At 63.6% G+C, this 55,734-nt stretch carries 57 protein-coding genes (1 of these 57 only partly in view); 18 read left to right on the top strand and 39 right to left on the bottom strand.

The genetic code is table 11. The annotated features are described in order from the left end of the window. The 6 genes from P8Y64_01510 to P8Y64_01485 form a co-directional block, all read right to left on the bottom strand. Positions 1-648, bottom strand: partial view of a YebC/PmpR family DNA-binding transcriptional regulator gene (locus P8Y64_01510; protein ID MEJ2059152.1) — the 5' portion only. 99 nt of this gene lie to the left of the window's left edge; 648 of the gene's 747 nt are visible here — the first part of the coding sequence; its start codon is at positions 646-648; its stop codon lies off the left edge, out of view. 77 nt (positions 649-725) lie between these two features. Beyond that, positions 726-1,352 carry an alpha/beta hydrolase gene (locus tag P8Y64_01505; protein ID MEJ2059151.1) on the bottom strand — a complete coding sequence of 209 codons (627 nt, stop codon included), beginning with the start codon at positions 1,350-1,352 and terminating at the stop codon, positions 726-728. Continuing rightward, positions 1,345-1,788 (bottom strand): dihydroneopterin triphosphate diphosphatase, encoded by a 444-nt coding sequence (gene nudB / locus P8Y64_01500; protein MEJ2059150.1) that lies wholly within the window; start codon positions 1,786-1,788, stop codon positions 1,345-1,347. The genes P8Y64_01505 and nudB overlap by 8 nt, the downstream gene beginning before the upstream one ends. A 30-nt stretch (positions 1,789-1,818) precedes the next feature. Then, positions 1,819-3,588, bottom strand: coding sequence for an aspartate--tRNA ligase (gene aspS / locus P8Y64_01495; GenBank protein ID MEJ2059149.1), 1,770 nt, complete (start codon positions 3,586-3,588; stop codon positions 1,819-1,821). Between the two features lie 84 nt (positions 3,589-3,672). Then, positions 3,673-4,308 (bottom strand): DUF502 domain-containing protein, encoded by a 636-nt coding sequence (locus P8Y64_01490; protein ID MEJ2059148.1) that lies wholly within the window; start codon positions 4,306-4,308, stop codon positions 3,673-3,675. A 10-nt stretch (positions 4,309-4,318) separates the two neighbouring features. Then, on the bottom strand, positions 4,319-4,594 hold the full coding sequence (locus P8Y64_01485; GenBank protein ID MEJ2059147.1) for a zinc ribbon domain-containing protein: 276 nt from the start codon (positions 4,592-4,594) through the stop codon (positions 4,319-4,321). A 95-nt stretch (positions 4,595-4,689) separates the two neighbouring features. On the opposite strand from P8Y64_01485, the gene P8Y64_01480 reads away from it, so the two are divergent. Both P8Y64_01480 and P8Y64_01475 read left to right on the top strand, forming a co-directional pair. After that, positions 4,690-5,067 (top strand): DsrE family protein, encoded by a 378-nt coding sequence (locus P8Y64_01480; protein ID MEJ2059146.1) that lies wholly within the window; start codon positions 4,690-4,692, stop codon positions 5,065-5,067. A gap of 172 nt (positions 5,068-5,239) precedes the next feature. Then, positions 5,240-6,085 carry an SDR family oxidoreductase gene (locus P8Y64_01475; GenBank protein ID MEJ2059145.1) on the top strand — a complete coding sequence of 282 codons (846 nt, stop codon included), beginning with the start codon at positions 5,240-5,242 and terminating at the stop codon, positions 6,083-6,085. Between the two features lie 100 nt (positions 6,086-6,185). Here P8Y64_01475 and P8Y64_01470 read toward each other — a convergent pair whose 3' ends face one another. The 5 genes from P8Y64_01470 to argC all read right to left on the bottom strand — a co-directional run bounded on the left by P8Y64_01470 (position 6,186) and on the right by argC (position 9,159). Next, the gene (locus tag P8Y64_01470; protein MEJ2059144.1) at positions 6,186-6,404 is read right to left on the bottom strand and encodes a hypothetical protein; all 219 of its coding nucleotides are present in this window, start codon (positions 6,402-6,404) and stop codon (positions 6,186-6,188) included. 86 nt (positions 6,405-6,490) lie between these two features. Continuing rightward, complete coding sequence (gene erpA, locus P8Y64_01465) at positions 6,491-6,850, bottom strand: iron-sulfur cluster insertion protein ErpA (GenBank protein ID MEJ2059143.1); 360 nt, start codon at positions 6,848-6,850, stop codon at positions 6,491-6,493. Positions 6,851-6,919: 69 nt separating this feature from the next. Next, positions 6,920-7,360, bottom strand: a complete 441-nt coding sequence (locus P8Y64_01460; protein ID MEJ2059142.1) for a polymer-forming cytoskeletal protein — start codon at positions 7,358-7,360, stop codon at positions 6,920-6,922. After that, entirely contained in the window at positions 7,361-8,116 is a 756-nt protein-coding gene (locus P8Y64_01455; GenBank protein ID MEJ2059141.1) for a hypothetical protein, read from the bottom strand. It lies immediately after the preceding gene. Between the two features lie 8 nt (positions 8,117-8,124). Then, positions 8,125-9,159, bottom strand: a complete 1,035-nt coding sequence (gene argC / locus P8Y64_01450) for an N-acetyl-gamma-glutamyl-phosphate reductase (protein MEJ2059140.1) — start codon at positions 9,157-9,159, stop codon at positions 8,125-8,127. A gap of 173 nt (positions 9,160-9,332) precedes the next feature. Between argC and P8Y64_01445 the strand changes: the two genes are divergently transcribed. The 3 genes from P8Y64_01445 to hemJ all read left to right on the top strand — a co-directional run bounded on the left by P8Y64_01445 (position 9,333) and on the right by hemJ (position 11,714). Then, positions 9,333-10,679, top strand: a complete 1,347-nt coding sequence (locus tag P8Y64_01445; GenBank protein ID MEJ2059139.1) for a chloride channel protein — start codon at positions 9,333-9,335, stop codon at positions 10,677-10,679. 92 nt (positions 10,680-10,771) lie between these two features. Next, on the top strand, positions 10,772-11,293 hold the full coding sequence (locus P8Y64_01440; protein ID MEJ2059138.1) for a TlpA disulfide reductase family protein: 522 nt from the start codon (positions 10,772-10,774) through the stop codon (positions 11,291-11,293). A gap of 1 nt (position 11,294) precedes the next feature. After that, complete coding sequence (gene hemJ / locus P8Y64_01435; GenBank protein MEJ2059137.1) at positions 11,295-11,714, top strand: protoporphyrinogen oxidase HemJ; 420 nt, start codon at positions 11,295-11,297, stop codon at positions 11,712-11,714. 6 nt (positions 11,715-11,720) lie between these two features. Here hemJ and ptsP read toward each other — a convergent pair whose 3' ends face one another. Both ptsP and P8Y64_01425 read right to left on the bottom strand, forming a co-directional pair. Continuing rightward, positions 11,721-13,991 (bottom strand): phosphoenolpyruvate--protein phosphotransferase, encoded by a 2,271-nt coding sequence (gene ptsP / locus P8Y64_01430; protein MEJ2059136.1) that lies wholly within the window; start codon positions 13,989-13,991, stop codon positions 11,721-11,723. Positions 13,992-14,057: 66 nt separating this feature from the next. Further along, positions 14,058-14,543: an RNA pyrophosphohydrolase gene (locus P8Y64_01425; GenBank protein MEJ2059135.1), complete on the bottom strand. Its 486-nt coding sequence runs from the start codon at positions 14,541-14,543 to the stop codon at positions 14,058-14,060. Between the two features lie 124 nt (positions 14,544-14,667). Between P8Y64_01425 and P8Y64_01420 the strand changes: the two genes are divergently transcribed. Next, a complete protein-coding gene (locus P8Y64_01420; protein ID MEJ2059134.1) occupies positions 14,668-15,324 on the top strand; it encodes an HAD-IB family hydrolase in 657 nt (218 codons plus the stop codon). Here P8Y64_01420 and P8Y64_01415 read toward each other — a convergent pair. The 4 genes from P8Y64_01415 to P8Y64_01400 form a co-directional block, all read right to left on the bottom strand. Next, positions 15,313-15,765, bottom strand: coding sequence for a hypothetical protein (locus tag P8Y64_01415; protein ID MEJ2059133.1), 453 nt, complete (start codon positions 15,763-15,765; stop codon positions 15,313-15,315). The genes P8Y64_01420 and P8Y64_01415 overlap by 12 nt on opposite strands. A gap of 78 nt (positions 15,766-15,843) precedes the next feature. Next, positions 15,844-18,165, bottom strand: coding sequence for an EAL domain-containing protein (locus P8Y64_01410; protein ID MEJ2059132.1), 2,322 nt, complete (start codon positions 18,163-18,165; stop codon positions 15,844-15,846). 80 nt (positions 18,166-18,245) lie between these two features. Then, positions 18,246-18,650 (bottom strand): hypothetical protein, encoded by a 405-nt coding sequence (locus tag P8Y64_01405; GenBank protein MEJ2059131.1) that lies wholly within the window; start codon positions 18,648-18,650, stop codon positions 18,246-18,248. A gap of 91 nt (positions 18,651-18,741) precedes the next feature. Further along, positions 18,742-18,894, bottom strand: a complete 153-nt coding sequence (locus tag P8Y64_01400) for a rubredoxin (protein ID MEJ2059130.1) — start codon at positions 18,892-18,894, stop codon at positions 18,742-18,744. Between the two features lie 125 nt (positions 18,895-19,019). Between P8Y64_01400 and P8Y64_01395 the strand changes: the two genes are divergently transcribed. From P8Y64_01395 to P8Y64_01380, 4 genes are read left to right on the top strand one after another with little or no spacing between them, the layout of a single operon-like run. Next, on the top strand, positions 19,020-19,853 hold the full coding sequence (locus tag P8Y64_01395) for a hydroxymethylpyrimidine/phosphomethylpyrimidine kinase (protein MEJ2059129.1): 834 nt from the start codon (positions 19,020-19,022) through the stop codon (positions 19,851-19,853). Then, complete coding sequence (gene thiE / locus P8Y64_01390) at positions 19,843-20,496, top strand: thiamine phosphate synthase (protein ID MEJ2059128.1); 654 nt, start codon at positions 19,843-19,845, stop codon at positions 20,494-20,496. The genes P8Y64_01395 and thiE overlap by 11 nt, the downstream gene beginning before the upstream one ends. Positions 20,497-20,546: 50 nt before the next feature. Continuing rightward, positions 20,547-21,827 carry a glutamate-1-semialdehyde 2,1-aminomutase gene (gene hemL / locus P8Y64_01385; protein MEJ2059127.1) on the top strand — a complete coding sequence of 427 codons (1,281 nt, stop codon included), beginning with the start codon at positions 20,547-20,549 and terminating at the stop codon, positions 21,825-21,827. 13 nt (positions 21,828-21,840) lie between these two features. Further along, on the top strand, positions 21,841-22,350 hold the full coding sequence (locus tag P8Y64_01380) for a hypothetical protein (GenBank protein ID MEJ2059126.1): 510 nt from the start codon (positions 21,841-21,843) through the stop codon (positions 22,348-22,350). Here P8Y64_01380 and P8Y64_01375 read toward each other — a convergent pair. Further along, the gene (locus P8Y64_01375; protein MEJ2059125.1) at positions 22,338-23,087 is read right to left on the bottom strand and encodes a lysophospholipid acyltransferase family protein; all 750 of its coding nucleotides are present in this window, start codon (positions 23,085-23,087) and stop codon (positions 22,338-22,340) included. The genes P8Y64_01380 and P8Y64_01375 overlap by 13 nt on opposite strands. Positions 23,088-23,134: 47 nt before the next feature. Further along, complete coding sequence (locus P8Y64_01370; protein ID MEJ2059124.1) at positions 23,135-23,404, bottom strand: FHA domain-containing protein; 270 nt, start codon at positions 23,402-23,404, stop codon at positions 23,135-23,137. Positions 23,405-23,532: 128 nt separating this feature from the next. Between P8Y64_01370 and P8Y64_01365 the strand changes: the two genes are divergently transcribed. Genes P8Y64_01365 through P8Y64_01355 form a run of 3 tightly spaced genes read left to right on the top strand, consistent with a single transcriptional unit; the run spans position 23,533 to position 26,850 of the window. Continuing rightward, positions 23,533-24,945 carry an FGGY family carbohydrate kinase gene (locus P8Y64_01365; protein MEJ2059123.1) on the top strand — a complete coding sequence of 471 codons (1,413 nt, stop codon included), beginning with the start codon at positions 23,533-23,535 and terminating at the stop codon, positions 24,943-24,945. Then, complete coding sequence (locus P8Y64_01360) at positions 24,938-25,693, top strand: glycerophosphodiester phosphodiesterase family protein (GenBank protein MEJ2059122.1); 756 nt, start codon at positions 24,938-24,940, stop codon at positions 25,691-25,693. The genes P8Y64_01365 and P8Y64_01360 overlap by 8 nt, the downstream gene beginning before the upstream one ends. Then, positions 25,690-26,850: an FAD-dependent oxidoreductase gene (locus tag P8Y64_01355; protein MEJ2059121.1), complete on the top strand. Its 1,161-nt coding sequence runs from the start codon at positions 25,690-25,692 to the stop codon at positions 26,848-26,850. Before P8Y64_01360 ends, P8Y64_01355 begins: the two co-directional genes overlap by 4 nt. 2 nt (positions 26,851-26,852) lie before the next feature. On the opposite strand, the gene P8Y64_01350 is transcribed toward P8Y64_01355, so the two are convergent. The 15 genes from P8Y64_01350 to aceE all read right to left on the bottom strand — a co-directional run bounded on the left by P8Y64_01350 (position 26,853) and on the right by aceE (position 44,632). Then, entirely contained in the window at positions 26,853-27,431 is a 579-nt protein-coding gene (locus P8Y64_01350; GenBank protein MEJ2059120.1) for a chalcone isomerase family protein, read from the bottom strand. Between the two features lie 42 nt (positions 27,432-27,473). After that, positions 27,474-28,397 (bottom strand): AEC family transporter, encoded by a 924-nt coding sequence (locus P8Y64_01345; GenBank protein ID MEJ2059119.1) that lies wholly within the window; start codon positions 28,395-28,397, stop codon positions 27,474-27,476. Positions 28,398-28,523: 126 nt separating this feature from the next. Continuing rightward, the gene (locus P8Y64_01340; GenBank protein ID MEJ2059118.1) at positions 28,524-28,730 is read right to left on the bottom strand and encodes a cold-shock protein; all 207 of its coding nucleotides are present in this window, start codon (positions 28,728-28,730) and stop codon (positions 28,524-28,526) included. 178 nt (positions 28,731-28,908) lie between these two features. After that, the gene (gene trxA / locus P8Y64_01335; GenBank protein ID MEJ2059117.1) at positions 28,909-29,274 is read right to left on the bottom strand and encodes a thioredoxin; all 366 of its coding nucleotides are present in this window, start codon (positions 29,272-29,274) and stop codon (positions 28,909-28,911) included. A 91-nt stretch (positions 29,275-29,365) separates the two neighbouring features. Continuing rightward, positions 29,366-29,944 carry an LON peptidase substrate-binding domain-containing protein gene (locus tag P8Y64_01330; protein ID MEJ2059116.1) on the bottom strand — a complete coding sequence of 193 codons (579 nt, stop codon included), beginning with the start codon at positions 29,942-29,944 and terminating at the stop codon, positions 29,366-29,368. 14 nt (positions 29,945-29,958) lie between these two features. Continuing rightward, positions 29,959-30,576: a UbiX family flavin prenyltransferase gene (locus P8Y64_01325; protein ID MEJ2059115.1), complete on the bottom strand. Its 618-nt coding sequence runs from the start codon at positions 30,574-30,576 to the stop codon at positions 29,959-29,961. Then, positions 30,573-31,883, bottom strand: coding sequence for a serine/threonine-protein kinase (locus tag P8Y64_01320; protein ID MEJ2059114.1), 1,311 nt, complete (start codon positions 31,881-31,883; stop codon positions 30,573-30,575). Before P8Y64_01320 ends, P8Y64_01325 begins: the two co-directional genes overlap by 4 nt. A gap of 25 nt (positions 31,884-31,908) precedes the next feature. Next, on the bottom strand, positions 31,909-33,276 hold the full coding sequence (gene mpl, locus P8Y64_01315; protein ID MEJ2059113.1) for a UDP-N-acetylmuramate:L-alanyl-gamma-D-glutamyl-meso-diaminopimelate ligase: 1,368 nt from the start codon (positions 33,274-33,276) through the stop codon (positions 31,909-31,911). Further along, positions 33,276-33,794, bottom strand: a complete 519-nt coding sequence (locus P8Y64_01310; protein ID MEJ2059112.1) for a hypothetical protein — start codon at positions 33,792-33,794, stop codon at positions 33,276-33,278. The genes mpl and P8Y64_01310 overlap by 1 nt, the downstream gene beginning before the upstream one ends. Positions 33,795-33,824: 30 nt before the next feature. Continuing rightward, positions 33,825-34,559 (bottom strand): VacJ family lipoprotein, encoded by a 735-nt coding sequence (locus P8Y64_01305; GenBank protein MEJ2059111.1) that lies wholly within the window; start codon positions 34,557-34,559, stop codon positions 33,825-33,827. 73 nt (positions 34,560-34,632) lie between these two features. Further along, positions 34,633-37,350, bottom strand: coding sequence for an EAL domain-containing protein (locus P8Y64_01300; GenBank protein ID MEJ2059110.1), 2,718 nt, complete (start codon positions 37,348-37,350; stop codon positions 34,633-34,635). Between the two features lie 133 nt (positions 37,351-37,483). Continuing rightward, on the bottom strand, positions 37,484-38,701 hold the full coding sequence (locus P8Y64_01295; GenBank protein MEJ2059109.1) for an argininosuccinate synthase: 1,218 nt from the start codon (positions 38,699-38,701) through the stop codon (positions 37,484-37,486). Between the two features lie 129 nt (positions 38,702-38,830). Beyond that, a complete protein-coding gene (lpdA, locus tag P8Y64_01290; protein ID MEJ2059108.1) occupies positions 38,831-40,576 on the bottom strand; it encodes a dihydrolipoyl dehydrogenase in 1,746 nt (581 codons plus the stop codon). A 66-nt stretch (positions 40,577-40,642) separates the two neighbouring features. After that, on the bottom strand, positions 40,643-41,956 hold the full coding sequence (gene aceF, locus P8Y64_01285; GenBank protein ID MEJ2059107.1) for a dihydrolipoyllysine-residue acetyltransferase: 1,314 nt from the start codon (positions 41,954-41,956) through the stop codon (positions 40,643-40,645). Between the two features lie 12 nt (positions 41,957-41,968). After that, on the bottom strand, positions 41,969-44,632 hold the full coding sequence (gene aceE, locus P8Y64_01280; protein MEJ2059106.1) for a pyruvate dehydrogenase (acetyl-transferring), homodimeric type: 2,664 nt from the start codon (positions 44,630-44,632) through the stop codon (positions 41,969-41,971). Between the two features lie 485 nt (positions 44,633-45,117). On the opposite strand from aceE, the gene rnt reads away from it, so the two are divergent. Together rnt and P8Y64_01270 are read left to right on the top strand one after the other, a co-directional pair. After that, positions 45,118-45,771 carry a ribonuclease T gene (gene rnt / locus P8Y64_01275; GenBank protein MEJ2059105.1) on the top strand — a complete coding sequence of 218 codons (654 nt, stop codon included), beginning with the start codon at positions 45,118-45,120 and terminating at the stop codon, positions 45,769-45,771. Between the two features lie 53 nt (positions 45,772-45,824). Beyond that, the gene (locus P8Y64_01270) at positions 45,825-46,796 is read left to right on the top strand and encodes a diguanylate cyclase (GenBank protein ID MEJ2059104.1); all 972 of its coding nucleotides are present in this window, start codon (positions 45,825-45,827) and stop codon (positions 46,794-46,796) included. Between the two features lie 27 nt (positions 46,797-46,823). Here the strand turns inward: P8Y64_01270 and polX are convergent, their stop codons facing one another. From polX to P8Y64_01245, 5 genes are all read right to left on the bottom strand, one after another. Beyond that, a complete protein-coding gene (gene polX / locus P8Y64_01265) occupies positions 46,824-48,542 on the bottom strand; it encodes a DNA polymerase/3'-5' exonuclease PolX (protein MEJ2059103.1) in 1,719 nt (572 codons plus the stop codon). 23 nt (positions 48,543-48,565) lie between these two features. Continuing rightward, positions 48,566-49,996 carry an RtcB family protein gene (locus tag P8Y64_01260; protein ID MEJ2059102.1) on the bottom strand — a complete coding sequence of 477 codons (1,431 nt, stop codon included), beginning with the start codon at positions 49,994-49,996 and terminating at the stop codon, positions 48,566-48,568. A gap of 19 nt (positions 49,997-50,015) precedes the next feature. Then, positions 50,016-50,435 (bottom strand): archease, encoded by a 420-nt coding sequence (locus P8Y64_01255; GenBank protein MEJ2059101.1) that lies wholly within the window; start codon positions 50,433-50,435, stop codon positions 50,016-50,018. 115 nt (positions 50,436-50,550) lie between these two features. Further along, on the bottom strand, positions 50,551-50,883 hold the full coding sequence (gene grxD, locus P8Y64_01250; GenBank protein MEJ2059100.1) for a Grx4 family monothiol glutaredoxin: 333 nt from the start codon (positions 50,881-50,883) through the stop codon (positions 50,551-50,553). Positions 50,884-50,966: 83 nt separating this feature from the next. Further along, the gene (locus tag P8Y64_01245) at positions 50,967-52,742 is read right to left on the bottom strand and encodes an N-acetylglutaminylglutamine amidotransferase (GenBank protein MEJ2059099.1); all 1,776 of its coding nucleotides are present in this window, start codon (positions 52,740-52,742) and stop codon (positions 50,967-50,969) included. Positions 52,743-52,879: 137 nt separating this feature from the next. Between P8Y64_01245 and P8Y64_01240 the strand changes: the two genes are divergently transcribed. The 3 genes from P8Y64_01240 to argF all read left to right on the top strand — a co-directional run bounded on the left by P8Y64_01240 (position 52,880) and on the right by argF (position 55,687). Beyond that, on the top strand, positions 52,880-53,461 hold the full coding sequence (locus P8Y64_01240; GenBank protein ID MEJ2059098.1) for a superoxide dismutase: 582 nt from the start codon (positions 52,880-52,882) through the stop codon (positions 53,459-53,461). A 136-nt stretch (positions 53,462-53,597) separates the two neighbouring features. Next, positions 53,598-54,782 carry an aspartate aminotransferase family protein gene (locus P8Y64_01235; protein MEJ2059097.1) on the top strand — a complete coding sequence of 395 codons (1,185 nt, stop codon included), beginning with the start codon at positions 53,598-53,600 and terminating at the stop codon, positions 54,780-54,782. Beyond that, complete coding sequence (gene argF / locus P8Y64_01230; protein ID MEJ2059096.1) at positions 54,779-55,687, top strand: ornithine carbamoyltransferase; 909 nt, start codon at positions 54,779-54,781, stop codon at positions 55,685-55,687. Before P8Y64_01235 ends, argF begins: the two co-directional genes overlap by 4 nt. Positions 55,688-55,734: the final 47 nt, after the last annotated feature.

Below are 55,734 nucleotides of genomic sequence, written 5' to 3'. Positions count from 1 at the left end.
CTTTTCGGCATCCTCCGACTCGATCGGGGCCGCGGTCTCCGGGCGCATGGTGACCTCGGCGTTCTCGGGCTCCAACCCGGTCTCGACCATGGCCGCCTTCACCGCTTCATAGTCGTCCGGTGCGGTAAGCACATCGACGGAACCGTCTTCATTGGCCTGCACGTCCTCCGCCCCGGCCTCGAGCGCAGCCTCCATGATGCGGTCTTCGTCACTGCCCGTGGGGTAGCTCAGCACGCCCTGCTTGGTGAACAGATAGGCCACGCAGCCGTCGGTGCCCAGATTGCCGCCCGACTTGGAAAAGGCGTGGCGCACCTCCGAAACGGTGCGGTTGCGGTTGTCGGTCATGCAGTCGACCATCACCGCCGTGCCGCCCGGGCCGTAGCCCTCGTAGCGCACTTCCTCGTAATTCTCGCCCTCGAGGTCGCCCGATCCGCGCTTCACGGCGCGCTCGATGGTGTCCTTGGGCATGTTGGCCGACAGGCCCTTGTCGATTGCCAGGCGCAGGCGTGGATTCGCGGCCGGATCGCCGCCCCCGACGCGCGCCGCCACCGTGATTTCACGGATCAGCTTGGTGAACAGCTTGCCGCGTTTCTTGTCCTGGGCACCCTTGCGGTGCTGGATATTGGCCCATTTACTGTGTCCCGCCATAACCTCGACTCGTGCTTGAAAATGGTGCTGATTCTACCACGCCCGACCCGCGGGTCAGGCGCCTCCCGGAACCAGCGTCAGCCGGGGAATTCGCCGTGGCGCAGATAGTGGCACACCGCCTCGGCCACCCGCGGCGACCACAACATGCCGAAATGGCCGTACGGCACGCTGAGATGGCGGGCGATCTCCACCGAGCGGGTCTCGGCCAGCGCGACCGTGCCGTCGTTCGGGTCGGGCAGCGCACTGCCGACCAGCATGCCCATGCCGATGCCCCGGGTACCGGCGATCATGCCCAGACGGCGCCCTCCCGCCCAGCGCGGCCGGTCGCCGAGCAGCCCCCGCACGATGCTGTGCCCGAGCAGCCAGCGGGTCATAGGCGAGCGGGCGAAGACCCGGGCCACGCTGCTGCCGGCAACCGGCGTGCCCAGCAGCAGGACCTCGCCCGGCGGCAGACCGGGGTCCTGCTCGAACAGATGCAGCACCACGATCCCGCCCAGACTGTGAGCGACGAAATGCACCACGTCCGCGTCCAGCCCGCGGACGAATTCCCGCAGCCGGGCCGCGTTCTGGGCCGGTGTCAGCCGGACGCTGTGGTAATTGAACTGGTGCACGGTAAAACCGCAGTCCCGCACCCGCCGGCGCAATACACTTAGTTCCAGGCCGGTCATCAGAATGCCGTGCAGAAAGACCACCGCCTCACGCATGGTCGCCCTCCCCCAGCGCGAGGATGGCATCGCGATTGGTCCAGGAGCTTGCCAGCGCGGCGGCATCCGTCCAGGACAGCCAGCGCCATTCGAGGTGCTCCCCGGGGTTCAGGCGCGGAGCCGTGGGATGCGGCAGCCGCAGGGTGAACAGGTGCTCGACGTTCTCGCTTGCCTCCGGCGCATAGCGGGCACGCCAGGGCGGGATGATGGGAAAGCGGTTGACGCGGCCGGTATCCACCAGATCCTCGGGCGCGAAACCGGTCTCCTCGACCAGTTCGCGCCGGGCGGCTTCAAGGGCCGTCTCGTCCCAGGCCAGACTGCCGGTGACGGACTGCCAGAAGTCCGCCGGCTCGCGCCGGCGGAGCATCAGAACCTGCCGGTCGGGGGTATGGATCACCACCAGCACCGATTCGGGCCGTTTGTAGCGCTGTGTCATGCCGTTAGCAGGCCGCACACGCGCCGGGTCTCACCCCTGGCGGCGGATGCGGATGTTGAGTTCCTGCAGCTGCCGTTCGCTGACCGGTGCCGGCGCATCGGTCAGCGGACAGGATGCCGTTTGCGTCTTGGGGAAGGCGATGACCTCCCGGATCGAGTTGCTGCCCGTCATGAGCATCACCAGGCGGTCGAGCCCGAAGGCGATGCCCGCGTGCGGAGGACAGCCGTACTTGAGCGCGTCCAGCAGGAAGCCGAACTTCTCGCGGGCCTCCTCCTCGGCGATATCGAGCAGGCGGAAGATTTCCTGCTGCATCTCGGTATTGTGAATACGCACCGATCCACCGCCGACCTCGGTGCCGTTGAGCACCATGTCGTAGGCGCGCGACAGGATGTCACCCGGATGCATATCGAGCTTGTTGGGGTCGGCGACCCGCGGGGCGGTGAACGGGTGATGCAGGGCGATCCAGCGCTTTTCCTTTTCGTCGAATTCGAACATCGGGAAATCCACCACCCACAGCGGACGCCAGCCGTGCTCGACCAGGTCGCGGTCGTGGCCGAGTTTGACGCGCAGGGCGCCGAGGGCGTCGTTCACCACCCGCGCCTTGTCGGCGCCGAAGAACACCAGGTCGCCGTCCGCGGCCCCGGTACGTTCCATGATCGCGGTCACCACCTCGTCCGGCAGGAACTTGAGGATCGGCGACTGCAGGCCGTCGCGCCCGGCCGCGAGGTCGTTGACCTTGATGTAGGCCAGCCCCTTGGCGCCGTAGCGGGACACAAAGGCCGTGTAGTCGTCAATCTCCTTGCGGGACAGATCGCCGCCGCCCGGCAGGCGCAGCGCGGCGATGCGTCCCTCGGGGTCCTTGGCCGGTTCGGCGAACACCTTGAACTCGACCGTCTGCATCAGATCGGTAAGCTCGGTCAGCTCCAGCGGAATGCGCAGGTCCGGCTTGTCCGACCCGTAACGGCGCTGGGCCTCGGCATAGCTCATGCGCGGGAAAGGCGTGGGCAGCGCAACCTCCAGCGTGGTCGCGAACAGCTCGCGAATCATCTCCTCCATGAGCATCATCACGCCTTCCTCGTCCAGGAAGGTGGTCTCGATATCCAGCTGGGTGAATTCAGGCTGACGATCGGCGCGCAGGTCCTCGTCGCGGAAACAGCGCACGATCTGGTAGTAGCGGTCGAAGCCCGACATCATCAGCAGCTGCTTAAACAGCTGGGGCGACTGCGGCAGGGCGAAGAAACTACCCGGTTGGGTGCGCGAGGGCACCAGGTAGTCGCGCGCGCCCTCGGGCGTCGCCTTGGTGAGCATCGGCGTCTCAATGTCCAGGAAACCGTTCTCGTCCAGGAAGCGGCGCAGGAACTGCGTGATCTGCGCCCGCTTCTGAATCCGCTGCTGCATCTCGGGACGGCGCAGGTCGATGTAGCGGTGCTTGAGGCGCAGTTCCTCGTTGACACCCTCCTCGTCGAGCTGGAACGGGGGCGTCTGGGCCTCGTTGAGCACCTCGAGCGTGGTGCACAGCACCTCGACCTGCCCGCTCGGCAGACCGGGATTCTCGGTCCCCTCGGGACGACGGCGCACGCGCCCCGTCACCTTGAGCACGAATTCGTTACGAATCCGCTCCGCCTTCATAAAGATGTCCGGCGTATCCGGATCGAACACCACCTGCAGGATCCCCTCCCGGTCGCGCAGATCGACAAAGATGACCCCGCCGTGGTCACGGCGGCGGTTCACCCAACCGCACAGGGTGACCTCCTGATCGATGAGGGATTCATTCACCCGACCGCAGTAATGAGTACGCATATTCAAGAATACCGAGAGCTGATCCGCCCGCAAGATGCCGCTACGCGGCAGGTGGGGCAGGAGGTTGGCGAAAAAGCGGGAATGTTAAGATGCGGATGGGGGTTGCGCAACCGGCTCGGGCTGTTTGCTGTTGAGCACGCCGAGCGACATGACCAGTTTCAGCGCCTCCTCCACCGGCATATCCAGCTCGATGACGTCTTCCCTGGGCACCAGGATGACGAATCCCGACGTCGGGTTCGGGGTGGTGGGAACGAAGACCGTGATCACCTCGCGCGCGGTTTTCTGCTGCACCTCGCCGCTCGGTGTCCCGGTCTGAAAGGCGATGGTCCACAACCCCTTGCGGGGATACTCGACCAACAGCACGTTGCGAAACGACTGACCGCCGGAACTGAGCAGGGTCTCCATGACCTGCTTGACCGCGGCGTAGATGCTGCGCACAAAGGGGATGCGGCCGAGCAGCGACTCCCAGGCGCCGATCAGCTTGCGCCCAAGCAGGTTGGCCACCACCACGCCGGTGGCGATGACCACCAGCGCGGAGAGCAGAATACCGAGGCCGGGAATCTTGAAGCCGAACAGCACCTCGGGCCGCCAGGCCGGCGGCAGCAGGAGCAGGGTCTGGTCCATGACGTCGACCAGCGCCCGCAACACCACAAGGGTGATGATCAGCGGGACCCAGACCAGCAGTCCCGCGATCAGGTAGCGACGGATGGCCGCCATCATGGCTCAGGCTTCAGCTGGCGGTGGAACAGGTACCGCTGGCGCAACCGGCGCTGCCGCAGCCACCACCGGAGTCGCCGTCCTTGCTGGCCAGATTCTTCTGGCCGCCTTTCTTGAAGTCCGTCTCGTACCAGCCGCTGCCGCTGAGACGGAAACCCGCCGCGGAAATCCGTTTCTGGAGCGTGGGCTTGCCGCATTCGGGGCAATCGGACAGAGGGGCATCAGACATTTTCTGGATGACCTCCAGTTCATGGCCGCAGGACGTGCACCCGTACTCGTAGATTGGCATTTCCAATACCTCCGCCAACATGTTTCAATATTAGAGAAAGATTATATGGGGATTACATCCCCCTGATACAACTAATTCGCCAGAGACAAAACCACATGGCCGACAAGCTTGTCATTATGCTCCTAAACGTCAATCCGGAGCGTCCCGGCACCCTCGGCGCCCCGTTCTTCCAGGCCACCGTCGCCGCCGCCATGGACATGGAGGTCGAGATGTACTTCGCCGGCCCCAGCGCCAGGTTCCTCACCCGGGGCTATGCCGACAACCTCTATCCCGGCGCAGCCCGGGAAAAATCCCTTTATTCCTTCATGCAGGACGCCCACGAGGCCGGAGTGAAATTCTACGTCTGCGCCGGCGCCATGGACGAGAACGAACTCAACCAGGACAACGCCATTCCAGAACTCGACGGCATGCGTGGAGGCGCCGCCTTCATCAGCGAGGCCGCGGAAGACGGTGTCCTGACACTGACCTATTGATTCCTCGCCCGCACTTCAGCATTTCTTGTTGCCGCCACCTCTATACCACACGCGAGTTCGCGTCACAGCCTTACGGTTGACCGGCCGAATCCAACCAAGCGGGATCATTTCCGAGCACAAAGCCGAAGCGATCCGTATACTGCAGCGGTTTTCCGACTGACCCGACGGACATATGGCCCGCACCATCCTGATCACCGGCTGTTCCAGCGGCATCGGCTACTGCGTTGCCCAGGGCCTCAAGGCGCGCGGCTATCGCGTGTTCGCGACGGCACGCCGGGAGCAGGACGTGCAACGCCTGGCCGAGGAGGGTTTCGAGGCCCTGCAGCTGGACCTGGCCGACTCCGCTTCGATTGAAGCCGCCGTGGACGAGGTGCTGAAACGGACCGGCGGCACCCTGGACGCGTTGTTCAACAACGGCGCCTACGGACAGCCCGGCGCGGTGGAAGATCTGCGTCGCGAGATCCTGCGCGAGCAGCTGGAAACCAATCTGCTGGGCTGGCTGGAACTCACCAACCGGGTGCTGCCGGTAATGCGGCGCCAGGGGCACGGACGGATTATCAACAACAGTTCGGTCCTGGGTCTGATCGCCCTGCCGTTTCGCGGCGCCTACAACACCAGCAAGTTCGCGCTCGAGGGCATGACCGATACCCTGCGTCTGGAGCTGCACGGCACGGACATCCACGTCTGTCTTGTTGAACCGGGGCCGATCATCAGTCAATTCCGCGCCAACGCCTATGAGGCCTTCAAGCGCAACATCGACCGCGAGCACAGCGCCTTCCGGAAACAATACGCCGGCGCCGAGCAGCGGCTCGCACGGCCCGACAAGGGTGACGATCCGTTCACCCTGGGTCCCGAGGCGGTGCTGAAACGCGTCGTTCACGCCCTGGAGAGTTCACGGCCGCGGCCGCGCTATTACGTGACCTTCCCGACCTGGCTGTTCGGCATTCTGCGCCGGCTGCTTTCCACGCGCATGCTGGACCGTGTGCTGCTGGCCGTCTCGCGCGACGAAAACCGCTAATAGGTTGTTGTCTACTCATGCGGCACGATAGGGCGTCAAAATCGTGCTCAAAATGCTCGTTTACACTCAAGTAAACTGCGCTTTTTGGCAGGCACTGGGATTACTGCTGTTTATAAGGTGTGAAATCGAATTTGCCGGCCGCCATGTCGTCCCACAGGTCCGACTGCAGTACGGCGAACATCTTGAACAGCTTGCGCAGTTCCTCGTCCTCCATGAACCCCTGATCCTGCGCGCTCTTGAGCGCATCGGCCAGCAGCGCGCACTGGTCGCGCGAAACGTTGAGGATATTCAGCCCTTCTTCGCCCATTTCTACATGCATCGTGCGTCTCCTCGTCGGTCGGGTCGGTAGATGCAAAAAGGCCCCGCCGGAGCGGGGCCTTGTCACATCCGGGTGATGGCCGGATCTTACACCGAGAAGGAAGACCCGCAACCACAGGTGGTGGTGGCGTTCGGATTGCGAATCACGAACTGCGCCCCTTCCAGACCCTCGGTGTAGTCGATCTCGGCGCCGACCAGATACTGGTAGCTCATCGGATCGATCAGCAGCGTCACGCCGCCGTTCTCAACCATGGTGTCACCGTCGTTGACGTTCTCGTCGAAGGTGAAGCCATACTGGAATCCGGAGCAACCACCGCCAGTCACGAACACGCGCAACTTCAGGTTGTCGTTGTTCTCCTCCTCGATCAGGCTTTTGACCTTCGAGGCGGCGGAATCGGTGAAGATCAGGGGGGACGGCATGGCTTCGGTCGTCTGTGTCGCGCTCATGACGTTTACTCTCCGTAAAATTCGGACTATTGCGTTGGCCTTCAGACTATCATTAACCTACAAAACAGGTCAAGAATTGCCGCCGGCCGCCTGTTGTTCGTGCTGCTCGCCCGCCGGCTGGCCCTGCTTGTATTCCAGCTTGGGCTTGCCGCCCTTCTGGTGAACGAGATTGCCGTTGATTTCCGCCCCGACGGCCATTTCGATCAGGTTGTAGTAGACGTTGCCCTGGATACGCGCCTTGGTGGCCAGTTCGATGTGCTCGGAGGCATACACGTCGCCTTCCACCATGCCGTTGATCACCTGGTTCGGCACGTGCACCTCGCCGTTGATCTGCCCGTTCTCGCTCAGGATCAGCATCGAGGCGTCGTCCTCCGCCGTCACGTTGCCGGTCACCTTGCCTTCCACGTGCAGGCCGCCGGAAAAGCTGACGTCGCCCTTCACATGGGTATGCCGGCCGATCAGGGTGTCGATCTTGGCACTTTCGAACTTTTTCTGTGGTTTTCCAAACATTTACTTATTCCCATTGAGCGTCTTGGCCCAGTCATAATCGCGGTCGATGGAATCGAGGCGACGCGAACTGGGCCGAACCCGGACCTCGATCTTCTGCGGTTCGAAGCCTACCGGAAGCTTGATGTTGCCATCAATACTCTGGAAATACTTGAAGGAGAACTTCAGTCGCTTCTGATCCCCGCCTGTCAGCTTGCTCAGATCGAGGGTGGTCTGCGCGCCGTTCAGCATACCGACGAGCGAGATGTCGGCACTGCCCCGTGCCACCAGACCGGCACCACGCACCTGGGTAAGCACCAGCGAGTAGGCGTATTCACCGGAGCCGTCGCCCGTCTCCAGCGAGAGGTTCTGCACATGCAGGCCCGGCTGCATCTTGGACGGCGAGACGATGCTCTTGTAAAAGGCCAGCTCTTCCTTCAGATCGGAAATCTGATTTTCCAGCTGGGTGAGGGTCTGCTTCACCTCGGAGGACGACTGGGTGGCGATCTTGTTGCTGCTGCTCAGGCTCGCGACCTTTTGCAGCAGATCCCGGTTCTGTCCTTCCAGATACTTGACCCGGTCATGCAGACGGCTGGTTTCGACCTGCAGCCGCCCAGTCTGATAGCCGCTGGCCGCAAACCCCAGCTCATACATGCCCCAACCGAGCAGAATAACCACCAGGGCCAGAAACGCCTGCCTGAGACGCTGCCTCATCGGGTCGTGATGCTTGAGACGGTAACCCTTCTCGTGCTTCGGCGGGAACAGCGGCGGCAGTTTCATCATCGGACTCAGGGCAGAAGTGCGGGCTGTTCCAGCCCGAGCGTTTCGGGCAAACCGAACATCAGGTTCATGTTCTGTACCGCTTGTCCGGCGGCACCCTTGACCAGATTGTCGATGACGGACAGCACTACAGCCCGACGCCCGTTTCCGGGACGATGCACGGCGATACGGCACATGTTGGCACCGCGCACGCTGCGCGTTTCGGGCAGGGATCCCGGCGGCAGCACGTCGACGAAGGGCTCGCCGCGATAGCGGGATTCGAAAACGGCCTGGAGGTCGACCTCCCCGGCATTCAGGTCCGCATACAGGGTGGCCAGGATACCGCGGATCATGGGCAGCAGGTGCGGCACGAAGGTCAGCTCGGCCTGCGGCGCGACCTGCGCCAGGGTCTGCATGATCTCGGGCAGGTGCCGGTGCCCGGCGACGCCGTAGGCCTTGAAATTGTCACCCGCCTCGGCGAGCAAGTGCTGCTGAACGGGCTTGCGGCCGGCACCCGAGACGCCCGACTTGGCGTCGGCCACCAGGCTCCCGACATCGACCAGACCCGCCTCCAGCAACGGCAGCAGGCCCAGTGTCACGGCGGTGGGATAACAACCGGGATTGGCCACCAGCCGGGCGGACCGGATACGGTCTCGATTGATCTCCGGCAGGCCGTACACCGCTTCGGACAGCAGCTCCGGGCAGGCATGGGACATGCCGTACCACTGCGACCAGACCGCGGCATCCGCCAGACGGAAGTCGGCGGCCAGATCAATGACCCGTACGCCGGCCTCAAGCAGACCGGGCACGGCGTGCATGGCGACGCCGTTCGGCGTGGCGAAAAACACGACATCGCATTCGGCCAGCGGCGCCTCGTCGCGATCGCTGAAAGTCAGATCGGTGTGGCCGCGCAGGTTGGGAAACGCCTCGTCGATGCGCTGCCCGGCCTGCTCGCGGGAAGTGGCCGCCGCCAGTTCGGCCTGAGGATGGGAAACGAGCAGGCGCAGCAGTTCGACGGCGGTGTAACCCGTGCCACCAACGATGCCGATGCGAATCTTGCTCATGCCGTACGCAGGTTCCCGTAGCGTATGTGTTGCCAAGCCGGGAATCTTACGGGGCCGGCCAGACCTTTACCAGTCCAGACGGGTGGAATTGTGCCATTGCGAGTGTGGAATGTTACACTTTCGCGGCGCGGCGACGCTCGCCGTGCATATAACTCAAATTTCCTGTCCGTTACATGCACCCGCTGCGCGAGTTCGCCAAAGACCTTTTATCCGCGGAGGTCTGGAAAGCACGCCTTGTCTTTTGGGCGGGCGCGATCGTGGTCGGCCTGGTCGCCGTCTTCTTCGCCAAGGCGGCCGATTACGCCAACGGGCTGTTCCGCCACCTGATCACGTACTCGCCCTGGCTGCCGCTCGCCGTCACCCCCATCATTCTGATGCTGGTCGCGTGGCTGACCATCCGGTTCTTCCCCGGTTCACAGGGCAGCGGTATTCCGCAGGCCATGGCCGCGCTCGAGATGCGCGAACAGGCCCTGCGCCAGCCGCTGCTTTCGCTGCGCATCGTGATCGGCAAGATCGTCCTTACCCTGCTCGGCCTGCTGAGCGGCGCCTCCATCGGCCGCGAGGGTCCGACCGTGCACATCGGCGCCTCGATCATGTTTTCGATCGGCCGCCTGGCCAAGTTCCCGTTCCACTACATGGACCGCGGCCTCATCCTGGCCGGCAGCGCGGCGGGCATCGCGGCCGCGTTCAACACCCCGCTGGCCGGGGTGGTGTTCGCCATCGAGGAAATGAGCCGCTCCTTCGAGGAGCGCACCAACGGCACCCTGATCACCGCCGTTATCATCGCCGGCGTCACGGCGGTCGCCCTGCTCGGCAACTACACCTATTTCGGCACCACCGACGCCACCCTGGGCGCCGAAAGCCCCTGGCCGGCGGTCTTCATCTGCGGCGTCGCGGGTGGCCTGCTGGGCGGCCTGTTCAGCCTGATCATCGTCCGGGGCACACGCTGGCTCGCACCCTGGCAACGGCGGCGCCCCCTGCTGATCGCCATCGGCTGCGGGCTGGTGATCGCCGCAGCCGGCGTGCTGTCAGGCAGCCAGACCTACGGCACGGGTTACGAAGAGGCGCGCGAACTGCTGACCCAGACCGGCACCCTCGGCAGCAGCTACTTTTTTTACAAATTTCTGGCCACGGTCGCCTCTTATCTGAGCGGCATCCCCGGCGGCATCTTCGCCCCGTCGCTGGCCACCGGCGCCGGACTGGGGGCGGTCATCGGACACTGGCTGCCGGGCACGCCGATCGCGGTGGTCATCCTGCTCGGCATGGTCGGCTATTTCGCCGGCGTGGTGCAGACCCCGATCACCTCCTTCGTAATCGTGGTGGAGATGACCGCCAACCACGAACTGGTGCTGCCGCTGATGGCGACCGCTTTCATCGCCTATGTCGTCTCCAAGCTGATCTGTCCCACCGCGATTTATCAGGAACTTGCCATCGCCTTCCGCCCCCCGCAGGAAGCACCCAAACCCGAGGGGGAAGATGAAGCGAAGCCAGCGCCCGCCTCGGAGCGGGGAACCCCCTGACGCCCGCCGCGGTCTGACAGCCCCGGGCACCCGCGATCCTTCGTGGCACATGCCTTATACTTGTTCACCTGCTCGTGGAGTACGGTACGCACATGAAAACCAAGGATATTTTCATCAGCGTCTTCGCCATCGCCCTGATCGGCGGGCTGCTGGCGCTGTGGCTTGCGCCCTCCGGCATGCGCAAGGCCCCCGACATCCATTTCACGACGCTGGACGGCCGCCAGATGAGCCTGGCCGATCTGCGCGGGCGGCCGGTACTGGTCAACTTCTGGGCCACCACCTGCCCCGGCTGCATCAAGGAAATGCCCGAACTGGTCAAGCTATACCGGAAATTCTCCCCGCAGGGTCTCGAGATCATCGGCGTGTCGATGTCCTACGACCCACCGGACCAGGTGCGCGCCATGCAGGCGCTCAGAAAACTGCCCTATCTGTTGACCATGGACACCGACGACAAGATCGCCAAGGCCTTCGGCGAGATCCGGCTGACCCCGACCTCGTTCCTGATCGCCCCGGACGGTACCATCGTCTACCAGAAGCTGGGCGAGCTGAATTTCAAGCACATCGAGCAGACCATCAGCGGCCTGCTGCCCGCCAAGGCCAAGGAATCGGCCTGAGATGTTTCTCTGGATCAAGGCCCTGCACGTGATCTTCATGGTCACCTGGTTCGCCGGCCTGTTCTATCTGCCCCGGCTGTACGTCTATCACGCGCAGGAAATGACGCCAGAGACCGGCACCCTGTTCAAGGTCATGGAACGGCGACTGTTTTTCATCATGACCCTGGGCGGGTCACTGACCGTGCTGTTCGGGCTGTGGATGCTGATCTGGCAGTGGGGGTACTACGGCCACCAGGTGTGGATGCACGTCAAGCTGACCCTGGTGGTTCTGCTGATCGGCTACCACGCCTGGTGCTGGAAGCTGATGCGCGACTTCCGCGCCGACAGGAACCGGCACAGCCACCGCTGGTACCGCTGGTTCAACGAGTTTCCCAGCATCCTGCTCATCCTGATCGTCATCCTGGTGATCGTGAAACCCTGAGCAGTTTCAGGTCTTGCCGGCCCGCACCAGGCCGCCCAGCCCGGCCCCGATCAGCGCCTCGTTCAACAGTGCACGCACTGCGGCGGGTTCCTCGCGCCGCAGTGCCTCCTCCGCCAATGCCCGGGCCTGCGCGTCGCTGAAACTGCGCACCACCCACTTGATGCGCGGCAGCATGGCGGCACTGACGCTCAGGCTGTCCACGCCCATGCCCAGCAACAACAGGGCCGAGGCGGGGTCGCCGGCCATTTCCCCGCACACGCTCACTGGCTTGCCGGCGCCATGCGCGCCCTCCACGGCCTGCACGAGGGCACGCAGCACCGCCGGGTGCAGTGCGTGGTACAGCCCCGCGACGCGCGGGTTGTTGCGATCCACCGCCAGCAGATACTGGATCAGGTCATTGCTGCCGATGCTCAGGAAATCCACGTGCCGGGCCATCGCCCCGGCCAGGTAGACGGCGGAAGGCACCTCCACCATGACGCCGACCTGCGGCATGACGATGTCATGGCCTTCCTCGCTCAGCTCGTTGCGCGCCCGCTCCAGCAATGCCAACGATTCCGTCAGTTCGCTGACCGAGCTGACCATGGGCAGCAGCACGCGCAGGTTGCCCAATCCCTCGCCGGCCAGCAGCATGCCGCGCAGCTGGGTGACGAAGATCTCCGGATGATCGAGGGTGAGGCGAATGCCGCGCCAGCCCAGAAAGGGATTGTCCTCGTGCACGGGGAAATAAGGCAGGGGTTTGTCGCCGCCCACGTCCAGGGTGCGCAAGGTGACGGGGCGCGGTGCGAACGCGGACAGCACCTGGTGGTAGATCTGACGTTGGGCCTCCTCGCCCGGGAACCGGTCGCGCGCCATGAACGGCACCTCGGTCCGGTACAGGCCGATGCCGTCCGCGCCGGAACGCAATGACGGACTGATATCGGACAGCAGGCCGGTGTTGGCGTAGACCGGCACCTCGCGTCCGTCCTTCATGGCGGCCGGCTGGTAGGCCTCCTTGCGCAGGCCTTCGTCAAGCTGCCGCTCTTCGGTGGCCAGGCGTTCGAATTCGGACTTGAGCTGCGGATTGAGGCGTATGTAGACGCGCCCCACATAGCCGTCCACGACGACCTCGCGCCCTTCCAGGCGTCCCACCGGCAGGTCCGCCACCCCCATCGTGGCCGGAACGCCCAGGGCGCGGGCGAGAATCGCCACGTGCGATGAGCCGGAACCGTGCGCCGACACCAGACCCACCAGACGCTCCGTCGGCACCTCGGCCAGTTGCGCGGCGGTGAGTTCCTCGCCGATCAGCACCGTGCGCGCGGGATACTCGTGATGATCGCGCACATCCGACTGCAGGTGGGCCAGCACCCGCCGGCCCAGGTCGCGGATGTCCGTGGCCCGCTCGCGCAGGTATTCGTCTTCCATGGAAGCGAAGCGACGTGCATGCTCGCGCACGGTCTGCGCCAGCGCACCCTCGGCCCACTGCCCCTCACGAATGCGGACACGCGCCTGCTCCAGCAGCGCACCATCCTGCAGAATCATCGCATAGGCATCGAACAGGGCGCGTTCGTCCTCGGGCAGGTGCGCGCCGAGGGTGTCCTTGAGCGCGATCAGGTCCGCGCGCGCCGCCTGGGCGGCGGCGTCCAGGCGGGCGAGCTCGCCCTCCGGATCGTCGCTGTCACGCTCGGGAACGGCGTCCAGGTCGCTGGGGCTGTAGGCCACCACCACCTCGCCGATGCCCACGCCGTTCGCCCCGGGCACACCGCTCAGAAAACGCGGCTCCTCGGAGAGCTTGGCCTCGCGCAGGGCCCGGATCTCGCCACTCATCTCGGCGTGGCCGATCGCCGCCGCCAGCTGCGCTGCCAGGGTGAGGAGAAAGGCCACGTGCTCGTCGTCGAAGCGGCGATGCTCGCGCTGCTGAACCACCAGCACGCCCTGCAGCTGGCGGTGATGAATCACCGGCACGCCCAGAAAGGCGTGATAACGCTCCTCGCCGGTTTCGGGAAAGTACTTGTAACGCCGATGCGCCGGGGCGTCGTCCAGGTTGACCGGTTCCGCCCGCTGGGCCACCAGGCCGACCAGCCCTTCGGTGAAGTCCAGCCTGACGCGGTAAACGGCATCGGGATTGAGGCCCTCGGTGGCCATCAGCACCAGGGTGTCCTGGCCGGGCAGCCGCAGGTAGATCGAACAGACGTCGACCGCCAGGGCGCGGCGCGTCTGAGTGACGACGAGCTGCAGCGCCTCGGTGAGATCGGCAGCGTCGTTAACGTCCTGAACTATACGGCGCAGAATACCCAGCACGTGATCCGAACCCTATGGGTAAGAAAAGCAAAGCAATGTCGGCCGTCCATGCCAGCATGATCCAAGCTACTCTTCCAGTATCTTGTGCAGACAGGGTTCGAGTTCACTCAAGGCGCGTTGATAGACCTTGCGCTTGAAAAACACCACCTCGCGGGCGGGCCGCCAGTAGTCGATCCAGCACCAACTGTCGAATTCCGGGTGTTCCGAGGCATCCAGCTGCACGCAGGCTTCATCCCCGATCAGACGCAGCAGGTACCAGCGCTGTTTCTGCCCGATGCAACGCGGCCAGCTGTTGCGGCGAATCAGATGCCGTGGCAGCCGGTAACGCAGCCAGCGCCGGGTCCAGCCGATCACCTCGACATGTTCGGGAAGCAGGCCCGTTTCTTCCTGCAGCTCACGGAAAAGCGCGTCGCGGGGAGTCTCGCTGGACTTGATCCCGCCCTGGGGAAACTGCCAGGCATCCTGCCCTGTGCGCTTGCCCCAGAATAAACTGCCGTCACGATTGCAGAGGATGATACCGACGTTGGCCCTGAACCCTTCGGAATCAATCACCTGTATTGCCCTTGACCATACCTTCCATGATTCGATTTTTCCACACTCGTTGCGACCCGGCAAATGTCTTGGCGCGCCGTTCCCGTTACAATCCGCCCTTTTGCAAACGGACGGAGGATTCCGCGTGGCGCTGGCCATTTTCGATCTCGATCACACCCTGCTGCAGGGCGACAGCGATTACGAGTGGGGACGCTTTCTGGTGCGCCTGGGTGTAGTTGACGGGGAAACCTACGAACGCACCAACCTGGCCTTTTACGAGCAGTACAAGGCCGGCACGCTCGATATCCACGAATTCGCGCGTTTCGCCTTCCGCCCCCTGGCGGAAAACCCGGTGGCGCAGCTTCAGGCCTGGCGCGTGCAGTTCATGGAAGAAGTGATCCTGTCGATGATCAGCGCCGGCTCCCGGGACCTGCTCGATACGCACCGCGGCCGCGGCGACACCCTGTTGATCATCACCGCCACCAACCGTTTCGTCACCGAGCCGATCGCCCGCGAACTGGGGGTCGACCACCTGCTGGCCACCGATCCCGAATTCCACGGCGGCCGCTATACCGGACGCATCGCCGGCGTACCCTGTTTCCGCGAGGGCAAGGTCACCCGGCTGCAGCAATGGCTGGAGGAACACGGCCGCAACCTGCAGGACAGCTGGTTCTACAGCGACTCCCACAACGACCTGCCGCTGCTGGAACTGGTCGACCATCCCGTGGCCGTGGACGCCGACGAGCCGCTCACCCGGATCGCAGGGGAGCGTGGCTGGCGGACGCTGTCGTTAGTCGGCTGAAGCCGTCCCGCCAAAGGCCTCGGCCATGGCGCGGACACGCCCGGTGGCAGGCAGCGAGGACTTGCCCGCCGCGTCGATGGCGGCCACAAACCCCGCGAAGAATTCGGGCAACGCCTTGACCAGCTGCTGCTTGCGCAGGCGGCCCGTGCCCTGCACCGGCCACATGCCGCGCTTGGTGCCGTTAGGCAGGGCGTCGCAGACCTTCAGCCCCCAGCCTTCGGTATTCACGTCCCATACATGGTGACGCACCATCAGCCGGTAAACATGTTCGGCATGCATGTCGGCCATGCCTACGCCCGGTCCTTCGAACTCCACCTGCAGCTCGGTGGCCAGCCGCTCCATTTCGGCATCCAGCTCGGTCAGGGCCTGATCCAGTTCGGCATTGACCCATACCGTATCGGCCTCAGCGGCCCGGGCAAGCACTTGGATGTAATCGCTCATATCCAACTCAGACAGTAGGTTGTCGAAAAGGGGGGCGAAGATAGCACGGATGGAGGCGCTCATCCTCTCCTGACGGGCTCAGACCTCGACCGGGTCGGTCATGCGCCTGGGCTGGCCCAGGGCGTAGCCCTGGGCGTAGTCCACGCCCAGCTCCTGCAGCAGAGGGATCACGGCCTCGTCTTCCACCCATTCCGCGATGGTGCGGATACGCATCACGTGCCCGAGGCGGGTGACGGCGGCCACCATTTCGCGATCCACCGGATCGCTGAGCATGTCCTTGACGAAGGCGCCGTCGATCTTGAGATAGTCGACCGGCAGGTTCTTGAGATAGCCGAAGGAGCTCAACCCGCTGCCGAAGTCGTCCAGGGCGAAGCGGCAACCGAGTGCCCTGAGTTCCTGCATCAACTGGCGGGCCTTGACCAGGTTGCTGATGGCCACGGTTTCGGTGACCTCGAAACAGATCTCCCCGAAATCGATGCCGAATTCCTCGCCGGCAGAGCGGATGTAGTGATAAAGCCCCTCGTCGTTGAGCGAGGCGCCCGACAGGTTGATGGTGACCACGCGGCGGCGCGTGGGCTGGCCGTGGCAGCATCCCGCCTTGAGCGCCTCGAAGGTGGAATGCACCACCCAACGATCGATGGCGGGCATGAGGTCGTAGCGTTCCGCGGCCGGCAGGAAGGCATGGGGCAGGATGGTACGGCCGTCCTCGTCGATCATGCGCAGCAGGATTTCCCAGTGCTCGCCCTCCTCGTCCGCCTCGTGCGACAACGGCCGGATCGGCTGGCGGTAAAGCTGCAGGCGGTTGTCCTTCAGGGCGTTACTGATACGCGACACCCACTGCATCTCCCCCTGCCTGCGTGCCAGCAGTTCGTCCGTCGCCTCGTAGACATGCACGCGGTTGCGGCCGGAATCCTTGGCTGCATAACAGGCCACGTCAGCGGCGCTCATCAGACTCGCCAGGTTGTCGCTCAAGGCGGTAATCGGCACGACGCCGACGCTGACCCCGATCTCGAAGCCCTTGCCCTCCCAGACGAAACGGGTATCGCGAATGGCCTGACGCAGCTTGTCGGCCACCTGCACGGCCTCTTGCAGCGGACAGTTTTCCAGCAGCACGCCGAATTCGTCCCCACCCAAGCGGGCCAGCACGTCGCCCTCGCGCAGCGATTCGCGCAGCAGGATGGACAGTTGCTTGAGTAGTTCGTCCCCGGCCTGGTGACCGCAGGTGTCGTTGACGAGCTTGAACTGGTCGAGATCCAGGTAACACAAGGCGTGGTGATGATCCTCCTCCTGGGCGGAGACCAGCGCCGAATCCAGCAGTTCCTCGAACTTGCGGCGGTTGTACAGCCCCGTCACCAGGTCGTGGCTGGCCTGATAGGTCAGCTGCCGGGTGAGTCGGCGCGCATGGCTGACATCCTGAAACACCGCCACGGCGCCGATGATCTCGCCTTCCTGATTACGCATGGGCGCCGCATTGGCCTCGATGGCGATCTCGGTATCGTTGTGCCGCACCAGCACGGCATGCCGCGATACGGTCACGACGTTGCCGGTGCGCAGGCATTCCTGCACGGGATCGGGAATCACGATATCCGAGTTTTCGCGGTGCAGGCGTGCGATCTCCTCCAGCGGCCGGCCCAGCGCTTCGAGCACGCCCCAGCCCAGCAGGCGCACGGCCGCCGGATTCATGTACTGCACCCGGCCCTGCTCGTCCGTGGTAATCACCGCATCCGTGATCGAATTCAGCGTCACCTCGGCGCGCTCCTTTTCGTTCGACAGCGCCGCCTCGGCACGATTGGCCTGCTTGAGCGCGTGCTGCAGGTCGCGCTGCTTCTCCACCACCGAATCCAGCGCCCGATTGATGAAGCTGGCGAGAAACCCGAATTCGTCGCGGCGGGACTCGTCGAAACGCGCGGCCGTATTGCCCTCCGCGAATGCATTGGCGCTGGCCACCATTTCCCCGAAGGGTTTGGAAAGGAGATTTTGCAGGACCTTTTGCAGGATCAGGGCGAATACGAACACCAGCGCGCCGACGGCAAGCAGGGTGCGGTTACGCATGTCGCGCGCGGCGCGCCCGTAGTCGGGCAGGTAGAAGATCAGCTGGAAGCCGGGCCTCCCTGCGGTGACGATTTTCTGAGAAAGCGTTTTGACATCACCGGTCGGCGCCCCGCTGTCGATGTGGCGCCGGCCCTGTTCCAGGCGCAGGGCACTGAAGCGGAAATCCGTCCGGATATCGTTGAGGTAATCTTCGACCAGACGCTGCTGGGGATCGTGGAACGGGGCCCAGTCCACGCGGCGTAGCACCTCGGCGATCTCGTAGGTGGCCCGCTCGGCGTTCGCCGCGTAACGCGCGTCGATGTCCTGCTCGCGCGAATGCAGCAGCAGGACCGCGACCAGCAGGCCCACCAACACCATTCCCCAAAAAACGATACCGGCGATCCGAACCGGCAGCCTCGTCGCAAACTGAGGCAGCTGGGGGCCGGACGTCACTTAAATCCGAGCCATCTGATAAAGGCCATGACCGGGCAGACGCCGCTGACGCCGGCACCGAGAATAGCGAACGCCATGAACCAGGGAAAGGCCCACAGCCATTCATAGAGCAGGATATAGGTCAGCAGCAGCATGCCGCCGATCACCAGACGCCAGACGCGCTCTGCGTCGACTGTCGTGAAACCCGGCAGTGCGGCTGCGGCCACGCCGGATGCCGTTACGTCTGCGGGCGCCGCCCGGACCGGGCCTTTCAGCAGCCCAAACAGCAGCGGAATGCGCAGATTGGTCAACCCTTCGAAGAGCAGAACCCCGATCACCGTATACACCAGCACAGCCTCGTTGAAATACAGGAGCACCAGCAGCAGGGCCCCTAACAACAGGCGATAGGTTCTGTCAGTCATTTCACTCATCCCCCCGATTCTGTTCTTTATGTCGTCGCGCCACCTCCTTCGACGCTGATTGGCGGTCCGTGGGGTCGGACCGTGGCTCCGCCTAGATTTCCATCATTTCGAAGTCTTCCTTGCTCGCCCCGCACTCAGGGCACGTCCAGTTGAGAGGGATATCTTCCCACTTGGTTCCGGGCGCAATCCCTTCGTCCGGCAACCCTTTGGCTTCATCATAAATAAACCCGCATATGACACACATGTATTTCTTCAAAGCAACCGTCCTCTCAGGTACCTGAATTGCGAGGCATTTTCTCACATTTTTCATATCCCCGAAAAAGCGCAGACGTTAACATACCCATCAGGCATGACGAGCACGAGGCCATCATGAGCGACGCTTACCTCACCGATGAGGACGACGAGGACATCCGCGTCGTCATGACCATCGCCGGCCTGGACCCCAGCGGCGGGGCCGGACTCTCCGCCGACATCGAATCCATCGCCAGCCAGGGATGTCATCCCGCACCGGTCGCCAGCTGCATCACCGTGCAGGATACGGTCGACGTCCAGGGTATCTCCCCGCTTTCACCCGAGCTGCTGATCGATCAGGCCCGGACCGTCCTGGAGGACATGCCGGTACATGCCGTCAAGCTGGGCCTGCTGCCGAACATCGAACTGATCACCGCGGTGCACGGCATCCTGGTCGACTATCCGGACATCCCCGTCATCCTCGACCCGGTGCTCTCCGCCGGCGGCGGCCGCAGCCTCACCGATGCCGAGACCGTGGAGGCGATGCGCCTGCTGCTGGTCCCCCTCGTCACCCTGCTGACCCCGAACAGTCACGAGGCCCGCCTGCTCGCGCCCGAGGCGGACGACCTCGACGCCTGCGGCATGACCCTGCTGGAACAGGGCGCGCAACACGTCCTCATCACGGGGACCCACGAAGTCACCGCCGAAGTGCACAACGTGCTCTACGGCGGCAACCGCATACTCGAGCGCTACACCTGGCCGCGCCTGGAAGGCGAATATCACGGCTCCGGCTGCACGCTGGCCTCGGCGGCCGCCGGCCTGCTCGCCCAGGGCGAAACCATCCCGGGTGCCGTGCAGGAAGCTCAGGAATATACCTGGCAGGCGCTGCAGCACGGCTACCGGCTCGGAATGGGACAACTGCTGCCCAGCCGGTTGTTCTGGACCGAGGAATCGCAGGAATATGGCAGCTGAGGTCAGCGCACCCGACCGGCCGCCGCTCCGGGGTGTCTATGTCATCACCGACCGGACCCTGATCCCGCCCGGACATCTGGAACAGGCCGTCGAGGCCGCCCTGCGCGGCGATGCCGCGCTGGTCCAGTACCGCGACAAGAGCAACGACCAGATTCGCCGCACGCAGGAAGCCCGGGCCCTGGCGGCGCTATGCCAGCGTTACGAACGCCCCCTGATCGTCAATGACGACATCGAACTGGCCGCACAAACCGGCGCCGACGGTGTCCATCTCGGCGCGGACGACGCCTCCATCGCCCGCGCCCGGACGACCCTGGGCCCCAAGGCGCTGATCGGCGTTTCCTGTTACGACTCGCTGCAACGCGCCCGGGACGCCGCGGCACAGGGCGCGGACTATGTCGCCTTCGGCAGCCTGTTCCCATCGCCCACCAAACCGCAGGCGGCGCGCGCACCGCTGACATTGCTCGGCCAGGCCCGGGAGAAGCTGGACGTTCCCGTCTGCGCCATCGGGGGTATCGATGCCACCAATGCCGCGCGCGTCATCGCGGCCGGCGCCGACTTGATCGCCGTCATCAGCGCCGTCTTCGGTGCCGAAGACATCGAGGCCGCAACCCGCCGCCTGGCCGCTCTGTTCCCGGCGGACTGAAACCATTGTGTAGAATGTTGGGCTTTCCAAGCCACACCATCTGATCTGCCATGAATCGCAGCCACACCCAGTTTTCCCAAGCCCAGGTCCATATTCCCGGCGGCGTCAACTCGCCGGTGCGCGCCTTCAAGAGCGTGGGTGGCGACCCCGTCTTCATCGACCACGCCCAGGGCGCCTATCTCTTCGACACCGACGGCAAACGCTACATCGATTACGTCGGTTCCTGGGGCCCCATGATCCTCGGCCACGCCCATCCCGAGGTGATCGCCGCCGTCCAGGCGGCCGCCGCAAAAGGCCTGAGCTTCGGTGCGCCCACCACGCTGGAAACCGATATGGCGGACCGCGTCTGCGCCCTGGTTCCGTCCATGGAACAGGTACGCATGGTGAGCTCCGGCACCGAGGCCACCATGAGCGCCATACGCCTGGCGCGGGGCTATACGGGGCGCGACAAGATCGTCAAATTCGAGGGCTGTTACCACGGCCACGGCGATTCGTTGCTGGTGAAGGCCGGCTCGGGCGCCCTGACTCTCGGCGTACCCAGCTCGCCCGGCGTGCCGGCCGCCCTGGCGGAGCACACCCTCACCCTGCCCTACAACGACATCGCCCAGGTCGAGGCCACCTTCGACAACCTGGGTGACCGGATCGCCTGCATCATCGTGGAACCGGTGGCGGGCAACATGAACTGCATCCCGCCGGTGCCCGGTTTCCTCGAAGGTCTGCGCAGCGTCTGCGACCGCCACGGCGCGTTGCTGATCTTCGACGAGGTGATGACCGGATTCCGGGTGGCGTTAGGCGGCGCCCAGGCCCTGTACGGGATCACCCCGGACCTCACCACCCTGGGCAAGGTCATCGGCGGTGGCATGCCGGTGGGCGCCTTCGGCGGCCGTGCGGAGATCATGGCTGAGCTCGCCCCCCTGGGGCCGGTTTACCAGGCCGGCACCCTGTCCGGCAATCCCATCGCGATGACCGCCGGCCTGAAGACCCTGGAGCTGATCGCCCGGCCCGGCTTCCACGACGAACTGACCCGTATGACCGAAGTGCTTACGGACGGCCTGCAGACGGTTGCCGGTGAAGCAGGCATCCCCCTGACCACGCAACGCGTGGGCGGCATGTTCGGCATCTTCTTCAGCGAGGAAGACCCCATCACCTCGTTCGAACAAGCCACGCGCTGCGACAGCGAACGCTTCAAGCGCTTTTTCCACGGCATGCTGGACGCCGGCGTGTATCTGGCGCCGTCAGCCTTCGAAGCGGGATTCGTCTCGACGGCCCATACCGGCGACGACCTGGACCGGACCCTGGATGCGGCCCGGCAGGTGCTCAAGACATTGTAGGAACAGGAACACTGTGAGGCCGGTACCGCATCTCGCCGCCGTCGTGCTGCTGTGCTGGGCCGGCCTCGCCGGAGCCGAACCCCTGGCCGTGGGTGATCCGCTGCCGCCGCTCACCCTGCCCGACCAGCACGGCCACCCGCACACCGTCGAACCGACCACCCGCATCGTGATGCTGAGCGACAGCAACGAGGCCGGGCGGTTGATCCAGCACTTTCTGCATCGGCAACCGGAAGGCTTCGAAACCCGCCACCACCTGGTCACCATCGCCGATATACACGACATGCCGCTGATCGTGCGGGAGCTTTTCTTCTATCCCACACTCAGCCATGCACCACACCGGGTGCTCATCGACGGCGACGGCAAGGCCACCCGCCTGCTGCCCCGCCGCGCGGGAGAGGTCACGGTGCTGCACATCCATGGCGGGCGTATCCAGGCCATCGACTACGCCCGTACCCTCTCAACGCTCCAGCACCTGTTGGCACCCGCCGCGGCCTCATCCGCCGATCGGGATCAATCCAGGTAGCGCGCCTGCCAGGCCAGGTAATGTTCGCGCGCGTCGCGTGCGTATTCCTCCTTGTCCCGATAACGCCCCGGATCGAAGGCATCATAGACGTAGTAATTGACCCGCTTGTTCTGGGCCCGCAGCATGGCGTAAATCTTCTGCAGCAGGGTTTCCCCGGGCGCCCACTCAAACGACTCCTGCGCCTCGTAGTGCAAAAAAACCGGGAGTATCGGTATGCCGGTCTTAAGCGATATCTCGAACACACCGAAATGAAAACGCTCGAAGATGCGCCGCCCCTTGCAGCCGCCCTCCGGATAAACCGCCACGTTGCGTCCCTGCTGCAGCACGGCTTCTATCTCGCGCGCGGCGGCTCGGCGTGAATCGCGGTCCTCGCGGCGCACGTAAAGCGTGCCGGCCGCGCGGCTGATGCGCCCCACCACCCACCAGTCCCTGACCTCGATCTTGGCGAGGGAAAATACCGGGAACAGCGCCGGAATGCCGATATCCTCGAACGCGGAGGGATGATTGCCGATCAGCAAATAGGTCTTGGGCAGAGGTTTTCGGTTTTTCTGGTGCAGCCGCAGTTCCACGCCCAGCGCGCGCACGAAACTGCGGCACCAACGCCGGAACAGGGTCGGATAAAAGCGCTCCAGCAGCGCCCGGGGGAAAAACGAAAGCGGATAAAGCACGGCCGTGAACAGAAGAAAATCCACGCCGTAAAAGAGATAACGAAATCCCCTACCCAATAGATAGAACACGGCTCCTCCTATGCATGATCAGTATAGACCGTGCCGGAGGACGGGATTCAGGGAGCGAGGTGGCCGACCTTGTCGAGCAGGGTTTTGACCTTGAATGCCTTGGTGCCGAACACCACGATGTCATCGGGTTTGACATATCCCTCGGTGAACCGTTTCGGCTTGCCTTCCACCATCAGGAACGTGCCGTTGGTCGAGCCGAGGTCCGTGATATAGATATTCTCGCCGAGGATGGCCAATTCCGCGTGACGGGAACTGACGCTGGCGTCATCCACCTTGATCTGCCCGACACGACCGATGACATAGGTTCTGCTGTCCATTCATTCTCCTCACCCGTGCGGTTCTTGCGCCGCTTCTCATTGGCTGCAATCCAGCCAACTCGCGATTCGTACAATATAAGCACTACCCAAATCAGGCAAGCCCTGCATGAGTATTGCATAATCGACGCATGCCCCCCTGTTATCTGGCGCTGGATCAGGGTACCCATGCGAGCCGCGCACTGCTGTTCGATGCCGACGGCGGCTGCCTGTTTCACACCGAACGGCCGGTCACACTGCAGCGCCTGGACGACCATCGGGTGCAACAGGACGGCGACGAGTTGCTGACCACGCTGTCGGCCTGCCTGGACGAGGCCGCCGATTTCTCCCGCCGCCGGAAATTGCAGATCGCGGCCGCCGGACTGGCGACACAGCGCTCCACCACCCTCGCCTGGGACCGGGTCACAGGCCGCACCCTCAGCCCCGCATTGAGCTGGCAGGACACCCGTGCCGCCGGCGAAGTCTTCGAGCTGTGCCGCCCCGCCGAGGCCGTGCATAAAATCACCGGTCTTTACCCGTCAGCCCATTTCGCCGCCGGCAAGATCCGCTGGCTGCTGCAACAGGTCCCTGCGGTCCGGCGTGCGCTGCGCCAATCCCGACTCGCGCTGGGCCCGCTCAGCGCCTATCTCATACACGGCCTGCTGGAACAGCAGCCGCTGCAGATCGACGATGCCAATGCGGCCCGGACCCTGCTCTACAATCTGCACAACCGTGACTGGGACGACGGTCTGCTCGGGAAATTCGGCATCCCCCGTGACGTGCTGCCGGCCTGCCGGCCCGTCGAGCACCGCTACGGCACGCTGACAGGCACGAACGTGGCCCTGACCGCCGTCAGCGGGGACCAGAACGCCGCCCTCTACGGCGCAGGCCAGCCCCGCGACGACACGCTTTATGTGAACCTCGGCAGCGGCGCCTTCGTGCTGGGGCTGCTGGGTACGCGGCCACTGACCACCTCGCGCCTGCTGAACACGCTGATTTACAGCGCCGACGACCAAGCGGTCTGCCATTACGCCATGGAAGGCAGCGTCAACGGCGCTGGCTCCGCCCTCGAATGGGCACGCGAACACGCCGGTCTGGACACCGGCACACCCGCACTGGAGGCGGCGCTGAACTGCGCCACACCGGCGTTGTTCATCAACGCCGTAGGCGGGCTGGGCTCGCCCTGGTGGCGTGCCGATCTCGCGCCGCACTGGATGGAGCCAGGCGGCAGCGAACAGGAACGCCTGGCCGGCGTGCTGGAAAGCGTTCTGTTCCTGGTGCAGGCCAACATCGACCAGTTATGCGCGATGCGTCCGTTCAAACATATTCAGGTCAGTGGCGGCCTGGCGCATCTCGACGGACTCTGCCAGCGCCTCGCAGACCTGAGCGATTTGCCGGTCCAACGCAGCCGGGAAACCGAGTCCACCGCACGCGGCATCGCCTGGCTCGCCGGTGGACGATGGACCGTCCCCATGGCCACTGATGCAGACCGCTTCGCGCCCCGCTACGACGCCGTGCTGCAGGCGCGGTATGCTCGCTTCATCGATGTCCTCGAGCATGCCTGACACCATGCCCACATTCCGGTTTGTCGCCCATCGCGGCGAGCGCGATCAGCACCCGGAGAACACCCTGCCGGCGTTTCGTTCGGCACTGGAACTCGGCGCCTGCTGCGTGGAGTTCGATGTGCAGTTGTGCGCGGACCAGACCCCGGTCGTACTGCACGACGACAACCTCGAGCGCTGTTGTGCGGTAAACACGACCATCTTCGAGATATCCCGTACCCAACTGACGACAATCAGCGCCCATGAACCGGGGCGCCTCGGCGAGGCCTTCCATCCCACGCCGATCCCGACGCTGCGCGAGGTCGTCACGCTGTTCAACGACCACCCCGCAACCGAGGTGTTCGTCGAACTCAAGCGTGCCAGTATCCGGCGCTTTTCCCGCCGGGCCATGCTCGATGCCGTGATGCCGGAACTGGCCCGCGCACGCTTTCCCTGGCATCTTATTTCCTTCGACTATGAGATCCTCGCCCAGGCACGCGCCGACTGCGCCTGCCACATCGGCTGGGTGCTGCCCGAGGAACCGCCCTGGGACAAGGCACTGGCCGAACGGCTGGCCCCGGAATACCTGTTCGCCGATCTGGACGCCCTGCGGCAAACCGACGGCACTCTCTGGCCCGGTCCATGGCAATGGGCGATCTACGGCGTCAACGACCCGGCCGACGTGGCCCCGCTGGCCGCGGCGGGCGCCCGCTATCTAGAGACGGACCGTCTGGCCGACCTGCTGCCGCTGCAACCCGGGGCCGCCGATTGAAGGTATACGACCTGCTGGTGATCGGTGGTGGCATTCATGGCGCCGGAGTGGCCCAGGCCGCCGCCGCTGCCGGGCATGGCGTCGCGGTCCTGGAACAATTCGATCAACTGGCACGGGGCACCTCGTCCCGTTCCAGCAAGCTGATTCACGGCGGGCTGCGCTACCTGGAAACGGGCCAGTTCGCTCTGGTTCGTGAATGCCTGCGGGAACGCGAGCTGCTGCTGCGCAACGCCCCCGAGCTGGTTCGCCTGAAGCCGTTTTACATCCCGGTCTACGACCGCAGCCGACACAAGCCATTGATGCTGCGGGCCGGTCTGTCCCTGTACGCCCTGCTCGGCGGCCTGGGGCCGCAGGTGCGCTTCAGCACTCTGCCTTCCCCACGCTGGGACACGCTGGACGGATTGGAGACGCAGGGTTTGCAGCGGGTATTCCGCTATTTTGATGCGCAAACCGACGACGCCGCGCTCACCCGGGCCGTGATGCACTCGGCCTGTACGCTGGGTGCGGAGCTCTTCACGGGTCACCGGGTCGAGGCACTGGCCCTGCATGAAGGCGGTATCGAGGTGACGGCCACGGCTGGGGAACGGCCGGTGACGTTGCGGGCACGGGTGGCGGTCAATGCGGCCGGCCCCTGGGTCGGCGACGTGCTCGCCCGCGCCGAACCGGTCCAGCAACCGCTCCCCTTTGAACTGGTGCAGGGCACGCACATCCTCGTCCCTCATCGAGTACAAGCCGGCATTTACTACGTGGAGGCGGCGGACGGACGGCCGGTGTTCATCATGCCCTGGCGGGACGCCGCCCTGATCGGCACGACCGAGACCCGATACCAGGGCGATCCAGCCGATCCCCGCCCGCTGCAGGCCGAAACGGATTACCTGCTCGCCGCTTTCAGGCGCCACTTTCCCCAGGCGCCGGACGCCGTGCTCGAACGGTTCGCCGGCCTGCGCGTCCTGCCGGCCGGCGGCGACCCCAACCGGCGCCCGCGGGACACGATCCTGCAAAGCGATCGCACGCTCAGCCCGCGTCTGGTCAGCCTCTACGGAGGCAAGCTGACCGCCTACCGCGCCACGGCCGAACGGGTGCTGCATGCCTTGCAACTGCCCGAACGTCCGCACCGGGCCGAAACGCGCAGGCTGCACCTGCCCCCACAGGAATAAACCTAGTCGTCGGTGGCCAGCCCCAGGAGGTCGCGCTTCAGGTCCGTGCCCGGCGGTTCCGGCCCGAGCCAGACCGACAGCAGGGCACGCATGAAGTCCTCGCCCCGAATCACGCCCTTTTGCTGTCCGTTGATTTCCACCCGTGTCCCCACCCCGGGTTGATAGTCCAGCCAGACCCGGTCGCCGTCCTTCAGATCGCCGAAGAAGCTGTTGAACCGTTCGATACGGGGCGTCAGTGCCTGATAGGTCTGTTTATCGAGATTGTCGGCGAAGCCTTCCCGCCAACCGTCGCGCAGCTGCCTGGCGGTCACCTTGTGATACAGAAAATGCATCAGCATGCGCTTCGGGCCGGGTTCGTCCAGCACGGCCCCGGTGGTGTGCGCCGGCGCAGGCAGATACAGCGCCGCCACGTAGATCTTGAAAATGAACTTGTAGCGGATTCCCGCGCCGTTGAGCTTCAGCGTCTCGCCGGCGACCCCGCCGATCTGCTCGGGCAGTTTGACGCCCGCGACCTCGCGCGCCTGTCCGATGCCGGCCACCAGCCACAGGGCCAGGAAAAGCCATGCGCGGCGTTTGATCATGTCATCCTCCAAGGATTTTTCTGTTTATAGTCCCGCGTACGGCTAGACGCCCCCACCCAGCACCCCGAACCAGAACGGCAGGCTCACCAGGCTCAGCGCGGTCGTCACCGTCACCGCGGCGGCGTACAACGGCGTATCCAGACCGAACCGGTCGGAGATGACGATCCCCAGCACCATACTCGGCATACCCGCCTCCAGCACCACGCCGGTGAGATTGGTACCGCTCAGGCCGACGACGCGCGCCAGCCACCAGGCGAACAGCGGGGCGAGCAGGAGCTGGATCACCACCACCGCGCCCAGCGCGGGCAGCTGCCGGGGATGCCAGGTACCCAGTTCGAGACTCAAGCCCAGCGAAAACAGCATCAGCGGCACCACCCCCGAGGCCAGCAGCCCCAGCCAGTGCTGCAGCCAGTCTCCCATCTCGACGTGGGCGAGATTGAGCGCAACCGCCACCACGGCGGCCCACAACGGCGGTACCTTGAGCAACTCGTGCAGCGGATGGGCGCGCCGCGCACCACCGCCGAAGTGCTGCGCCGCATACAGGCCGACGGTCAACAGCAGGGGCAGGCAGGCGAACAGGTCGTACTGAATGGCGATGCTGCGACCGGGATTGCCGAGCACCTTCTCAAGCACCGGCAGGCCGAGGTAGGTGGCGTTGGGAAAGCTGGCCGCCAGCAGCATCGCGCCCGTGGAGGGGGACTGGCTATGGCAGCTGCGGCAACCGCCCCAGGTCACCAGCATGGCCGCCAGGACGGTAACGCCCGCAACCAGGGAGATGCGCAGGGAATTCAGGCCCAGCGGGGCCTGCCACAACACGGACAGCACCAGCGCGGGCAGCAGCAGATAATAGACCACGCTGGTCAGCACGCGCCGTGTCTCTCCGGCGTGCAGCCCGCCCGGCTTGAGCAGTCGCCAGATCACCCCGCACAGGATCAGGGCGCCCATCTGCAGAATCACACCGACCATATCCCCCTCCCCAAGTCATGGCAGCATGACAACCATAGCGCATGCGTGAACCACGCAGGCAAAGAAAAAGCCCGTCACCGGGCTTTTCTTAAAAACGGATCAAATGTATCAGGGTACGCCTAGGCCTTATTTGGTAGGGTTTACGAGAGTGGCCTGCGGGCCTTTTTCGCCCGCCTCGCTCTCAAAATGTACAGCCTGCCCTTCGTCGAGCGTCTTGTAGCCGTTCATCCTAATAGCAGAGAAGTGTACGAACACGTCCTGTGTCCCATCATCCGGCGTTATAAAGCCGAATCCCTTCTTAGTATCGAACCACTTCACGATACCGGTGCGCATGGTGTAACTCCTTGTAAACCAGAACACATGCGGTATCGCGGGTTGCGGTTACTGCAGTGGAGTACACGCGAAAGGCAACTCGCGATACCGCAAACCCACTATTAAATATAAAAAGTTTAGCCGGGGCTGACAATCGCCCGCAGCACAATCCTTGATCCCTGGCAAGTTTTTCGGAGGATCAACCGGCCTGCTGGTTCGCTATTTCTTCATGCACCTTGGCCATATCCAGCTCGCGCACCTTGCCGATGACGTCCTCGAGCTGGGCGGCGGACAGCATGCCGGGCTGGGCGAAGAGAATGACCTGCTCGCGGAAGATCATCAGCGTGGGGATGGAACGGATCTGGAAATGGGCGGCCAGCGCCTGTTCCTCTTCGGTATTGACCTTGGCGAACACGATGTCGGAATGATTTTCCGAAGCCGCCTCGAAGATGGGCGCAAAAGCGCGGCACGGTGCACACCAGGTGGCCCAGAAATCCACGATCACGATGTCGTTGCCGGTGACCGTTTCCTCGAAATTCTGCTCTGTGAGTGTGGTAGTAGCCAAAACGGTGTCCTCGGGGTTGGGGGTTAGCGAAGGTTAAAACTTATTATGGGGATGCAGATACGACACTTAAACCGCATGGAATTGATAAATCTCATGCAAGATCCAGATTGTGCAAGGCATCCCGGAGGGCGAACAACCGCACGAGGGGGTCGTCCTGCTCAAGCAGTTCCTGCTTGAGCGCAGCCTTCAGCGGCAGGATCTCGGTCAGCCGGGCGCCGACGAAACCGGCCAGGTCAAAGCGCGGCGCCGGGCCCGGATAGGCCTCTCCAAGCTGAGACACGATCCGTTCCAGTAGTTCGGCCAGGGTGCGAAACTCTTCGGGCAGAGCGGCCTCCTGTTCCTCGGGCAGCCATTCCACTTCCGCCGTGCGCAGCTGATCGGATTCGACGGTGCTGGACAGCACACGGAATTTCTTCTCGCCTTTGACGGTGATCGCCAGCAGGCCGTCCTGACTCTGGCTCCAGTCCACGATACGTACGTAGGTCCCGACGTCATAGATCTCCGCGGCGGCCCCGACCTCGCTGCCCGAGCGGATCTGGCAGATGCCGAAACCGCCGTCTTCACGCAGGCAGCGGCTGACCATGTCCAGATAGCGCGCCTCGAATATCCTCAGAGGCAACAAGCCCTCGGGGAACACCACGGTCTGCAGCGGAAAAAGCGGAATACGCATACGCGTCATCCGCGCTATGGCGCGTCTTCCTCATGCCAACGGCGAATCAGACTGTTCGGCACCTGCAGGTGATCCAGGATGCGGGCCACCATGAAATCCACCAGATCGTCGATGCCCTGCGGCTGATGATAAAAACCGGGATTGGCAGGCATGATCACCGCACCCATGCGGCTCAGCCGCAGCATGTGCTCGAGATGGATATCCGAGAACGGGGTCTCCCGCACCACCAGGATCAACCGACGCCGCTCCTTGAGGACCACGTCCGCGGCACGCTCCAGCAGCGAGCGGCTCTGCCCGGTGGCGACCGCGGCCAGCGTGCCGGTGGTGCAGGGACAGATCACCATGGCCTCCGGCGCCGAAGACCCGCTCGCGACCGGTGCCGTCCATTGTTCCCGCTCGAACACCTGCAGCTGACCGGCTTTCGCCGCATACCGTTCGGTGAAATAACGCTGCATTTCCGCGGCCCGACCCGGCAGCTGCAGGTCGGTCTCCATGCCGATCACCACCTGCGCGGGCTTGGACAGCATCAGCTGTACGTGAATGTCCGCCTCGAGCAGGCATTCGAGCAGACGCAACCCGTAGGGGGCGCCGGAGGCGCCGGTCATGGCCAGGGCGATGGTGCGCTGCGTCATTGCGATTTACCCATCATCAACGTGCGGTCGATCTGGGACAACCGCGAAATCAGTGTGCGCGTGAAGGCCTTGTAGTATTGCAGCTCGCACCCGGCGGACACTTCGCCAAGCTGCTGTGCATTGACCTTCATGAGTATCAGTGAACTGCGCGCCACGATGCTCGCGGTGCGCTGTTGTTGCTCGGTCAAAAAACCGATCTCGCCGAAACAATCCCCTTTGTACAACCACGCGATCGAACGCTGGGTCTTCAGCACCTCGGCGGTACCTGCAACGATAATATAAAACGTGTCGTCGATATCCCCTTCGTTGATGATGGTATCTCCCGCACCGAACTGCACCCAGGTGGACGCCACCATCATTTCTTCGATCTGCTCGGGGCTGAAATCCCGGAAAAAATCCAGATCACTGAGCATGTCGCGGCGCTCGATGAACTCGATATCGCTATGCACCAGACGCAGGTTGTCGAACAGGCTGCTGAGATCGTGCGCCACCTGTTGCCCGCTCCGGTAACGTTTGCGCACGTCCTTGGCCAGCATCTTCTCCACGATGTAGGCCAGCGCGTCGGGCACGTCCGGGCGGGTGGCGCGTACCGCGGGCGTCTCCACGTTCAGGATCTGCTGCACCAGGTCCTGGTAATTGTCGGCGTTGAACGGCAGTTCGCTGGTCAGCAGCTGATACATGACGGCGCCCAGGGAATACAGATCGCTTTGCGGGCCGGCCTCGAAGTCCCTGACCTGTTCGGGCGCCATGTAATACGGTGACCCCACCGCCCGATGGCGCAGCACGTCCGCCGACCGGTCCAGGCGGGCGATGCCGAAATCGGTGATCTTCGGAATCCCGTCGTCGGTCAGCAGGATGTTGGCCGGCTTGATGTCGCGGTGCACGACCCCTTTGCGATGCGCGTAGTCGAGGGCCAGGGCACACTTGAAGGCGATATCCACGACCTTTTTGACCGGCAGGCGCGTCTCCGGATTGACGTAGTAGGACAACGGTTTGCCCTGCACGTACTCCATCACGATGTAACGCAGGTCCCCGTCGATGCCGGCATCGTAAACCGACACGATGTGAGGGTGCTGCAGTCCACCCGCGGCATGCGCCTCGAGAAAGAAATTGTCCTCGTGGCGATGCAGCTCGGTCGCGTTCGTCGCCTGGATCGGGTGGGCGGTCTTGATGGCCACCGGGCGCTGCACGAAGGGATCGTAGGCGGCGTAGACCACCCCCATGCGGCCTTCGCCGATGGGGGATTTGATCAGATACTTACCGATCTGCCGCGGATGCGGTCTGGGGTTGTTTTCTGAGTCCTGCATCGCTCACGAACAAGTTGCCAATGCGCTACTGTACGGCACCGGCCAGGGCCTTGGCTAACCGGCCGTGCAGGCCGCCGAAACCGCCGTTGCTCATGATCAGGATATGATCCCCTCGCTGTACCCGGGCCAGTACGGCCTCCAGCAGCCGGTCGAGATCGTCCTCGACATCCACCCGCTCCCCCAGCGGAGCCACCGCCGCGGCGAGATCCCACTGCAGATCTGCGGGCCGGAACACGAAAACCCGGTCCGCCCCGCTCAGGGCATCACTCAACTGCCCGGCATGGACACCGAGGCGCATGGTATTGGAGCGCGGTTCCAGAATAGCGAGTATGCGCCCCTGCCCGACCTTGGCACGCAGGGCACCGAGCGTGGCGCGGATCGCCGTCGGATGGTGGGCGAAATCGTCGTACACCCGCACGCCGTCCACCTCCGCATACAGCTCCAGACGCCGTTTCACGTTGCGAAAGCGCGCCAGCGCTTCCAACGCCACGGCAGGCGGCACGCCGACGTGCCGGGCGGCCGCGATGGCGGCAAGGGCATTGCTCACGTTATGGGCTCCGAGCAGGTCCCAGTTCGTCTCGCCGACCCGCTCGCCGCCCACCCGCAGTTCGAACCCGGACCCGTCCGGCGCGGTCAGCCGGACCTCGAAATCGGCCGCGCCATCCAGGGAGAACCGTTCCACGGGCGTCCAGCAGCCCATCGCCAGCACCTCATCGAGGTGAGGATCCTGCGCGGGGCGGACGATCAGTCCCTCGCCGGGCACCATTCGCACCAGGTGATGGAACTGGCGCTGAATGGCGGCCAGATCGGGAAAGATATCCGCATGGTCGAATTCGAGGTTGTTCATGACCAGGGTGCGAGGCCGGTAATGAACGAACTTGGAACGCTTGTCGAAAAAGGCCGTATCGTATTCGTCCGCCTCGACCACGAAGAAGCGGCTGCCGCCCAGGCGGGCGGAAACGCCGAAATTCTCGGGCACCCCGCCGATCAGAAAGCCGGGTTCCAGACCAGCATAGTCGAGGATCCAGGCCAGCATGCTGCTGGTGGTGGTCTTGCCGTGCGTGCCCGCGACCGCCAGCACCCACCGATCCCGCAGCACCTGCTCGTAAAGCCACTGGGGTCCGGAGGTATACGGCAGGCTGCGGTTGAGCACCGCCTCGACCATCGGATTGCCACGTGACATGACGTTGCCGACCACCACGGCATCGGGCACAGGCTCGAGGTGGGCGGGATCGAAGCCTTCCTGCAGGCGGATACCCTGGGTTTCGAGCTGCGTGCTCATGGGGGGATAGACGTTGGCGTCCGAGCCGCTCACCTCGTGGCCGGCCTCGCGCGCGAGCAGTGCGATGCCGCCCATGAAGGTGCCGCAAATACCGAGAATGTGAATGTGCATCAGACGAGGTTGGGAAACAGCAGTTGCATGATGATGGAGGTTGTCACGAGATAGAGGATCGAAACAAGCAGTCCCGCCGCGAACAGGCGCAAGCCGAGCGCCTGTCGGAAAATATGGCCATAGACCACCACCAGCCAGCCGGCGATAACCAGGTACGCCACCCCCGTTATGCCGACCTCGGCATGTTGAGCCTGGGCGTAGACCATGCTGTAGACCAGGGGCAGCAGGATCGTGCCGATCATGGCGCCGCTGCCCGCCAGGGCCGTCATGGTCTGCATGAATCGCGGGGTATGGCGGAATAACCTCAGCAGCAGCGTCGTATAGACCCACAGCAGGGCGGTATCCAACAGGGACTGACCCAACCCCTTGAGGTGACCGTTGCCGGGCATCGCCAGCAGCCAGTCGACCAGAAAATACAGGAACAGCGTCGTCCAGAACCAACCCCGCAGGGCGGGCAGATCCTGCGGGCCGGCATTGAGCAGACAGAGACGCAAAAATGGACGAAGTGCCACGTACATCAACTCACTCCGTGAGCATGGAGATTCGTCTCAATCCAGATTCTCCAGTTCCTGCTGCAGGCTGTTGCTTTGCGGGGGATGCCCGTCGTACACCAGGTATTTGCGCCGCTGCAGGTAGGCGTCGCGCAGGGTCGCGTAAGGGTCGATCGAATCGGTGAGCAGGAGCTTTTCGGCCGGCAGCAAGGCCGCCCGGGTCTGGACCGCATTGATGGCAAACAATCCCCAACGCACGTCGCCCTGCTGAGTGAATATGGTCGGGTCGGTGTACAGGTCCACCACCATGGAAGGTGCGTCGCGCAGGTCGCTGGGGCCGAAGAACGGAAGCACCAGATACGGTCCGCTCGGCACGCCCCAGTAACCCAGGGTCTGGCCGAAATCCTCGTTGTGCTTGGGCATGCCCATCGACGAGGCGACATCCAGAAAGCCCCCCAGGCCGACGGTGGTATTCCATACGATCCTGGAAAGGTCGGAGGCGGCCTGCTGCCCCTTGAGCTGCAGGATATCGTTGGTCAGCACCACGAAATCGTCGAAATTGGAAAAGAAATTGCCGATGCCGGTTTGCACGAATTGCGGGGTGATCTTCAGATATCCCCTGGCCACCGGCTTCATCACGGCCTTGTCCAGGGCGTCGTTGAAGGCATACATGCCGCGGTTGTAGCTTTGCCACGGGTCGCGCGCATCCTGCTGTCCGGGCGGAACGGTGGCGCAGCCGTTCAGCCCCGTCAGAAACAGGATCACCACAATGATTGCCAGCGCGTTCCGCATGTCCCAGACCTGTCCTCACGTAAACCGCGCATTCTAACGCGCCGGGAAAGCCTAAAGCGGAATTGTTCAAAAATCACCCAGCTCCTTCGGCGGCACCCGCACTTTCCGGAATCTCCGTCAGAGGAATCGGCTTGCCCACCGCATCGCCCTGGGCGTAATCCACCCCGATTTCCTTGAGATGGGCCAGAATTTCGTCCGTTTCACAATATTCCGCAACGGTCTCGATCCCCATGACCCGCCCGATCTGCAGCGTGGACTTCACCATCGCCGCACTGACGACGTCATGCAACAAATCGCGCACGAAACTCCCGTCGATCTTCAGATAATCCACCGGGAGGCGCCGCAAATAAGCAAAGGAGCTAAGCCCGCTGCCGAAATCGTCCAGTGCCAGCTGGCAACCCATGTTTTTGAAACCCTGCACCAGTTCCGCGGCCGCGTCGAGATTCGCGATAGCCGCCGTTTCGGTAATCTCGAAACAGATCATCGCCGGGTCGATTCCCTGCTGCTTCAGCTGGTCGCGTACGAAACCCAGGAAATATTCATCCGCCAGGGATTGGCCCGACAGATTGATGAAAAAGATGGGGGCATGCGGTTTGTGCCTGAACCCTGCTTTCGCGATGAATTGAAAGGCCGTACGCACCACCCACCGGTCAATGGTCGGCATTAACCGGAAACGTTCGGCTGCCGGAAGAAACTCACCCGGCAAAATCAGCTCGCCTTCTTCAACCAGGCGAATCAGGATTTCATACCGGGATCGTGTGGGATTGCCGTCGCACAATTTCTGCATCGAATGGCAGTAGAGCTGCAGCCTGTCGTGCTCGAATGCCTCGGTCAGGCGCTGCACCCAGGCCATCTCCCCATGGTGCCGTGCCAGATCGACGTCATCCGCCACGTAGACGTGCACCCGGCCACCGCCCTGCTCCTTGGCCACATAGCAGGCCGTGTCCGCGGCGCGCATGAGGTCGATCGCATCATGCAACGTATCCAGGGGAACGATGCCCATGCTGCCGCCGACCGAAAACGATTTGCCGTCCCATTTGAACGGATAGGCTGCCAGCGTGTTACACAGCGTCTCTCCGATCTCCTTCGCCTTGTCCAGACTGCAGTCGCGCAACAGGATGCCGAATTCATCTCCGCCCAGACGCGCCAGGGTGTCGCTGTTGCGGATCTTCCCCTGCAATACCGTCGCCACCTGTTTGAGCATCACGTCACCCGCCATATGGCCGCAGGTATCGTTGACGACCTTAAAATGATCGAGATCGAGGTAGCACAGAACATGCTCCCCACTATGGTCTGAAATGCTGAGCTGGAGTTCATCGAGCTGCTTCTCGAACTCCCGCCGGTTGTACATCTCGGTCAGCGGATCGTGCGTCGCCTGGTAATTGAGCTGACTTGCCAGGCTGCGCAGCTCGCTGACGTCATGAATGACAAGCACGTAACCCCGCGCCTTGCCACCCACCGAACGTATCGGCGAGGTGGTGACCTTCACGGCATGCTCTTTGCCCTCGCCATCGCGCAGCAACGCATCCTGATAGCGGTGCGCATCGCCTTCCCTCCTCCGGAAAGGTCCGATCAGGTCGTCCAGCGCCTCACCGGTCTTGTCGTCGTATAGCGGAAAAATCCTGCGGTAATCCCGTCCCCTGGCGTCGGACTTGTCGAGTCCCGACAACGCCTCACCGGACGGGTTGATGTATTCGATAACGCCATGCGAGTTGGTCGTCACCACCGCATCGCCGATGGAATGCAGGGTATCCGACAAGCGCCGGCGCGCACTCCTGACCCGCTGATTCATGTACATCATGTACATGATGAACCCCCCGAGGATACCGGTTACCATCAGCAACAGCAGGGGCCAGGCATTGTCCACCGCCTGGCGCACCGTCACGTTCCCCAGATCCTTGTAGGGTCCCACACGCAGGGTTTGCATCATGTTTCTCACGCTGCTGTAGCGCAGCGGAATGGTCCATCCCTCGATGCTCGCCGCCTGATTGATGCGGCTGTCGGGCTGAAGAAACAACAGGGCGCTGGCCACCTCGCGCGCAAGCTGCAACGGTACCCGCGATGTCACCGCCAGCGGCCATTCCGGATAAAGCCGGGTGCTCAACATATAGGGGAATCCCGCGACATGCCTGGGATTCAGCACCCGGATATCCCCGGCCTTGATGACGCCCTGGTTGATCAGGGCCTCCAGTACGCCGGTCCGCACCGTGCCGGCATCCACCGTCCCGCGCAGCACGGCGGATACAATCTTGCGCTGTGGAAGCCCCCGGAAACTCAATGACCGGAACGCCCGCTCCGGATTGATGCCGTGCTCGATCAGAGTCTGCTTGGCCATCCACCATCCGCCGAACCCGTCCGGATGCACGGCCGCGAAGCGCTTGTCGCGCAGATCCTGCAAGGTACGGATGTCGTGACGGTCGGCGCGCGTGAAGATGACGGCGCCGAACTCGGTCAACGGTCCCGCATCGGTCCGGCGCACCATGGTGAGAATACGGTTCACGCCATAACGGCTCTGCAGGGTAATGTACGAACCGGGATTGGTGAGCACGAAGTCCACCATGTGGTTGGCGACCTTCTGCTCGATATCGTTGTTGTTCAGTGGTACGAGGGTGAAGCTGTAGCCGGGAATGGCCTTGGAGAGATAACGGATGGTCGGCGTCCAGTTCCGCTGCGTCATGGCATCGCCGCGATAGGCCAGAACGCCCACCCTTACCTGTCGCGTCTCCGCACCGTGGGCGACGACCACCACGGCCAGAAGTACGGCCATGAACAGGGTGGCAATACTTTTCATGGTTCCTCGGCGATAGTGTTGTAGTTATATGACCGCCCCGAAGAGTGGTCCTCCTGCGATCCGCCAAGTCAATGTAACAAAAAGGCGGCCCTAAGGCCGCCCGTTAAGCATTCCATTATATGCTTGAAAGATATCAGCGCCGCCGGCCGGCAATGCGCAGACGCAACGCATTGAGGCGAATAAAGCCCTCGGCGTCCTGCTGATTGTAGGCACCGGCATCGTCTTCGAAGGTCGCGATACTGGCATCGAACAGGCTGTCGGTCTCGGAGCGGCGCCCGACGACGGTCACGTTGCCCTTATAGAGCTTGACGCGCACATCGCCGTTCACGTGCTGCTGGGAGTTGTCGATCATCTCCTGCATCATGCGCCGCTCCGGGCTCCACCAGTAGCCGTTGTAGATCAGGCTGGCGTAGCGCGGCATCAGTTCGTCCTTGAGATGCGCCACCTCGCGGTCGAGGGTGATGGACTCGATGGCCCGGTGCGCCTTGAGCAGGATGGTGCCGCCGGGCGTTTCGTAGCAGCCGCGCGACTTCATGCCCACGTATCGGTTTTCCACGATATCGAGACGGCCGACGCCGTTGTCTCCGCCCACCCGGTTAAGGGTGGCCAGCAGCTCGGCCGGGCTCATGCGCTTCCCGTCCAGCGCGACCGGGTCGCCGTTTTCGTAGCGGATCTCCAGATAGGTCGCCTGGTCCGGGGCCTGCTCCGGCGCCACGCTCCAGCGCCACATGTCTTCCTCGGGCTCGTTCCAGGGTTCCTCCAGAATCCCACCCTCGTAGGAGATATGCAGCAGGTTGGCGTCCATCGAATAAGGCGATTTCTTGCCGCGCTTCTGTTCGATAGGAATGCCGTGCTGCTCGGCGTAGGCGAGCAGCTTTTCGCGCGAATTGAGGTCCCATTCGCGCCAGGGCGCGATCACCTGGATGTCCGGCCGCAACGCGTAGGCGCCCAGCTCGAAACGCACCTGGTCGTTGCCCTTGCCGGTCGCGCCGTGCGAGATGGCATCGGCGCCGGTCTCGTTGGCGATCTCCACCAGGCGCTTGGCGATCAGCGGCCGGGCGATGGAGGTGCCGAGCAGGTACTCACCTTCGTAGATGGTGTTGGCCCGAAACATCGGAAACACGAAGTCGCGCACGAATTCCTCGCGCAGGTCGTCGATGTAAATCGAGGAGACCCCCATCTGCTGCGCCTTGGCGCGCGCGGGCTCCACCTCCTCGCCCTGGCCGATATCGGCGGTGAAGGTCACCACCTCGCACTGATAGGTCTCCTGCAGCCATTTGAGAATGACCGAGGTATCCAGCCCGCCGGAGTAGGCGAGCACGACTTTCTTGATGGCAGGTTTGCTCGACATAAAGACAAGATCCACAAAAGAAAGGGCGTCGACCGCCCGAAAAATGCGTCCGGAAAATAAGCGATTATAAAGCAAGACGGGTTCCCGGCAGCACCGGGAACCCGTCGGCGCCCACGACAGGGCGCGTTGTTACTTGCGCTTGGGGATATAGATATCCGTCACCGTCCCCTCGGCCACCTCGGCGGCGAAGTTCAGGGTCTCGGACAGGGTCGGGTGCGGATGGATGGTGAGCCCGATGTCCTCTGCCTCGGCACCCATCTCCAGGGCCAGCACCGCCTCGGCGATCAGCTCGCCGGCGTTGGGCCCGACGATCCCCGCTCCGATCACGCGCTTGTTCTCGTCGAACAGCAGCTTGGTGATCCCCTCGTCGCGCCCCAGCGACAGGGAGCGCCCGCTGGCAGCCCAGGGGAAGGCGCCCTTCTCGTAGACGATGCCCTGCGCCTTGGCTTCGGTTTCGGTCAGCCCCATCCAGGCGACCTCCGGATCGGTATAGGCCACTGATGGAATGGTGCGGGCGTCGAAATAGGACTTCATGCCTGCGATGACCTCGGCCGCGACCTTGCCTTCATGGGTCGCCTTGTGCGCCAGCATCGGCTGGCCCACCACGTCACCGATGGCGAAGATGTGCGGGACATTGGTGCGCTGCTGCTTGTCGACGGCGATGAAGCCGCGCTCGTCCACCGCCACGCCGGCCTTGTCGGCGTCGATGAGCAGGCCGTTGGGCGCGCGCCCGATGGCCACCAGGACGCGATCGAAGGTGTCGGTCTCGGGCGCATCCTTGCCCTCGAAGCGGCAGGTCAGACCCTTCTTGCCCGCCTTCACCTCGGTGACCTTGGTCTTGAGGTAGATGTTCTCGTACTGCTTGCGGATGCGCTTTTCCAGCGGACGGATGATGTCGCGGTCGGCGCCGGGGATCAGGCCGTCGGCCAGCTCCACCACCGTTACCTTGGCACCCAGGGCGTTGTAGACGGTCGCCATCTCCAGGCCGATGATGCCACCGCCGATCACCAGCAGGCGCTTCGGCACTTCCCCGATCTCCAGCGCGTCGGTGGAATCCATGACCCGCGGATCGTCCCATGGAATGAAGGGCAGTTTGATCACCCGCGAACCGGCGGCGATGATGGCGTTCTCGAAGCCCACCACCTGCTTGCTGCCATCCTCGGACTCGACCTCGACCGTGTTGGGCGAGGTGAAACGGCCATAGCCGGTGACGATCTGCACCTTGCGCTGCTTGGCCAGCTGCTTGAGACCGCCGGTGAGACGATCCACGATGCCGTCCTTGTAACCGCGCAGCTTGTCGAGATCGATCTTCGCCGGACCGAAACTGACCCCGTGCTCGGCGAACTCGGCCGCCTCGTTGATCAACTGGGCGGTATGCAGCAGCGCCTTGGAAGGAATACAACCGACATTCAGGCAGACACCGCCGATTTTCGCATAGCGTTCGACCAGCACGACCTTCTTGCCGAGATCGGCGGCGCGGAAGGCGGCCGTGTAACCGCCCGGGCCGGAGCCGAGCACCAGCACCTCGGCCTGCACGTCGACATCGCCACCGTAGCTGGCGGCCTGCGGCGCAGGCGCCGCCGGGGCGGCCTTCTCTTCTTCCACCGGAGCCGCTGCCGCCGCCTTGCCGGCCTCCGCGGCTTCCAGCTTGACGATCGGCGCCCCCTTGGAGATGCGCTGCCCGACCTTCACCAGTACTTCTTTCACGGTGCCGGACTGGGGCGCGGGAATCTCCATGCTGGCCTTGTCGGACTCCAGCGTGATCAGGGAATCCTCGGCCTGTACCGCATCACCGGGCTTGACCAGGACCTCGATGATCTCGACGTCCTTGAAGTCACCGATATCGGGAAGTTTGACTTCGACGATGTTGCTCATGCTGCAACTCCGTTATTTATTCGTTGTGTGTGCCGCACAAGATCGGCCTTTGCGCCGACCGCATGCTTACAGCAGCATCCGCCGCATGTCCGACAGCAGGGCGGACAGGAATGTCGTGAAGCGCGCGCCCAACGCCCCATCGATCACCCGGTGATCGTAGGACAGTGAGATCGGCAGGATCAGGCGCGGCGCGAATTCCTTGCCGTCCCAGACCGGCTGCATGTTGGCGCGCGAGACACCCAGAATGGCCACCTCGGGCGCGTTGATGATCGGCGTGAAGGCGCTGCCACCGATGCCGCCCAGGCTGGAGATGGTGAAACAGCCGCCCTGCATGTCCGCGGGTTTGAGCTTCTTGTCACGCGCCTTTTCGGAAACGTCCATCAGCTCCTTGGCAATGTCGACCAGGGTCTTGCGGTCCACGTCCCGGATCACCGGCACCACCAGCCCGTCGGGCGTGTCCACCGCAATGCCGATGTGATAGTAGTTCTTGACGATGAGGTTCTCGTCCGTCGAGTCCAGGGAGGCATTGAAACGCGGGAACTCCTTGAGCGCGGAGACCACCGCCTTCATCAAAAAGGCCAGGAAGGTGATCTTGATGCCCTTGTCCTTGTACTCCGCGGCCAGCTGCTTGCGGAAGGCGTCGAGTTCGGTGATGTCGGCCTGATCGAATTGCGTAACGTGGGGAATCGTCACCCAGTTGCGGTGCAGGTTCTGACCGGTGAGCTTGTTGATCTTGGTCAGCGGCTGGGTTTCGATGGGGCCGAAGGCGCTGAAATCGATTTCCGGCAAAGGCGCCACGCCCAGCCCGCCGCCCGTACCCTGGGCGAGGGCACGCTTGACGAACTGTTGCACGTCCTCGCGCAGGATGCGCTCCTTGGGTCCGCTGCCCTGCACCAGTCCCAGGTCCACGCCCAGCTCGCGGGCGAAACGCCGCACCGCCGGGGAGGCATGCGCCTTGCTGAAACGCGTCTCGTCGAACTGGGCGGTCGGCGACGGCCGCGCCGGTTGAGGCGCCGCCTGCTGGGCCGGTTCAGGTTGTTTGGCCGGTGCAGGTTCGGGGGCAAGCGCCGGTGCGGCAGCCGGTTCCGACTTGGCCGCCTCGGGCTGCGGCACCGCGGCAGCGCTGTCGTTCGCGGCACCGGCCTCCGTCTCGAGCACCAGGATGGTCGAGCCGGTCGACACATGGTCGCCAACTTTGACCTTGATTTCCTTGACGAGACCCGTGTCGGAGGACGGGATCTCCATACTGGCCTTGTCGGACTCCAGGGTGATCAGGGAATCCTCAGCCTGTACCGAGTCGCCGGGCTTGACGAGGACCTCGATGATCTCGACATCCTTGAAGTCGCCGATATCCGGCACGGTGATTTCTTTGGTCGCCATAGTCATCTGCCTTTATGCGTACAGCGGGTTCCGCTTTTCGGGATCGATGCCGTACTTGCGGATCGCCTCCTGTACCTTGGAGGCCGGAACGTCGCCCTGATCGGCCAGCGCCTTGAGGGCGGCGACGGCCACGTAATAACGATCCACCTCGAAGTGGCGGCGCAACTGCTTGCGGGTGTCGGAGCGACCGAAACCGTCGGTGCCCAGCACCAGGTAGCTGCCCGGCACCCAGGCGCGGATCTGGTCGGCGTACTGCTTGATGTAATCGGTCGCCGCAATGAACGGTCCGTTGTGCCCGTCCAGAGTCTGCGTGACGTAGGGCACACGCTGCTCAGCTTCCGGGTGCAGCATGTTCCAGCGGTCGCAGTCGCGCGCTTCGCGCGCCAGCTCGTTGAAGCTGGTGGCCGACCAGATATCCGCGTCCACACCGAAATCTTCGGACAGCAGATCCGCCGCGGCGATCACCTCGCGCAGGATGGTGCCGGAGCCCATGAGCTGGACTTTCTTTTTCTTCTTGCCACCGGCGCGGAACTTGTACAGGCCCTTGACGATGCCCTCTTCCACGCCCTTCGGCATGGCCGGTTGATGGTAGTTCTCGTTCATCACCGTGATGTAATAGAAGACGTTCTGCTGCTCGCCGTACATGCGGCGCAGACCGTCATGCACGATCACCGCGAATTCGTAGGCGAAGGTCGGATCGTAGGTGACGCAGTTCGGGATCAGCCCCGCCTGCACCAGGCTGTGGCCGTCCTGGTGCTGCAGGCCTTCGCCGGCCAGCGTGGTACGCCCGGCGGTGCCGCCCAGCAGGAAGCCACGCGCCTGCATGTCACCGGCCGCCCAGGCCAGGTCGCCGACGCGCTGGAAGCCGAACATCGAGTAATAGATGTAGAACGGCACCATATTCACGCCCTGACTGCTGTAGGCGGTGGCTGCCGCAATCCAGGAACTGAACGAGCCGGCCTCGTTGATGCCTTCTTCAATGATCTGGCCGCTCTTGTCTTCCTTGTAGAACATGACCTCATCGGCATCCTGCGGCGTATACAGCTGCCCGACGGACGAATAGATGCCCAACTGGCGGAACATGCCCTCCATGCCGAAGGTGCGCGCCTCATCCGGCACGATCGGCACCACGTACTTGCCGATCTTCTTGTCGCGGATCAGCAGCGTGAGCATGCGGACATAGGCCATGGTGGTGGACATCTCACGGTCACCGCTCGATTCGAGCAACGGCTGGAACAGCGAGAGGTCCGGAATCTCCAGCGGTGCGGCGAGATGCTGGCGCACGGGGACATACCCGCCGAGCGTCTTGCGGCACTCGCGCACGTACTGCATCTCCTCGCTGTCCTCGTCCGGCCGGTAGTACTTGCAGGCCTTGGCATCCTCATCGCTGAGCGGGATGTTGAACCGGTCGCGGAAGGCGAGCAGCGCATCGTCGTCCAGCTTTTTCTGCTGGTGGGCGCGCATCTGTCCCTGTCCGGAGCTGCCCATGCCGTAACCCTTGACGGTATGCGCCAGAATCACGGTCGGCTGGCCGGTGTGGTTCGCGGCGGCATGGTAGGCCGCATAAACCTTGTGCGGATCGTGGCCGCCGCGGTTCAGGCGCCAGATATCGTCGTCGGACATCTTGGCCACCATGGCCTTCAGCTCGGGATACTTGCCGAAGAAGTGCTCACGCACGTAGGCCCCGTCCTTGGCCTTGTAGTTCTGGTAATCGCCGTCCACCGCCTCCATCATGCGCTGGCGCAGCAGGCCATCCTTGTCCATGGTGAGCAGCGGATCCCAATAGCTGCCCCACAGCACCTTGATGACGTTCCAGCCCACGCCACGGAAGATCGCCTCCAGTTCCTGGATGATCTTGCCGTTGCCGCGCACCGGGCCGTCCAGGCGCTGCAGATTGCAGTTCACGACCCAGACCAGGTTGTCGAGCTTTTCGCGCGCCGCCAGCGAGATGGCGCCCAGGGTCTCGGGCTCGTCCACCTCGCCGTCGCCGACGAAGCACCAGACCTTGCGATTGCGGGTGTCGGCCAGGCCACGGTCCTGCATGTACTTCATGAAGCGAGCCTGATAAATCGACATGATGGGGCCCAGCCCCATGCTCACGGTGGGGAACTGCCAGAAATCCGGCATCAGCCAGGGATGCGGATAAGAAGGAATCCCCTCACCGTCGACCTCCTGGCGGAAGTTATCCAACTGTTCGTCGGTGAGGCGGCCTTCGAGATAGGCGCGGGCATAAATGCCCGGTGCGGAATGTCCCTGGAAATAAACCAGATCACCGCCGTGCTCATGGCTCGGGGCATTCCAGAAATGATTGAATCCGACGTCGTACAGGGTGGCCGCGGAGGCGAAGGTGGCGATATGGCCGCCCAGTTCGGAACTCTTGCGATTCGCCTTCACCACCATGGCGAGCGCGTTCCAACGCACATAGGAACGGATACGTCCTTCCAGGGAATGATCGCCCGGGCTGGTCGCCTCCAGGTGCGGCGGGATGGTATTGACGTAAGCGGTGTTGGCGGAATACGGCAGGTTCGCACCGGAGCGGCGCGCCTGATCGATCAGCTGCTCAAGCAGAAAATGTGCGCGCTCGACGCCCTCCTGCTCGACCACCGCCTCCAAAGAATCGAGCCATTCCTGTGTCTCGACGGCGTCCTGATCCTGTATCTGTACCTGCGTATTCATTCTTCCACCTCTTGTATCAGAGATCGTTTCGGCCCCGCACGGGGGGCCCGAAAGGCGCGCTATGATCTGTGTTTTGACCATGCAGGTCAAGAAATCGGCAGGTTGCGACCCGACGCAACGCCCTAAAAAGCTATATTCAATTCAATTACATAGCCTGACATCCACCTGTCGAGCAGGCCCTTGTTCAATGCATCGGGCAGGCGTTTGTTCATTGCCGCCATGATGTACCATGAACAAGCTTACCTCGACACACAGATTTCGTTCATTCCGACGATCATCCCACACCACACTATTAATAAGCGACGTGCACGCCAACCCGAAAAATATAAAAGGGCTCGGCAATACTCATAAGCGGGGCCACCTGGACAGCGCCGTCGCTTGCCCCTGCCGCCCACTGCCGGTTGTTTTTGTGTCGAACCTGTAACATTGCACCGACAATCCATATCAAGTATTTGTCATCCATTCCCTATCCCGACAGAGCATTCATGAGCGATCAACATACCTGGATACCCATGGGACAGCGCTTCCGGGGCTTTCTGCCCGTCGTCATCGACGTCGAGACCGGCGGGTTCAACTCGCAGACGGACGCACTACTGGAGGTCGCCGTCGTTCTGCTGGGTGCGAATCCCGAGGGCAACCTGCACATCCGGGAAACCCTGTCACGGCACATCCAACCCTTCGAAGGCGCCAACCTCGAACCCGCCTCGCTGGAGGTGAACGGCATCGATCCTTTTCATCCGCTGCGCATCGCCTACCCTGAAAAGGACGCCCTGGGCGAACTGTTTTCCGCCATCCGCAAGGCCGTAAAAGAAAACGAATGCAAGCGCGCGATACTGGTGGGGCACAACGCACCGTTCGATCTCGGCTTCATCAATGTCGCAGCGGAACGCTGCGGTATCAAGCGCAATCCCTTTCATCCCTTCAGCACCATCGACACGGTCACGCTGGGTGCCCTCGCTTACGGGCAGACGGTGCTTTCCCGCGCGGTGCAGGCCGCCGGCTTTCCCTGGGACAATGATTCCGCCCATTCCGCGGTATATGATGCGGAACGTACGGCGGAACTGTTCTGCCATATCGTCAACATCTGGCATGAACAGATCGGCGTGGTACCGTTCAGCAAGACGCAACCTGCGGACTGACTGGCAACCGCGCACCGTTGATCTAAGATCACAACAACAAATAGATAAGCAACATGGATGCAAAGCCATTGATCGAAGAACTCGCCATCATCATCGTGGACGATATGCAGTTCAGCCGGGCGGTACTGAAGAACTCACTGGAAAGACGCGGCTACGCCGACATCCGCATGGCGGCCAGCGGTGCCGAGGTGCTCGCGCTGCTCAGGCAACGCGGTGCAGACGTGGTGCTGGCTGACTGGGTCATGCCGGAAATGAACGGCCTGGAACTCGCCGACGCGATACGTTCCCTGGACGAGCAGACCAATCGCTACACTTCGATCATCCTGTTCACGGCCAAGGAGGGCGGCGAGGCGCTGGTCGAGGCGTTCCAGCACGGCGTGGACGATTACCTGACCAAACCCGTCCACGAACTCGAACTGGCCGGCCGGGTGCATGCCGCAGGGCGCATTTCGACCCTGCAGAACACCCTGTTGATAACCACCCAGGCGCTGGAGCTGGACAACCGCCATCTGCGTACCTTGAGCATGATGGACGAGCTGACGGGGCTCGGGAACCGCCGCCACCTGGACGAGGAACTGGCCGCCCACCTCAAGCACGTGCATGCCCGCGGCGGCGGGCTGTGCCTGGCCATGCTGGACATTGATCACTTCAAGGCGGTCAACGATACCTATGGACATGAAAGCGGCGATGCACTGCTGCGCAGTGTGGCCACTCGCCTGCGGCGCGCGGTGCGCCCCACCGACAGTCTCGCCCGCATCAGCGGACAGCAGTTCGCCGCCGTCCTGTATTACCCCGAAAGCGGACAGTTTCGCCCTAGCGTCTTCGACCGCATCCTGTCCGATATCGGCAATCGCCCCTTCTATATCGACGATCAGGAAATACACATCACCGCGTCCATTGGCGTGAGCTGCGTCATGAACGGGATCGATGCCGTACTGCCATCACCCGAGGAGCTGTTCGCGCAGACGGAGCATCGTCTGCAGGAAGCCAAACAGCAGGGGCGAAATCGCATCGTCATCGGCTGAGTCCCGTCGGTCGCGCAGGGCCCCGGCTCAGCGCTTGAGCGCCGCGCGCAGTTTTTTCAGCCTGCCGGTGTTCACCACATCGTCGCTTTCCAGCCAGCCGCGCCGTGCCTGATCGATGCCGAAACGCAGATTGGCGAACTGATCCACGCTGTGCGCATCGGAGTTGATCGCCACCCGCACCCCTTCATCGCGCGCCACGCGGCAATATACGTCGGTGAGATCCAGCCGGTCCGGGCTCGCGTTCAACTCCATCACCACACCGACCTTGCGCGCGTGACGCAGAATGCGTGGTATATCCAGGTCCATCGGCTCCCGTTCGCCGATCAACCGGCCGCTCGGGTGAGCCAGGATATGCACCCGGGGATTATCCAGCGCCCGTAGAATCCGCCGCGTCTGTTTGGCCCGCGGCAGGTTGAAGTTGCTGTGCACCGCGGCGATCACCACATCCAGACGCGCCAGCAGATCGTCGGGCAGATCCAGCCCGCCGTCATCGAGGATGTCCACCTCAGCCCCCTTGAGCAGGGTAATACCCTTCAGCTTTTCATTCAGGGCGTCGATCTCCTCCATCTGTTTCAGCAGCCGGGTGCTGTCCAGCCCGTGCGCCACCCGCAGGTGCTGGGTGTGATCGGTGATCGCCAGGTACTCGAGTCCCGCCGCATGCGCCGCCTCGGCCATCTCGCGGATGCTGTTGTGGCCGTCGCTGGCACGCGTATGGCAATGCAGATCGCCGCGCAGGTCCTCGCGTTGCACCAGCTTCGGCAAGGCCTTCTGGCGTGCCGCTTCGATCTCGCCGTTGTTCTCACGCAGCTCGGGCGGAATCCAGGGCAGATCGACACTGGCGTAGACCTCTTTCTCGGTACGCCCGGCGATGCGCCGCTTGCCGCGGAACACCCCGTATTCGTTGATCTTCAATCCCTCCCGCTGCCCCAGCCGGCGCACTGCGATGTTGTGCGCCTTGGAACCGGTGAAGTAATGCAGGGCCGCGCCGAAGGCCGCCGCCTCGACCACCCGCAGGTCCACCTGGATGCCCGATTTCAGATACACGGTGGAGCGGGTCTCCCCGTGGGAAACGGCCTCGCGGATCTCGTCATATTCAAGGAAATGCGCCATGACGGCCGCCCCGTCCCTGGCGGTGACGAGAATGTCGAGATCGCCCACCGTCTCGCGTGCGCGGCGATAACTGCCCGCCACGGCGACCGACTCCACCCCCGGGCCACGCTTCAGCCAGGCGACCAGCCCATCAGCATACTGCTCGGCGATGGCACGCTTGAAGCGCCGGGTCTCGCTGGTATGGGCCTCCAGCGCCTGCAGAATGCGCTGCTCGGTCTTGGCCCCGAATCCCGACAGCGCCCGCACCGCACCGGTCCGGCAGGCCCGGGCAAGCTGCTCGCGGCTGTGGATATCGAGTTCGTGATACAAGGCGCGGACGCGCTTCGGCCCCAGCCCCGGGATGTCGAGCAGTTCGGTCACCGCCTCGGGCACCCGCTTGTGCAGGCGTTTCAGGGCGGCGCATTCCCCGGTGGTGACGATCTCCTCGATCTTGGCCGCCAGATCCTTGCCGATGCCCGGCAGGCGGGTCAGGTCCTCGTCGGCCGCCACCAGGGAGCCGAGATCGCGCCCGTATTCGCGCACGTTGAGCGCCGCATTGCGGTAGGCGCGGATCCGGAAAGGGTTTTCACCTTCGATTTCCAGAATATCGGCGATCTCGTCGAATATCCGGGCGATATCGGCATTGTGCACCGGCATGCTGCGTTTCCCCCTTGCCCGGCTCAGCCCTTGATACAGATCAGGGGTTCGAGGCGGGCGACGCGACGCGCCAGGCCAGCCCGGTCGGCGCTCTCGACCACCCCGCCCACATCCTTGTACGCGCCCGGCGCCTCTTCCGCGATGCCGCGGTCGGAGGGGCTGCGCACCAGAATGCCCCGCTGCGCCAGCTCATCGCGCAAGGCGCGTCCCCGCCATTGCCGCGTCGCCTGATGCCGGCTCATGGCGCGCCCGGCCCCGTGGCAGGCCGAACTGAAGGCGCGTTGCTCGCTTTCGCGCGTACCCACCAGAATGTAGGAGGCCGTACCCATGGTGCCGCCGATCAGCACCGGCTGGCCGATTGCGGTAAAGGCCGGCGGCAGATCCGGATGCCCGGGACCCAGCGCCCGCGTCGCCCCCTTGCGATGCACGTATACCGCCCGCTGCGCGCCGTCGATCTCGTGCGTTTCCAGCTTGCAGGTGTTGTGCGACACGTCGTAAAGCAACGGCATGTCGACATCGGGAAACAGCCGGGCAAAGGCCTGGCGCGTCAAATGGGTGATGATCTGGCGGTTGGCGAGGGCGCAGTTGATGCCCGCGCGCATGGCGCCGATATAGCGCTGGCCGACCGGCGAATCGATCGGGGCGCAGGCGAGCTCGCGATCCGGCAGGCTGATACCGTACTGGCCCGCTGTCTTCGCCATCCGGGTCAGGAACTCCGTGCCGATCTGATGGCCGAGCCCGCGCGAACCACAGTGAATGCTGACCTTGATCTGGCCGGGCCGCAGACCGAAGGCCGCCGCCGTCTCTGCGTCGTACACCTCGGTCACCTTCTGTACCTCGAGATAATGATTGCCCGAACCCAGGGTGCCCATTTCATCGCGCTGGCGACGCTTGGCGTGATCGGACACCGCGTCCGGGTCAGCACCGGCCATGCAGCCCTGTTCCTCGATGCGCTGCAGGTCTTCCTCGCAACCCCAGCCTCGACCCACCGCCCAGCGGGCGCCGCCGGCCAGCATGTCGTGCATTTCGGTGCTGTTCAGGCGGATCGCCCCGGTGCTGCCCACCCCGGCCGGAATGGACCAGAACAGCTGCTCGGCAAGCTCCTCCTGCACGGCCAGCACGTCCGCTTCCATAAGTCCGGTGTGCAGGGTGCGCACCCCGCAGGAGATGTCGAAGCCGACCCCGCCGGCGGAAATCACCCCGCCTTCGGCGGCGTCGAAGGCGGCCACACCGCCGATCGGAAATCCGTACCCCCAGTGCGCATCCGGCATGGCGTAGGCCGCCGACACGATGCCCGGCAACGCCGCCACGTTGGCCAGTTGCTCGCCCACCTTGTCGTCCATGTCGCGCAACAGGGACTCGCTGGCATAGATCACGCCGGGCACCCGCATCGCCCCCTGGGCCGGCAGGCGCCAGGCGAAATCGGTCATGCGTTCGAAGCGTTGAACATCCATGATCACCCCCTTCCCGACTCTAGACGTCGACGATGCACTGCGCCAGCCAGCCGCCCTCCGGCAGGGAATGGACGGCGAGTTCGGTCAGCGTGGCGCCCTTGACCTCCACCACCGGCCGGTGGCGCTCACGATCGACCGTCTCGCCACACAGCGTGGCGCGCAGCACGCCGGCCTCGATCTGGACATCGAAACGGCTGAACAGCATGCGGCGCGTCGCCATCTCGAAGACCAGCGCGTTCAGCCAGGCGACGAACAGGTATTCGAGGTCCTCGTCCTCGCACCGCACCGCGACCTGCTCGACGGGACGCACCGCCTCCAGCTCCGTCACGATGGCGGTCAGCGCCAGCGCGGCCTGGGCAAAGGCCTCGGCCGGCGTATCGCCGTAGCCCCGCACGCCGATGTCGGCCAGATGTTCGAAATGTTCCCAATGCGCCTGCATGAGCCGGTTGTGCCGCTTTTTGTTCAGTGTAGCGCCACACGGCCGGGGCTGTCCGCAGGCACAAAAAAGCCCCCATACGGGGGCCAAGGGGTAAGTTAAGTCTGTGGGGCCGGCCTCAGGCCTGATCTTCCTTCTTGGCGGCGGCTTCCTGAACCAGGGGCTGCAGTTCGCCCTTTTCGAACATCTCGACGGTGATGTCGCAGCCACCGATCAGTTCGCCGTTGATATAAATCTGCGGGAAGGTTGGCCAGTCGGCGAAGCGCGGCAGGTTCTCGAAAATCTCCGGATCGGCCAGCACGTTCACGTAGGCGAACTCGGCGCCGCTGCGCTTGAGGGCCTCGGCCGCACGCGCGGAAAAACCGCACATGGGGAACTGCGGCGTACCTTTCATATAAATAATCACCGGATTTTCAGTGACCTGTTGCTTGATGCGATCCAGGACGTCCATGGCTACCTCTTCAAAACAAAGTTGATCATTTCAGTAAAGTTTAACCCGTCACACCCCATAGAGAACAGGGGCTGCCATTAGGGTTATGCATCCACCACCCGCTGCAGCCACAGCTCGAGCAGCGCCAGATGCCACAACTTGCTGCCCTGGATACGGGTGAAGTGCTGTTCGGGTTCAGCGAGCAACTGCTCGACATAAGCCCGCTGATACAACCCGCGCTCGCGGCAGGCCTGCGAGTCAAGGATATCGCGCATGAACTCGAGGAAGTCGCCGCGCACGTATTTCAGCGCGGGCATGGGGAAATATCCCTTGGGACGATCGATCACCGCATCGGGCACCAGCCCGCGCGCAATCTGTTTGAGCAGGTACTTGCCGTGGTCCTGCAGTTTGAGATCGGGCGGCATGGACGCCGCCAGCTCGACCAGATCGTGATCCAGGAAGGGCACGCGTGCTTCCAGGCCCCAGGCCATGGTCATGTTGTCCACCCGCTTGACCGGATCGTCCACGATGAGCATGGAGACATCCATGCGCAGCACCGCATCGATGAACTCCCCGGCCTGATCCGTATTCAGCCATTCCTCGACCAGCGCCGAGGTGACGTCAGGCGTCTGCCAGGGTTCGGCCAGCATGCGCGCGAACTCGGCGTGGTCGCGGTCGAAATAATGTTTGCGAAACCGGTCCAGCAAGGCGCCGTTTTCGTCCCGCATGCGCGGATACCAGAAATAGCCGCCGAACACTTCGTCCGCACCCTGCCCGGACTGCACCACCTTCACGTGGCGGGAGACCTGCTCCGACAACAGGTAAAAGGCCACCGCGTCCTGCGCCACCATCGGCTCCGCCATCTGCGCCACCGCCTCGGGCAGGCGCGGCAGCACCTCGCTGTTGGCCAGGTGGAACTTGTGATGATCGGTCGCGAAGCGTTCCACCACCTGATCGGAGTATTCGAACTCGCTGCCCTTTTCCTCGGGCTGGTCCTCGAAGCCCACAGTAAAGGTCTTGAGGTCGTGCACGCCCGCCTCGGCCAGCAGCGCGACCAGCAGGCTCGAATCGAGCCCGCCGGAGAGCAGCACGCCCACCGGTACGTCGGCCGCCTCGATGCGCCGGCGCACCGCTTCCTTGAGAGCCTCATGCACCGCCTCGCGCCATTCGCCTTCGCTGCGTGCCTCCACCGGGCGGCGGGCATCCAGGCTCCAGTAAGCATGCACGCTTTGTTTGCCGTCCGGCTCCACCACCATGTAGTGCCCCGGCTGCAGCTTGCGCACACCCTTGAGGACCGTGCGCGGCGCGGGCACCACCGCGTGCAGGGTGAAGTGATGATGCAGCGCCATGGCGTCCAGACCGGTGTCGACGTCGCCGCCCGCGAGCAGGGCCTGGATGTTGGAAGCGAAGCGCAGCTGCTTGCGCGTATGCGCGTAGTACAGCGGCTTGATGCCCATTCGGTCGCGCGCCAGGAACAGGCGCCGTGAATCCATTTCCCAGATGGCGAAGGCGAACATGCCCTTGAAGCGCTGCAGGCAGTCGGCGCCCCACTGCGCGTAGGCGCGCAGGATCACCTCGGTGTCGCCGGTGGAGAAGAACGTGTGTCCCAGCCCCTGCAGCTCGGCGCGCAGCTCGCGATAGTTGTAGATGGTGCCGTTGAACACGATCGCCAGACCGAGCCCCGTATCCACCATCGGCTGATGCGCCTTGCGCGACAAATCGATGATGGACAGGCGGCGATGCCCGAACGCCAGCGCACCGTCCGACCAGGCACCCTCGCTGTCCGGACCGCGCCGTTCCAGGCGCGAAAGCATGTTGCGCACCCGGCCCAGTTCGGCCGGCCGCGCATCCAGTCTCAATTCACCGCAAATGCCGCACATTCATCTACCCGTCGAAAAAGTTTTGTATCCTAGCACTCTGTCTGGGGCTTATTGCATTACCCTGACCGCCTGACTATCTTAGTCAGCCTTTCCCCAGCCGAATTCAATCAACCCTTAACCCGACAAGGAGAAGAATCATGGCGCATGAACTTCCCTCACTGCCCTATGACAAGAACGCACTGGAACCCCACATCTCCGCCGAGACCCTGGAGTTTCATCACGACAAGCATCACGCCACCTACGTGACCAACCTGAACAAACTGGTGCCCGGTACCGAATTCGAGAATGCCAGCCTGGAAGACATCATCAAGAAGGCGCCCGCCGGCGGTATCTTCAACAACGGCGCGCAGGTCTGGAATCATACCTTCTACTTCAACTGCATGGGCCCCAACGGCGGCGGCGCCCCCGGCGGCGACCTGGCGGCGGCCATCGACAAGGCCTTCGGCAGCTTCGACGCCTTCAAGGAAAAGTTCGCCCAGTCCGGCGCGACCAATTTCGGTTCCGGCTGGACCTGGCTGGTGAAAAACGCCAGCGGCGACGTGGAAATCGTCAACACCAGCAATGCGGCCAACCCCCTGCGTGACGGCCTGACCCCGCTGCTGACCGCCGATGTATGGGAACACGCCTACTACATCGACTACCGCAACGCCCGTCCCAAATACCTCGAAGCCTTCTGGAACGTGGTGAACTGGGATTTCGTAGCCCAGAACTTCGGCTGAACGTCCCGGACGAGTCCCCGCTTCGGCGGGGACTTAAGTCCCTGGGCCCGGTAGGTGCATTTCGGGCCTGAAATCGTATAATTTCGCGTTTCCGGCAGCCTGCGGCTGCCGTTTTTCTTTCAATCGGATCAAAAAAATGAGCGACGCGCTGATGCCAACCTACAATCGCCTGCCCATAGAATTCGTGCGCGGACAGGGTGTGCACCTGTGGGACAGCGAGGGACGCGAATACCTCGACGCCCTGTCGGGCATCGCCGTCTGCGGCCTCGGCCATGCGCACCCCGCCGTCGCCGAGGCGCTGTGTGAACAGGCGCAAACCCTGATCCACACCAGCAACGTCTACCGCATTCCGCATCAGGAACAGCTCGGCCAGCGGCTGTGTGCCCTGGCCGACATGGACCGGGTGTTCTTTTCCAATTCCGGCGCCGAAGCCAACGAGGCGGCGATCAAACTGGCCCGCCGCTACGGCCGCCAGCGCGGCATCGAAACACCGCGCATCGTCGTCATGGAAACCAGCTTCCACGGACGCACCCTGGCCACCCTGACCGCAACCGGCAATCCCAAGGTGCAGGCCGGCTTCGAACCGCTGGTCGAAGGCTTCGTGCGCGTGCCCTACGACGACCTCTCCGCCGTCGAACAACTGGCGGGCGACGGTGATATCGTCGCCATCCTGGTCGAACCGGTACAGGGCGAGGGCGGTATCAACATACCCGCCCCCGATTACCTCAACGGGCTGCGCGCCCTGTGCGACCGTACCGGCTGGCTGCTGATGCTGGACGAGATCCAGACCGGCATGGGGCGCAGCGGACGCTGGTTCGCGCACCAGCACAACGGCATCCGTCCCGACGTCATGACCCTGGCCAAGGCGCTGGGCAACGGCGTGCCGATCGGCGCCTGCCTCGCCCGCGGTCCCGCCGCCGAGGTATTGGGGCCTGGCACCCATGGTTCCACCTACGGCGGTAATCCGCTGGTCTGCCGTACCGGCCTGGCGGTGATCGACACCCTGGAAACGCAGAACCTGCCGGCCCGCGCCGCCGAACTGGGCGAGCGCATGCAGTCTACATTCCGTGACCGGCTCGCCGGCGTGAACGGCGTCAAGGCAATTCGCGGACTGGGCCTGCTGCTCGGCATCGAGCTCGACCGTCCCTGCGGCGTGCTCGTCGGCCGCGCCCTCGAAAAGGGCCTGCTGATCAACGTGACCGCGGAGTGTGTCGTCCGTCTACTGCCGCCGTTGATCATCACCAATGACGAAGCCGACCAGATTGTGAATGGCGTGAGCGACCTGGTCATCGAACTGCTTGCCGAGGAGACCGCCGCATGAATCCCCGTCATCTCCTGACGCTGCGTGATCTGTCCACTGAGGAATTGCGTCAGCTGGTCAGTCGCGCCTCGGAGCTCAAACAACTGCAGCGCGACGGCACCGCGCACGAACCGCTCAAGGGCAAAACCCTGGCGATGGTGTTCGAGAAATCCTCCACCCGCACCCGCGTCTCGTTCGAGGTCGGCATGGCGCAGCTGGGCGGACATGCCCTGTTCCTCTCCCCGCGCGACACCCAGCTGGGGCGCGGCGAGCCGATCGAGGACACGGCCCGCGTGCTGTCACGCATGGTCGACGTGATCATGATCCGCACCTATGAGCACGACAAACTGGTGCGCTTTGCGGAGAATTCCAGCGTGCCCGTGATCAACGGTCTGACCGACCTGTTTCACCCCTGTCAGCTGCTCGCCGACCTGCAGACCTATGCCGAACACCGCGGCGACATCGCCGGGCGCCGGGTCACCTGGGTCGGTGACGGCAACAACATGTGCCACTCCTGGATGAATGCCGCCCAGATGCTCGATTTCGAGCTGCGCATCGCCTGCCCGCGCGGCTATGAGCCCGACCCCGACATCCTCAAGGCCACGGCATCGAACGCCCGTCTGCACCCCGACCCGCTGGATGCCGCCCAGGATTCCGACCTGATCGTCACCGACGTGTGGGCCAGCATGGGCCAGGAGGAGGAGCAGGCGGCACGCCGCCGGGCCTTCGCCGACTACCAGGTCAACTGGGAGCTGATGCGCCAGGCGCGCAACGACGCCGTATTCATGCATTGTCTGCCCGCGCACCGCGAGGAAGAGGTCACCACGGAGGTGCTCGAGGGTCCGCACAGCGTGGTATGGGACGAAGCGGAAAACCGCCTGCACGCCCAGAAGGCCCTGCTGGAGTTCCTGCTTGCCCGCGGCTGAGGCCATGCGCTATCTGTTAACCGTACTGGCAACCGGTTTATTGCTCA

Source organism: Gammaproteobacteria bacterium, from assembly GCA_037388465.1.
In the GTDB taxonomy this organism is placed as follows: Bacteria; Pseudomonadota; Gammaproteobacteria; order SpSt-1174; family SpSt-1174; genus JARRKE01.
This window is presented reverse-complemented; position numbering and strand designations above follow the sequence as displayed.

What these genes read in the sequence shown, in the direction of transcription:
- P8Y64_01400 (MEJ2059130.1), bottom strand. Translation starts at nt 18,894, where the DNA reads ATGTGTGTCATATGCGGGTTTATTTATGATGAAGCCAAAGGGTTGCCG.
- P8Y64_01455 (MEJ2059141.1), bottom strand. Translation starts at nt 8,116, where the DNA reads ATGAAACTGCCGCCGCTGTTCCCGCCGAAGCACGAGAAGGGTTACCGT.
- P8Y64_01470 (MEJ2059144.1), bottom strand. Translation starts at nt 6,404, where the DNA reads ATGCATGTAGAAATGGGCGAAGAAGGGCTGAATATCCTCAACGTTTCG.
- argF (MEJ2059096.1), top strand. Translation starts at nt 54,779, where the DNA reads ATGAATCCCCGTCATCTCCTGACGCTGCGTGATCTGTCCACTGAGGAA.
- P8Y64_01365 (MEJ2059123.1), top strand. Translation starts at nt 23,533, where the DNA reads ATGCCCCCCTGTTATCTGGCGCTGGATCAGGGTACCCATGCGAGCCGC.
- P8Y64_01340 (MEJ2059118.1), bottom strand. Translation starts at nt 28,730, where the DNA reads ATGCGCACCGGTATCGTGAAGTGGTTCGATACTAAGAAGGGATTCGGC.
- aceE (MEJ2059106.1), bottom strand. Translation starts at nt 44,632, where the DNA reads ATGAATACGCAGGTACAGATACAGGATCAGGACGCCGTCGAGACACAG.
- P8Y64_01395 (MEJ2059129.1), top strand. Translation starts at nt 19,020, where the DNA reads ATGAGCGACGCTTACCTCACCGATGAGGACGACGAGGACATCCGCGTC.
- grxD (MEJ2059100.1), bottom strand. Translation starts at nt 50,883, where the DNA reads ATGGACGTCCTGGATCGCATCAAGCAACAGGTCACTGAAAATCCGGTG.
- P8Y64_01260 (MEJ2059102.1), bottom strand. Translation starts at nt 49,996, where the DNA reads ATGGATGTTCAACGCTTCGAACGCATGACCGATTTCGCCTGGCGCCTG.
- P8Y64_01490 (MEJ2059148.1), bottom strand. Translation starts at nt 4,308, where the DNA reads ATGATGGCGGCCATCCGTCGCTACCTGATCGCGGGACTGCTGGTCTGG.
- P8Y64_01485 (MEJ2059147.1), bottom strand. Translation starts at nt 4,594, where the DNA reads ATGCCAATCTACGAGTACGGGTGCACGTCCTGCGGCCATGAACTGGAG.
- P8Y64_01405 (MEJ2059131.1), bottom strand. Translation starts at nt 18,650, where the DNA reads ATGACTGACAGAACCTATCGCCTGTTGTTAGGGGCCCTGCTGCTGGTG.
- P8Y64_01415 (MEJ2059133.1), bottom strand. Translation starts at nt 15,765, where the DNA reads ATGAGCGATTACATCCAAGTGCTTGCCCGGGCCGCTGAGGCCGATACG.
- P8Y64_01305 (MEJ2059111.1), bottom strand. Translation starts at nt 34,559, where the DNA reads ATGCGGAACGCGCTGGCAATCATTGTGGTGATCCTGTTTCTGACGGGG.
- P8Y64_01320 (MEJ2059114.1), bottom strand. Translation starts at nt 31,883, where the DNA reads ATGCAGGACTCAGAAAACAACCCCAGACCGCATCCGCGGCAGATCGGT.
- aceF (MEJ2059107.1), bottom strand. Translation starts at nt 41,956, where the DNA reads ATGGCGACCAAAGAAATCACCGTGCCGGATATCGGCGACTTCAAGGAT.
- P8Y64_01295 (MEJ2059109.1), bottom strand. Translation starts at nt 38,701, where the DNA reads ATGTCGAGCAAACCTGCCATCAAGAAAGTCGTGCTCGCCTACTCCGGC.
- hemJ (MEJ2059137.1), top strand. Translation starts at nt 11,295, where the DNA reads ATGTTTCTCTGGATCAAGGCCCTGCACGTGATCTTCATGGTCACCTGG.
- P8Y64_01440 (MEJ2059138.1), top strand. Translation starts at nt 10,772, where the DNA reads ATGAAAACCAAGGATATTTTCATCAGCGTCTTCGCCATCGCCCTGATC.
- P8Y64_01475 (MEJ2059145.1), top strand. Translation starts at nt 5,240, where the DNA reads ATGGCCCGCACCATCCTGATCACCGGCTGTTCCAGCGGCATCGGCTAC.
- argC (MEJ2059140.1), bottom strand. Translation starts at nt 9,159, where the DNA reads ATGAGCAAGATTCGCATCGGCATCGTTGGTGGCACGGGTTACACCGCC.
- P8Y64_01445 (MEJ2059139.1), top strand. Translation starts at nt 9,333, where the DNA reads ATGCACCCGCTGCGCGAGTTCGCCAAAGACCTTTTATCCGCGGAGGTC.
- P8Y64_01255 (MEJ2059101.1), bottom strand. Translation starts at nt 50,435, where the DNA reads ATGCAGGCGCATTGGGAACATTTCGAACATCTGGCCGACATCGGCGTG.
- P8Y64_01505 (MEJ2059151.1), bottom strand. Translation starts at nt 1,352, where the DNA reads ATGCGTGAGGCGGTGGTCTTTCTGCACGGCATTCTGATGACCGGCCTG.
- P8Y64_01310 (MEJ2059112.1), bottom strand. Translation starts at nt 33,794, where the DNA reads ATGTACGTGGCACTTCGTCCATTTTTGCGTCTCTGTCTGCTCAATGCC.
- rnt (MEJ2059105.1), top strand. Translation starts at nt 45,118, where the DNA reads ATGAGCGATCAACATACCTGGATACCCATGGGACAGCGCTTCCGGGGC.
- polX (MEJ2059103.1), bottom strand. Translation starts at nt 48,542, where the DNA reads ATGCCGGTGCACAATGCCGATATCGCCCGGATATTCGACGAGATCGCC.
- P8Y64_01245 (MEJ2059099.1), bottom strand. Translation starts at nt 52,742, where the DNA reads ATGTGCGGCATTTGCGGTGAATTGAGACTGGATGCGCGGCCGGCCGAA.
- P8Y64_01350 (MEJ2059120.1), bottom strand. Translation starts at nt 27,431, where the DNA reads ATGATCAAACGCCGCGCATGGCTTTTCCTGGCCCTGTGGCTGGTGGCC.
- aspS (MEJ2059149.1), bottom strand. Translation starts at nt 3,588, where the DNA reads ATGCGTACTCATTACTGCGGTCGGGTGAATGAATCCCTCATCGATCAG.
- P8Y64_01345 (MEJ2059119.1), bottom strand. Translation starts at nt 28,397, where the DNA reads ATGGTCGGTGTGATTCTGCAGATGGGCGCCCTGATCCTGTGCGGGGTG.
- thiE (MEJ2059128.1), top strand. Translation starts at nt 19,843, where the DNA reads ATGGCAGCTGAGGTCAGCGCACCCGACCGGCCGCCGCTCCGGGGTGTC.
- nudB (MEJ2059150.1), bottom strand. Translation starts at nt 1,788, where the DNA reads ATGACACAGCGCTACAAACGGCCCGAATCGGTGCTGGTGGTGATCCAT.
- mpl (MEJ2059113.1), bottom strand. Translation starts at nt 33,276, where the DNA reads ATGCACATTCACATTCTCGGTATTTGCGGCACCTTCATGGGCGGCATC.
- P8Y64_01370 (MEJ2059124.1), bottom strand. Translation starts at nt 23,404, where the DNA reads ATGGACAGCAGAACCTATGTCATCGGTCGTGTCGGGCAGATCAAGGTG.
- P8Y64_01300 (MEJ2059110.1), bottom strand. Translation starts at nt 37,350, where the DNA reads ATGAAAAGTATTGCCACCCTGTTCATGGCCGTACTTCTGGCCGTGGTG.
- P8Y64_01270 (MEJ2059104.1), top strand. Translation starts at nt 45,825, where the DNA reads ATGGATGCAAAGCCATTGATCGAAGAACTCGCCATCATCATCGTGGAC.
- P8Y64_01480 (MEJ2059146.1), top strand. Translation starts at nt 4,690, where the DNA reads ATGGCCGACAAGCTTGTCATTATGCTCCTAAACGTCAATCCGGAGCGT.
- lpdA (MEJ2059108.1), bottom strand. Translation starts at nt 40,576, where the DNA reads ATGAGCAACATCGTCGAAGTCAAACTTCCCGATATCGGTGACTTCAAG.
- hemL (MEJ2059127.1), top strand. Translation starts at nt 20,547, where the DNA reads ATGAATCGCAGCCACACCCAGTTTTCCCAAGCCCAGGTCCATATTCCC.
- P8Y64_01330 (MEJ2059116.1), bottom strand. Translation starts at nt 29,944, where the DNA reads ATGCGTATTCCGCTTTTTCCGCTGCAGACCGTGGTGTTCCCCGAGGGC.
- erpA (MEJ2059143.1), bottom strand. Translation starts at nt 6,850, where the DNA reads ATGAGCGCGACACAGACGACCGAAGCCATGCCGTCCCCCCTGATCTTC.
- P8Y64_01235 (MEJ2059097.1), top strand. Translation starts at nt 53,598, where the DNA reads ATGAGCGACGCGCTGATGCCAACCTACAATCGCCTGCCCATAGAATTC.
- P8Y64_01460 (MEJ2059142.1), bottom strand. Translation starts at nt 7,360, where the DNA reads ATGTTTGGAAAACCACAGAAAAAGTTCGAAAGTGCCAAGATCGACACC.
- P8Y64_01360 (MEJ2059122.1), top strand. Translation starts at nt 24,938, where the DNA reads ATGCCTGACACCATGCCCACATTCCGGTTTGTCGCCCATCGCGGCGAG.
- P8Y64_01325 (MEJ2059115.1), bottom strand. Translation starts at nt 30,576, where the DNA reads ATGACGCAGCGCACCATCGCCCTGGCCATGACCGGCGCCTCCGGCGCC.
- P8Y64_01240 (MEJ2059098.1), top strand. Translation starts at nt 52,880, where the DNA reads ATGGCGCATGAACTTCCCTCACTGCCCTATGACAAGAACGCACTGGAA.